40 protein-coding genes (1 of these 40 only partly in view) are annotated in these 57,671 nt (G+C 67.8%); 20 read left to right on the top strand and 20 right to left on the bottom strand.

Annotated elements, in window-relative coordinates; translation table 11 throughout:
- From J2Y49_RS20800 to J2Y49_RS20785, 4 genes are all read right to left on the bottom strand, one after another.
- A protein-coding gene (locus J2Y49_RS20800) for a tetratricopeptide repeat protein (RefSeq protein ID WP_310116854.1) crosses the window boundary here: on the bottom strand, window positions 1-840 show its 5' end (the start). Its footprint begins 3,177 nt before the window's first position; only the first 840 of its 4,017 coding nucleotides appear in the window; the start codon lies at window positions 838-840; the stop codon falls past the left edge of the window.
- The gene (locus tag J2Y49_RS20795) at window positions 837-2,840 is read right to left on the bottom strand and encodes a tetratricopeptide repeat protein (RefSeq protein ID WP_310116853.1); all 2,004 of its coding nucleotides are present in this window, start codon (window positions 2,838-2,840) and stop codon (window positions 837-839) included. Before J2Y49_RS20795 ends, J2Y49_RS20800 begins: the two co-directional genes overlap by 4 nt.
- 224 nt (window positions 2,841-3,064) lie before the next feature.
- Entirely contained in the window at window positions 3,065-5,377 is a 2,313-nt protein-coding gene (locus J2Y49_RS20790; protein WP_310116852.1) for an NADP-dependent malic enzyme, read from the bottom strand.
- 240 nt (window positions 5,378-5,617) lie between these two features.
- Window positions 5,618-6,934 (bottom strand): dicarboxylate/amino acid:cation symporter, encoded by a 1,317-nt coding sequence (locus J2Y49_RS20785; protein ID WP_310116851.1) that lies wholly within the window; start codon window positions 6,932-6,934, stop codon window positions 5,618-5,620.
- Window positions 6,935-7,205: 271 nt separating this feature from the next.
- Here J2Y49_RS20785 and J2Y49_RS20780 point away from each other — a divergent pair, with 271 nt between their 5' ends.
- Window positions 7,206-9,050, top strand: coding sequence for an ATP-binding protein (locus tag J2Y49_RS20780; RefSeq protein WP_310116850.1), 1,845 nt, complete (start codon window positions 7,206-7,208; stop codon window positions 9,048-9,050).
- Window positions 9,047-10,417, top strand: coding sequence for a sigma-54 dependent transcriptional regulator (locus tag J2Y49_RS20775; RefSeq protein WP_310116849.1), 1,371 nt, complete (start codon window positions 9,047-9,049; stop codon window positions 10,415-10,417). The genes J2Y49_RS20780 and J2Y49_RS20775 overlap by 4 nt, the downstream gene beginning before the upstream one ends.
- A gap of 216 nt (window positions 10,418-10,633) precedes the next feature.
- Here J2Y49_RS20775 and J2Y49_RS20770 read toward each other — a convergent pair whose 3' ends face one another.
- On the bottom strand, window positions 10,634-10,870 hold the full coding sequence (locus J2Y49_RS20770) for a hypothetical protein (protein ID WP_310116848.1): 237 nt from the start codon (window positions 10,868-10,870) through the stop codon (window positions 10,634-10,636).
- A 21-nt stretch (window positions 10,871-10,891) separates the two neighbouring features.
- On the opposite strand from J2Y49_RS20770, the gene J2Y49_RS20765 reads away from it, so the two are divergent.
- The 6 genes from J2Y49_RS20765 (at window position 10,892) to treY (ending at window position 24,288) form a co-directional block, all read left to right on the top strand.
- Window positions 10,892-12,217, top strand: a complete 1,326-nt coding sequence (locus tag J2Y49_RS20765; protein WP_310116847.1) for an MBOAT family protein — start codon at window positions 10,892-10,894, stop codon at window positions 12,215-12,217.
- 2 nt (window positions 12,218-12,219) lie between these two features.
- Window positions 12,220-13,365 (top strand): alginate O-acetyltransferase AlgX-related protein, encoded by a 1,146-nt coding sequence (locus tag J2Y49_RS20760; protein ID WP_310116846.1) that lies wholly within the window; start codon window positions 12,220-12,222, stop codon window positions 13,363-13,365.
- 132 nt (window positions 13,366-13,497) lie between these two features.
- Window positions 13,498-15,177 (top strand): hypothetical protein, encoded by a 1,680-nt coding sequence (locus tag J2Y49_RS20755; RefSeq protein ID WP_310116845.1) that lies wholly within the window; start codon window positions 13,498-13,500, stop codon window positions 15,175-15,177.
- A gap of 224 nt (window positions 15,178-15,401) precedes the next feature.
- Entirely contained in the window at window positions 15,402-15,710 is a 309-nt protein-coding gene (locus J2Y49_RS20750) for a hypothetical protein (RefSeq protein ID WP_109086367.1), read from the top strand.
- Between the two features lie 133 nt (window positions 15,711-15,843).
- Window positions 15,844-21,450, top strand: coding sequence for a malto-oligosyltrehalose trehalohydrolase (gene treZ, locus J2Y49_RS20745; RefSeq protein WP_310116844.1), 5,607 nt, complete (start codon window positions 15,844-15,846; stop codon window positions 21,448-21,450).
- A 57-nt stretch (window positions 21,451-21,507) separates the two neighbouring features.
- Window positions 21,508-24,288, top strand: coding sequence for a malto-oligosyltrehalose synthase (treY, locus tag J2Y49_RS20740; protein WP_310116843.1), 2,781 nt, complete (start codon window positions 21,508-21,510; stop codon window positions 24,286-24,288).
- Between the two features lie 113 nt (window positions 24,289-24,401).
- Here treY and J2Y49_RS20735 read toward each other — a convergent pair whose 3' ends face one another.
- Window positions 24,402-24,806 carry a hypothetical protein gene (locus J2Y49_RS20735; RefSeq protein WP_310116842.1) on the bottom strand — a complete coding sequence of 135 codons (405 nt, stop codon included), beginning with the start codon at window positions 24,804-24,806 and terminating at the stop codon, window positions 24,402-24,404.
- Between the two features lie 236 nt (window positions 24,807-25,042).
- The gene (locus J2Y49_RS20730) at window positions 25,043-25,489 is read right to left on the bottom strand and encodes a response regulator (protein WP_310116841.1); all 447 of its coding nucleotides are present in this window, start codon (window positions 25,487-25,489) and stop codon (window positions 25,043-25,045) included.
- A gap of 229 nt (window positions 25,490-25,718) precedes the next feature.
- Here J2Y49_RS20730 and J2Y49_RS20725 point away from each other — a divergent pair, with 229 nt between their 5' ends.
- Window positions 25,719-25,937, top strand: coding sequence for a hypothetical protein (locus J2Y49_RS20725; RefSeq protein ID WP_310116840.1), 219 nt, complete (start codon window positions 25,719-25,721; stop codon window positions 25,935-25,937).
- 8 nt (window positions 25,938-25,945) lie between these two features.
- Here the strand turns inward: J2Y49_RS20725 and J2Y49_RS20720 are convergent, their stop codons facing one another.
- The 9 genes from J2Y49_RS20720 to J2Y49_RS20680 form a co-directional block, all read right to left on the bottom strand.
- Window positions 25,946-26,728: an oxepin-CoA hydrolase, alternative type gene (locus tag J2Y49_RS20720; RefSeq protein ID WP_310116839.1), complete on the bottom strand. Its 783-nt coding sequence runs from the start codon at window positions 26,726-26,728 to the stop codon at window positions 25,946-25,948.
- Window positions 26,725-27,168: a PaaI family thioesterase gene (locus J2Y49_RS20715; protein ID WP_310116838.1), complete on the bottom strand. Its 444-nt coding sequence runs from the start codon at window positions 27,166-27,168 to the stop codon at window positions 26,725-26,727. Before J2Y49_RS20715 ends, J2Y49_RS20720 begins: the two co-directional genes overlap by 4 nt.
- Window positions 27,168-27,890, bottom strand: coding sequence for an ABC transporter ATP-binding protein (locus J2Y49_RS20710; protein WP_310116837.1), 723 nt, complete (start codon window positions 27,888-27,890; stop codon window positions 27,168-27,170). Before J2Y49_RS20710 ends, J2Y49_RS20715 begins: the two co-directional genes overlap by 1 nt.
- Window positions 27,887-28,612: an ATP-binding cassette domain-containing protein gene (locus J2Y49_RS20705; protein ID WP_310116836.1), complete on the bottom strand. Its 726-nt coding sequence runs from the start codon at window positions 28,610-28,612 to the stop codon at window positions 27,887-27,889. Before J2Y49_RS20705 ends, J2Y49_RS20710 begins: the two co-directional genes overlap by 4 nt.
- Window positions 28,599-29,570, bottom strand: a complete 972-nt coding sequence (locus tag J2Y49_RS20700) for a branched-chain amino acid ABC transporter permease (protein ID WP_310116835.1) — start codon at window positions 29,568-29,570, stop codon at window positions 28,599-28,601. The genes J2Y49_RS20705 and J2Y49_RS20700 overlap by 14 nt, the downstream gene beginning before the upstream one ends.
- Window positions 29,567-30,445, bottom strand: a complete 879-nt coding sequence (locus J2Y49_RS20695; RefSeq protein WP_310116834.1) for a branched-chain amino acid ABC transporter permease — start codon at window positions 30,443-30,445, stop codon at window positions 29,567-29,569. The genes J2Y49_RS20700 and J2Y49_RS20695 overlap by 4 nt, the downstream gene beginning before the upstream one ends.
- A 239-nt stretch (window positions 30,446-30,684) precedes the next feature.
- Entirely contained in the window at window positions 30,685-31,863 is a 1,179-nt protein-coding gene (locus tag J2Y49_RS20690; RefSeq protein WP_310116833.1) for an ABC transporter substrate-binding protein, read from the bottom strand.
- Window positions 31,864-31,914: 51 nt separating this feature from the next.
- Window positions 31,915-33,483 carry an AMP-binding protein gene (locus tag J2Y49_RS20685; RefSeq protein ID WP_310116832.1) on the bottom strand — a complete coding sequence of 523 codons (1,569 nt, stop codon included), beginning with the start codon at window positions 33,481-33,483 and terminating at the stop codon, window positions 31,915-31,917.
- Entirely contained in the window at window positions 33,480-34,631 is a 1,152-nt protein-coding gene (locus J2Y49_RS20680) for an acyl-CoA dehydrogenase family protein (protein WP_310116831.1), read from the bottom strand. Before J2Y49_RS20680 ends, J2Y49_RS20685 begins: the two co-directional genes overlap by 4 nt.
- Window positions 34,632-34,865: 234 nt before the next feature.
- Between J2Y49_RS20680 and J2Y49_RS20675 the strand changes: the two genes are divergently transcribed.
- The 6 genes from J2Y49_RS20675 to J2Y49_RS20650 all read left to right on the top strand — a co-directional run bounded on the left by J2Y49_RS20675 (window position 34,866) and on the right by J2Y49_RS20650 (window position 43,279).
- Window positions 34,866-35,573: a glutathione binding-like protein gene (locus J2Y49_RS20675; RefSeq protein WP_310116830.1), complete on the top strand. Its 708-nt coding sequence runs from the start codon at window positions 34,866-34,868 to the stop codon at window positions 35,571-35,573.
- 179 nt (window positions 35,574-35,752) lie between these two features.
- Window positions 35,753-37,003, top strand: a complete 1,251-nt coding sequence (locus J2Y49_RS20670) for a GNAT family N-acetyltransferase (RefSeq protein WP_310116829.1) — start codon at window positions 35,753-35,755, stop codon at window positions 37,001-37,003.
- A gap of 16 nt (window positions 37,004-37,019) precedes the next feature.
- Window positions 37,020-38,207 (top strand): ATP-grasp domain-containing protein, encoded by a 1,188-nt coding sequence (locus J2Y49_RS20665; RefSeq protein ID WP_310116828.1) that lies wholly within the window; start codon window positions 37,020-37,022, stop codon window positions 38,205-38,207.
- 25 nt (window positions 38,208-38,232) lie between these two features.
- On the top strand, window positions 38,233-39,066 hold the full coding sequence (locus J2Y49_RS20660) for a metallophosphoesterase family protein (RefSeq protein ID WP_310116827.1): 834 nt from the start codon (window positions 38,233-38,235) through the stop codon (window positions 39,064-39,066).
- A gap of 146 nt (window positions 39,067-39,212) precedes the next feature.
- On the top strand, window positions 39,213-40,772 hold the full coding sequence (locus J2Y49_RS20655; RefSeq protein ID WP_310116826.1) for a 5'-nucleotidase C-terminal domain-containing protein: 1,560 nt from the start codon (window positions 39,213-39,215) through the stop codon (window positions 40,770-40,772).
- Window positions 40,773-40,780: 8 nt separating this feature from the next.
- Window positions 40,781-43,279: a PAS domain-containing sensor histidine kinase gene (locus J2Y49_RS20650; RefSeq protein WP_310116825.1), complete on the top strand. Its 2,499-nt coding sequence runs from the start codon at window positions 40,781-40,783 to the stop codon at window positions 43,277-43,279.
- A 25-nt stretch (window positions 43,280-43,304) separates the two neighbouring features.
- Here the strand turns inward: J2Y49_RS20650 and J2Y49_RS20645 are convergent, their stop codons facing one another.
- Entirely contained in the window at window positions 43,305-43,643 is a 339-nt protein-coding gene (locus J2Y49_RS20645; protein WP_310116824.1) for a DUF1491 family protein, read from the bottom strand.
- Window positions 43,644-43,737: 94 nt separating this feature from the next.
- Here J2Y49_RS20645 and J2Y49_RS20640 point away from each other — a divergent pair, with 94 nt between their 5' ends.
- The 4 genes from J2Y49_RS20640 (at window position 43,738) to J2Y49_RS20625 (ending at window position 51,656) form a co-directional block, all read left to right on the top strand.
- The gene (locus J2Y49_RS20640; RefSeq protein WP_310116823.1) at window positions 43,738-45,228 is read left to right on the top strand and encodes a tetratricopeptide repeat-containing glycosyltransferase family protein; all 1,491 of its coding nucleotides are present in this window, start codon (window positions 43,738-43,740) and stop codon (window positions 45,226-45,228) included.
- Between the two features lie 228 nt (window positions 45,229-45,456).
- Entirely contained in the window at window positions 45,457-48,072 is a 2,616-nt protein-coding gene (locus tag J2Y49_RS20635) for a flagellar hook-basal body complex protein (RefSeq protein ID WP_310116822.1), read from the top strand.
- 126 nt (window positions 48,073-48,198) lie between these two features.
- Entirely contained in the window at window positions 48,199-49,608 is a 1,410-nt protein-coding gene (gene flgK, locus J2Y49_RS20630) for a flagellar hook-associated protein FlgK (RefSeq protein ID WP_310116821.1), read from the top strand.
- Window positions 49,605-51,656, top strand: a complete 2,052-nt coding sequence (locus J2Y49_RS20625) for a hypothetical protein (RefSeq protein ID WP_310116820.1) — start codon at window positions 49,605-49,607, stop codon at window positions 51,654-51,656. The genes flgK and J2Y49_RS20625 overlap by 4 nt, the downstream gene beginning before the upstream one ends.
- A gap of 54 nt (window positions 51,657-51,710) precedes the next feature.
- Here the strand turns inward: J2Y49_RS20625 and J2Y49_RS20620 are convergent, their stop codons facing one another.
- Together J2Y49_RS20620 and J2Y49_RS20615 are read right to left on the bottom strand one after the other, a co-directional pair.
- Window positions 51,711-52,811 carry a TRAP transporter substrate-binding protein gene (locus J2Y49_RS20620; protein WP_310116819.1) on the bottom strand — a complete coding sequence of 367 codons (1,101 nt, stop codon included), beginning with the start codon at window positions 52,809-52,811 and terminating at the stop codon, window positions 51,711-51,713.
- Window positions 52,812-53,038: 227 nt separating this feature from the next.
- Window positions 53,039-54,757: an alpha-amylase family glycosyl hydrolase gene (locus J2Y49_RS20615; RefSeq protein WP_310116818.1), complete on the bottom strand. Its 1,719-nt coding sequence runs from the start codon at window positions 54,755-54,757 to the stop codon at window positions 53,039-53,041.
- A 170-nt stretch (window positions 54,758-54,927) separates the two neighbouring features.
- Between J2Y49_RS20615 and J2Y49_RS20610 the strand changes: the two genes are divergently transcribed.
- Entirely contained in the window at window positions 54,928-56,547 is a 1,620-nt protein-coding gene (locus J2Y49_RS20610; protein ID WP_310116817.1) for a serine/threonine protein kinase, read from the top strand.
- A gap of 21 nt (window positions 56,548-56,568) precedes the next feature.
- On the opposite strand, the gene J2Y49_RS20605 is transcribed toward J2Y49_RS20610, so the two are convergent.
- Window positions 56,569-57,423 (bottom strand): protein phosphatase 2C domain-containing protein, encoded by an 855-nt coding sequence (locus J2Y49_RS20605; protein ID WP_310116816.1) that lies wholly within the window; start codon window positions 57,421-57,423, stop codon window positions 56,569-56,571.
- Between the last annotated feature and the right edge of the window lie 248 nt (window positions 57,424-57,671).

Here is a 57,671-nt window from a genome sequence, read left to right as displayed (position 1 = left end):
CAGAGCCTCCGCATGGTCGGGCTCGATGGCGGTCGCCGCATCGAAGCAGGCCGCGGCATCGTCCAGTTGACCAAGCGCTTTAAGGCAGAGACCCAAGCCGTTAAGGCAGAATGAGTTCCGAGGGTCGAGCCGCAGCGTGTCGGCGTAGCGCTCGGCAGCCTCTTCCGTCCGTCCAGCCGCGTGGAGCGCAGCAGCCAATGCCGACAAGGTTGCGGGGTCGTTGCTGCCGCCGCCCACTGTCGCGGCCACACGCAGCGCGTCGGCCGCTTCTGTCATCCGTCCGAGATGACGCAGGCTGACCGCAAGGTTGCTCCACGGGCGTGGGTCGCCGGGCAGCAGTTCCGCTGCCTTCCCGTGCGCCTCAAGCGCGTCTTCTGCCCGGCCAAGGCCCTGCAGGGCGGCGCCAAGGTTCAGGTGGGCATCGGCCAAGCCGGGTGACAGGCGGGCAGCCTCCGCATAGTGGAAAGCCGCCTCCGACAAGCGGTCCTGTACCGCCAGCACCAGCCCCAGGTTGAAATGAGCGCCCACATGGCCGGGGTCGCGCTCCAACGCCTGCCGCTGGGCCGCCTCCGCCTCATCCAACCTGCCCAGCCGTTGCAGCACGATGCCGCGATTGGCGTGATAGTCGGCGACCTGCGGCGCAAGCGCAACAGCCTTATCAATTAATCCAATGGCTTGATCGCATTTATTGATTTGGTGGTTGAGGACGCCCAGCAGGTGCAGAGCGTCGGCATGATACGGATCCGCATCAAGAACCTGCCGATACAGCGGTTCGGCGACTGCCAAGGCACCCGCCTGATGGTGACGAAGCGCCTCGGCGAAGCGGTCGGTGATGCTCACACGCCACCTGCAGAAAGTCTTACAAGCAACTGTGCCGCCTGAGGAATGGTTTCTCCGATGCCGATGCCGCCCTCGGGGTGGATGCAGCGCATGGTCGGGAACCAGGGGCGCACCGCGGTGCCCAGCTGGGTCCAGTCCCGCCGGCCGAGCCGCCAGACCGGCACGCCGAGCGCCGCCGCCATCTCTCCGGGGGAAGACGCCACGGTGACCGCCAGATCCAGGTTCGCCATCAGGGCTGCCGTGCTCTCCAGATCGCCGATCTGGTCCAGATCGGGCCAGCGGTGGATGCGCAGGCCGAAACGGTCCTCGACCGCCGCAATTTCCTCCTCGCGTCCGTCATATTGCAGGCTGACCGGATGCAGGCCGGGAAGGCGCAGCAGAGCCAGCCAATCCTCAAGCTTGGTGTAGGACTGACGGCGTTCGGTGGTGATGCGCTGGCTGGTCCAGGCGATGCCGACCGCCAGACCGGGCCCGAGCGCATCCAGCCGATGCCGCCATGCCGCAACCCGTTCCGGATCCGGCTTCAGCCAACCGGCGGGTGGTGTCGGGACGGGCGCTGTCCTCCACATCAGCCGCGGCAGCGAACCGAATGGCAGGTGGCAATCGGCATCGGTCGGCTGGCGCGACGGGGCTCGTACGGTGGTGCCGGGAAAGGAGCGCTGGAACAACGAAACCAGCCGCGGCTCGCATTCGACGATCAGGTCGGGATAGCGGGCGATGGCCTGCGGCAGCAGGGCGCCGAACATGAACTCGTCGCCCAGACCCTGCTCCGCCCACAGCAGAAGGCGGCGGCCGGCGAGATCGTCCCCTTCCCATTCCGGGATGCCGAACGGCCGTTTGGGGCGCAGCCGGCCGGAGTCGAAACGGGCGGCATAGTCCTGCCACCCCTCAGCCAGCCGCCCCCGGCGCAGGCGCAGGATGGCGCGGTTGAAGCGGGCGAGCGCCTGCGCCGGATCTGCATCGAGTGCGCGGGTGAATTCCTGCTCCGCTCCATCCTCGTCGCCCAAATCTTGAAGGGCGAGTGCCAGATTGGTATGGGCGGCGGCATAGCCGGGGCGCTGGTCCAGCGCACTGCGCTGCAGATCGGCGGACTCCGTGCTTCGACCCTGCATGCGCCTGATGGTGCCGAGGTTGGTCATCGCCTCCGCCATGGCCGGGTCCAGCCGTAGCGCGCGGGCAAAGGCTTCCGCCGCCGGTTCGATGCAATCGGCGTTCTGCAGGGCGAGACCGAATGCGTTCCACGCTTCGGCATCCGCCGGTTCCAACGTCACATAACGTTGATAGTACGGCTCGGCATCCCCACCATGGCGTTGCCGCGATCCGGCCAATGCCAGAGCCGCCCCGGCATGGTCCGGCCGGCGGGCCAGGACGGCGCGCAACGCCGCCTCACCCTCGTCGGTACGGCCAAGGTCGAGCAGAGCGAGGCCCAGCGCAGCGCGTGCCTCCGTCAGGGTCGGGTTGGCCGCCAGCGCATGACGCAACAGCGGTTCTGCTTCCGCCGAGCGGCCGAGGCTGCGCAGGACGGCGCCCAGGTTGCCTTCCGCCTCCGCGTAGTCGGGGCGGGCGCGCAGGGCCGCACGGTAGGCGGTCGCCGCCTCTTCCGCCTTGCCCTGGGCGTTCAGGGCATTGCCGAGCGTGTTGGCGGCTTCGGGGAATGGGGTGCGCAAGCGCAGTGCATTGCGGGCCGCCCGCTCCGCTTCCGCCGAACGGCCAAGGGCCTGGAGGGCATAGGCGAGGTTGGCATGGTAATCGGGAACGTCACGCTTGGCCGCCACCGCCTGTCCGATCAGGTCGGCGGCCTCCTTGAGGCGGCCGGTCTGACAGGCGATCATGCCCAGCAGGTGGAGCGCGTCGGGATGGCGCGGCTGGGCGGCGATTGCTTGGCGATAGAGAGCTTCGGCCTCCGGCAGGCGGCCTGCCTGATGCAGCGGCACGGCTTGACCCACCAGCGCCGCGGCGGTGGCGGCGGCAGAGTTGCCGGATTTGCGCTGGTTGCTCATACCCCGTGCCGATTTTGTTGGCCACGGGTAAGGGATAGCACGAATTGGGTGCGGTGGAAGGGGGCGTGGGGGAGGCGCTTTCGCTTGCCCCCTCCGCGACCCTCCCCCGCTTCGCGGGAGAGGGAGCTAAGTGCCGATGCAGCGGAGTTCCCTCCCCCGCGATCGTACCGGACTTCAGCCGGCCGAGAGCGGGGGAGGTTTAGGGTGGGGGCAAAAACCCCTTCTTACGCCCCCACGCCCACCGGCGGCGTCGGGGCGGCGTTGACCGGGTCGGCGAGCTGGGCGTCGACCACGGCGACGGCGGTCATGTTGACCAGACCACGGGTGGTGACCGACGGGGTGACGATGTGGACCGGCCGCTGGACGCCCAGCAGGATCGGGCCGACATTCTGCGCCTCGCCCAGGATCTTCATCATGTTGAAGGCGATATTGGCGGCGTCCAGCGTCGGCATCACCAGCAGGTTCGCCTCGCCCTTAAGGGGGCTGTCGGGCAGCAACTCCTTGCGGATGGCGGGGGCGAGGGCGGCGTCGGCGTGCATCTCGCCGTCGATCTCCACGTCCGGCATCTGTTCCCAGGCCAGTTCCACCGCGGCGCGCATCTTGCGGGCCGACGGCGTGTCGGCGCTGCCGAAGTTGGAGTGGGACAGCAGCGCCACTTTCGGCTCGATGCCGAAGCGCTTTACCTCGTCCGCCGCCAGCCGGGCGATCTCGGCCACCTGCTCGGCGGTCGGGTCAGGGTTGACGTAGGTGTCGGTGATGAAGTGGACGCCCTTCTGCGAGATCAGCGCGTTCATCGTCGCAGCGACCTTCACGCCGTCGCGCAGGCCGATCAGGCCGCAGATGTGCGCCCAATGCTCGTTGAAGCGGCCGGTGGTGCCGCAGACCAGCGCGTCGGCCTCGCCGCGGCGGACCATCAGCGCGCCAAAGACGGTCGGCTGGGTGCGCACCACGTTGGCGGCATGGCTGGGGGACACGCCGCGACGGCCCATCAGCTTGCGGTAATGTTCGGTGAAGTTGTGATAGCGCGGGTCGCGGATGATCTCGATGACCTCGACGTCCTGGCCGATCTTCAGGCGCAGGCCCATCTCGGAAATGACACGCTCGATCACCTCGCGGCGGCCGATCAGCACCGGCTGGGCGATGCCGTCGTCCACCACCACCTGGGCGCAGCGGATGACGCGCGGATCCTCGCCCTCGGCATAGACGACGCGCTTGGGCGCGGTCTTGGCCTTGGTGATGACCGGCTTCATGAACAGGCCGGAGCGGATGACATACTGGTTCAGCTGGTCGCGATAGGCGCGGAAATCGGGAATCGGCCGGGTGGCGACGCCGGATTCCATGGCGGCCCTGGCGACGGCCGACGACACCTCCACGATCAGGCGCGGATCGAAGGGCTTGGGCAGGATGTAGTCCGGGCCGAAGCGCAGCGATTCACCGACATAGGCCGCCGCCACCACGTCCGACGGTTCGGCGCGGGCGAGATTGGCCATGGCGTGGGTCGCCGCGATCTTCATCTCCTCGTTCACCGTGGTGGCGCCGACGTCCAGCGCACCGCGGAAGATGAAGGGGAAGCAGAGGACGTTGTTGACCTGATTGGGGAAGTCGGAGCGGCCGGTGGCGATGATGGCGTCCGGGCGGGCTTGGCGGGCCAGATCGGGCATGATCTCCGGCTCCGGGTTGGCGAGCGCCAGGATCAGCGGCTTGTCGGCCATCCGGGACAGCAGTTCCGGCTTCAGCACCTTGGCGCCCGACAGGCCGAGGAAGATGTCGGCGCCGTCGATGACGTCGGCCAGCGTGCGCGCTTCGGTATCGTGCGCGTAGGCTTCCTTGTACTCGTTCATCTCCTCGTTGCGGCCCTTGTGGACCACGCCGATGCGGTCGACCAGCCAGACATTCTCGCGCCGCACGCCGAGAGACAGCATCAGGTCGAGGCAGGCGATGCCGGCAGCGCCGCCACCGGTCGAGACCACCTTGACCTTGGAGATGTCCTTGCCGACCAGCGCCAGACCGTTCAGCACGGCGGCGCCCACCACGATGGCGGTGCCGTGCTGGTCGTCGTGGAACACCGGGATCTTCATGCGCTCGCGGCAGCGGCGCTCGATCTCGAAACAGGCGGGGGCGGCGATGTCTTCCAGGTTGATGGCGCCGAAGGTCGGCTCCAGACGGACGATGGTGTCGACCAGCGCATCGACGTCCAACTCGTTCAGCTCGATGTCGAAGCAGTCGATGCCCGCGAACTTCTTGAAGAGGACGGCCTTGCCTTCCATCACCGGCTTGGCGGCATAGGGACCGATGTGGCCCAGGCCCAGCACGGCGGTGCCGTTGGTGACCACCGCGACCAGATTGGCGCGCGAAGTCAGCTCCGCCGCCTTCGACTGGTCCTCGGCGATGGCGGTGCAGGCATGGGCCACGCCCGGCGAATAAGCCAGCGCCAGATCGCGCTGGTTGGCCATGGGCTTGGTCGCGACGATCGCCAGCTTACCGGGCCGCGGGTTGCGGTGATACTCAAGCGCCATCGCCTCAAAATCGCCGGACATCGGGTCTCTTCCTCCGGTTAACGAGATTTCAGTTAATTCTTTGCATTCGCGTCACCTGATTGACGGTTATAGCCCATTCGGACTGATGCGCCAACCATCGCCCGCAAACGGTGAGGGGACGATTCGAACCAAATCGAACCGTCCCCCTTACCTTACAGGATCCGCGGACGGGCCGGATGGATCATCTTTGGAATTTCCAAATCCCGCACCGCATGCGTGACGCGTGTCTTTTGCGTATCGTCAGAGGCGGGCCAGCGCCGGCTCCTTGAAGTGCTGCTGGTACTCGGCGACCGCCTTGGTCTCGTCGAACTCGCCTTCCATCTTGGCGACGACGACGGTGGCGACGCCGTTGCCGACCAGGTTGGTCAGGGCGCGGGCTTCCGACATGAAGCGGTCGACGCCCAGCAGCAGGGCCAGACCTTCGATCGGCAGGACGCCGGTTGCCGACAGGGTGGCGGCCAGCGTCACGAAGCCGCCGCCGGTCACCGCCGCCGCACCCTTCGAGGTCAGCATCAGGATGACCAGGATGTAGAGCTGCTGCCAGATCGTCAGGTCGACGTTGAAGGCCTGGGCGATGAAGATGGCGGCCATCGACAGGTAGATGGAGGTGCCGTCGAGGTTGAAGGAGTAGCCGGTGGGAATGACGAGGCCGACGACATGCTTGGAGCAGCCGAACTTCTGCATCTTCTCCATCATGCGCGGCAGAACGGACTCCGAGGAGGAGGTGCCGAGCACGATCAGCAGTTCCTGGCGGATGTAGCGGATGAAGTTCCAGATGCTGAAGCCATAGGCCTTTGCGATGCCGCCCAGCACGACGAAGACGAAGATCGCCATCGTGATGTAGACCGATGCCATCAGCTGGCCCAGCGCGGTCAGCGAGGAGATGCCGTACTTGCCGATGGTGAAGGACATGGCGCCGAAGGCACCGACCGGCGCGACGCGCATCAGGATGCCGATCACGCCGAACAGGGCGTGGCCGATCTTGTCGAAGATGTCCTCGACCACCTTGCCCTTCTGGCCCATGGCGGACAGCGCGACGCCGAACACCACGGCGAAGAACAGGATCTGCAGCATATCGCCCTGGACGAAGGCGCCGACGACGTTGTCGGGCACGATGCCGACGACGAAGTCGATGAAGCCGTGCTCCTTGGCGGTCGTGGCGTATTTCTGCACCGAATCGGCCTGCAACTGGCCGGGAACGATGTTCATGCCGGCGCCCGGACGCACGAGGTTGACGACCAGCAGGCCGATGCCGAGCGCGAAGGTGGTCACGACCTCGAAATACAGCAGCGCCTTGCCGCCGACCTTGCCGACCTTCTTCAGGTTGCCGATCGAGGAGATGCCGGTCACCACCGTCAGGAAGACGATCGGACCGATCACCATCTTGACCATCTTGATGAACAGGTCGCCCAGCGGCTTCATCTGCACCGCGATGGACGGATAGAAATGGCCCAGCAGGATGCCGATGGTGATGGCGGTCAGAACCTGGAAGGTCAGGTTGGTGTAGAAGGGCTTCTTCGCCGTGCCCGGCCGGCCGGCGGTCGCTTCTGCGCTCATGCTACTCTCCTCGTGGCGTTCCTCAGAACGGCGTTCCTGGCGGGGAGCCCGTTCTTTCGTCCGGCTTTGGCGCCGGCTGGGCGGGCGGCCCCCAACTGATTGCCAGTGAAAGCAAGCGGTGGGCCAATTGCTGAATCCAGCAACATCAAGCATTTGGCGAATGGCGGAGGGCGAGAATCCGCACGACACGGGCCATTCCGATGTGCGAAAATCCGCACACTTCACAGCGCTGCGGCATCTTTGTTGCGGCGCAGCATGACGAAAGACGCCGTTGCTTAGCCATCCGAACGACCCGGCGACAGATTCCACCGGCCATTCCGCCGCTCCACCGGCACCCGCCCCGCCGTCCCGTGCGGCGCAGATGGTGGCACGGGCGCTGGAACGGCCGCGCCGGCTGCTGATGGCGGCGCTGCTGCTGGGCGTGCCGGTGGCGGCGGCTCTGGCGGCCGGCTGGGCGTCGTCGCTGGCGCAGGACGATTTGCGGGACAGTGCGCGGGCGCAGCTGACACTCTACAACGCCAATCTCCGGGCGGAGTTGGAGCGGCATGCCGCCGTTCCCCTGGCGCTGGCCCAGGATGCCGAGGTCCGCGCCCTGCTGGCCTATCCGTCGCCGGCGGCGATGGACCGGCTGAACCGCAAGCTGGAGGACATCGCGCGGGCGCTGGACGCGCTGGCGCTCTATGTGATGGACGCCAAGGGCACGACTGTGGCCGCCAGCAACTGGAACGACGCCGCCAGCTTCGTGGGCGAGAATTTCTCCTACCGACCCTATTTCCGCATGGCGATCGACCAGGGGGAGGGCCACCATTTCGCGCGGGGCACCACCTCGCTGGTGCCGGGCTACTACACCGCCAACCGGGTGGTGGCGGAAAACCGCACAGTGGGCGCGGTGGTGCTGAAACTGGGCTTCGACAGGCTGGAACGGGCCTGGGCTCCGGGGCAGGAAAAGCTGCTGGTGACCGACCGCGACGGGGTGGTCTTCATCACCAACATGCCGTCCTGGCGGTATCACGCCCTGCCCCGCCGGTTGCCGATCAGCCTGCCGATCATCCCGCAGGGCACCAGCGAGGGGCTGGACGTGCTGCCTTGGGTCTTCGGCGGCGCGTCCGACCGCATCGCGCTGGAGGAGAAGGGCGGGCTCCGCCATTATCTCCTGTCGTCGGTGGCCATGCCCGGCGGAGATTGGACGCTCCACAGCCTGACCAGCTTGGATCCGGTGACGGGCCGCGCCTGGGTCGCCGGGCTGCTCGCCGCGGCAGTGGTGGCGATGGCCGCGCTCACCGCCTATGCCGTGGCACTGCGCCGGGTTGCCCTGGTCGAGCGCATCGCCCTGCAGGAGGAATCGCGGGCGGAGCTGGAACGTCGGGTCGCCGCCGCCACCGCCGATCTGCGCGCGGCGGAAAACGAATTGACCCAGGCAGTAAAGCTGGCGGCATTGGGCCAGATGTCGGCGGGCATCGCGCATGAGATCAACCAGCCGCTGGCCGCCATGCGCAGCTTCGCCGACAATGCAGTGGTCCTGCTGGAGCGCGGACGTATTGACGCGGTGCGCGGCAATCTGGCCGAAATCGCGGCGTTGACCGACCGCATGGCGGCCATCACCCGCCAGTTGAAGGGGTTCGCACGCCGCGCCTCCGGCACGCTGGGGCCGGTGTCGGTCCATGCCGCGGTCGGACAAGCCCTGGCGCTTCTGGAATCCAAGCTGCGGCGGGACGATGTCACGGTCGAGGTCGACCTGCCCGATCGGCCGGTTTTGGTGATGGGCGAGGACGTGCGGTTGCAGCAGGTGCTGGTCAACCTGATCGGCAATGCGTCGGATGCCATGCGCGGCTGTCCGGTGCGCCGTCTGCGCATCGGGCTGGTCACGGCGGACGGGGAAGCGCTGTTGAGCGTCACCGACACCGGCAGCGGCATCGCCGAGGCCGACCTGCCGCGGCTGTTCGTCCCCTTCTTCACCACCAAGGAGGCCAGCGAGGGGCTGGGCCTGGGGTTGTCGATCAGCCACGGCATCGTCGAGGATTTCGGCGGCAGCCTGACCGCCGCCAACCGTAACGGCAAGCCCGGCCAGGGAGCCGTCTTCACTCTGCGGCTCAAGACGACGGAACACCCGGCATGACCCAGACCTTTTCAGATAAGGCCGTCCCAGAGAACGCCGGCAGCGTCCTGTTCGTCGACGACGAGCGTGCGGTGAGGCTGGCCGGGCAGCAGGCGCTCGAATTGGCAGGGTTCGACGTGACCGCCTGCGACGGGGCGGAGCGGGCGCTGCGCCATCTCGGCCGCGACTGGCCGGGCTGCCTGGTCACCGATGTGCGGATGCCGCAGATGGACGGGCTGGCGTTGCTGGCGCGGGTGCAGGAGATTGATCCCGACCTGCCGGTCATACTGATCACCGGGCATGGCGACGTGCCGATGGCTGTCGAGGCGATGCGCAACGGCGCCTATGATTTCCTGGAAAAGCCCTTCCCGTCCGACCGCCTGACCGAGATCGCCCGCCGCGCGGTGGAAAAGCGCCGGCTGGTGATGGAGAACCGCCGGCTGCGGGCGCAGATCGCCGGCGGTGCCGATCCCGCCGGAACCATCGTCGGCCGCGCCCCCGGCATCGAGAGGCTGCGCACCACAATATCCGCGGTCGCCGATACCGATGCCGACGTGCTGGTGTTCGGCGAGACCGGAACCGGCAAGGAGATGGTGGCCCGCGCGCTTCACGAGGCGAGCGGACGGCGCAAGAACCCTTTCGTCGCGCTGAATTGCGGCGCCATGCCGGAATCGATCTTCGAAAGCGAGTTGTTCGGACATGAGGCCGGCGCCTTCACCGGCGCCGCCAAGCGGCGCGTCGGCCGGATCGAGCATGCGAGCGGCGGTACTTTGTTCCTGGACGAGATCGAAAGCATGCCGCTGTCGCTGCAGGTCAAGCTGCTGCGGGTGATCCAGGAGCGGGTGGTCGAGCCGCTGGGCTCTAACGAGCAAGTGCCGGTCGACCTGCGGGTCGTCGCCGCCACCAAGGCGGACCTGCGGCAAGCGGCGGATGCCGGGACGTTCCGAGCCGACCTCTATTACCGGCTGAACGTGGTGGTGCTGACCATCCCGCCACTGCGGGAGCGGCGCGACGACATCCCGCTGCTGTTCCAGCATTTCGTCGCCCAGGCCGCCACACGGTACAACCGCGAACCGCGCGTGCCGACTCGCGAGCAGATGCAACGGCTGACGAGCCAGGACTGGCCGGGCAATGTCCGCGAGCTGCGCAACGCCGCCGACCGCTTCGTTCTCGGGCTGGAGGACGTGGCACCGGTGCCGGTGTCGGCACCGTCCACCCTGTCGTTGGCCGAGCAGGTGGATCTGTTCGAAAAGGGGCTGATCCAGTCCGAACTCGCCCGTCATCGTGGCAGCGTGAAGGCCGCCATCGAAGCGCTGAACATCCCCCGCAAGACCTTCTACGACAAGTTGAAGCGTTACGGGCTGAGCCGGGACGATTTCCTTGATTGAAGGCGGTACGACATCTTATATCCCATAAGGGGTAACAAAAGAGGTTTGCTATAGAAGTGATGTTGCGCCAATTTGCCTGCCGTCGACCAACCTTCCCGCGGCTATGGCTATGGCGCAAGACCACGTGTTTCCCAGACCGTTCGGCGTTTTCAACCGTATGACGGGTGAGCATTTTTTCACCATCAGCGCGGTCCGGACGCTTGCGGCACCAGCGAGCTACTGCGGCTTGCCGCGATAAAGAAGCAGGCTTCCTGGCGGTTCCGGATACGTACCTGGTTCGGGTTGTGCCCTGTGTCGTTCTGGACCGAGGCGCTTGTCCTCCGGCAGTTCCGGAACCACAAGCGCACGGTAAATATGGAATTTAGGTGAACTATGGTTTTCAGTTCTATTTTGTTCATTTTTTATTTTTTGCCTATATTTCTTTTTTGCTATTACTTGTTGCCGTTCAAGCACGCAACTCTTCTTTTCTTTAGCTTGATTTTCTATGCGTATGGCGAGGTGATCTACACCTACGTCATGCTGCTGTCGATCCTCATCAATTACGCCTTCGGATTGTGGATCGCCGGGCGAGAGGGAGGGGGCCGCAAACTCGCCCTGGGCGCCGGTGTGGTCGTCAACCTGGGCATCCTCGTTTATTTCAAATACCTGGGCTTCTTTTACGAGATGGTGGCCGCGGTGGCGCCCGACCTGCTGTCCGGCCCGCCGCAGGTGCATCTGCCGCTCGGCATTTCGTTCTTCACCTTCCATGCGCTGTCCTACCTGATCGATGTCTACCGCCGGCAGGTTCCGGTGGAGCGCAGCCTGATCTACGTTGCCGTCTACATCACCATGTTCCCTCAGCTCGTGGCCGGGCCGATCATCCGCTTCCACGACATCCGGGACGAGATCCACAATCGCCGGGTCAACGCGGGGCTGTTCGCCGAGGGCATCCAGATCTTCGTGATCGGCCTTGCGCAGAAGGTGCTGATCGCCAACACGGTGGCGGTGGCGGCGGACCAGATCTTCGCGCTCGACCCGACGGGGCTGAGTCTGCCGGTCGCCTGGCTGGGCATCCTCTGCTACACATTGCAGATCTTCTTCGATTTCTGCGGCTATTCGACCATGGCCATCGGGCTGGGGCTGATGATCGGCTTCCACTTCCCGCTGAACTTCAACTATCCCTACATCGCGCAGTCGATCACCGAGTTCTGGCGCCGCTGGCACATCTCGCTGTCGATGTGGTTCCGTGACTATCTCTACATTCCGTTGGGCGGCAACCGCGCCGGCCCGCTGGTCACCTACCGGAACCTGCTCGTCGTCTTCCTCCTGTGCGGCCTCTGGCATGGCGCCAACTGGACCTTCGTGGTCTGGGGGCTGTGGCACGGCGCCTTCCTGGTGTTCGAGCGGCTGGGCATCGCGCGGCTGCTCGACCGGTCGGTGCCTGCGGTCCGCCACGTCTACACGCTGCTGGTGGTGATGATCGGCTGGGTGTTCTTCCGCGCCGACACGCTGGGGCATGCCTGGACCTTCCTGAAGGCCATGGGCGGAGCCGGCCAGCCAAGTCCTCTGGCGCCGCACGTCCTCCAGTTTCTGACACCGGAGACCGCCACCGCGCTGGTCATCGGCATGGTCGCGGCGACACCGGTGCTCGGCCGGCTGGTGCGGGCCGGGCTGGACGCGGCGCGGAGCGCGGCCGGCGGCCGCATCCTGGTCGGCACGGGCGAGGCGCTGTACCTGGCCGGTCTGCTCGGCCTGTTCGCGCTGGCCGTCATGAGCCTTGCTGCCGGCACCTACAACCCGTTCATCTACTTCCGGTTCTGACCATGCGATCGGTGACTCTCGGGATCGTGCACAGCACGCTTTTGCAGAAGCTGTGCATCGGCCTCTTTCTGGCGCTCCTCCTGCTTCCCATGATCGGCCAGATGGTGTCGGTGGGAACGGGCGTGACGGCGACCGAGATGCGGGCGCCGGCTGAACTGCCCGGCTTGCCCGGCACCGTCGAGGAGTTTTCCGTCCTGCCGCAGCGTTTCGAGGCGTGGCTGAAGGACCATTTCGGCTTCCGCAACGATCTCGTTCTCGCCAACAACCTGATCCGGGTGAAGGTATTCGGACAGAGCACCTCGCCGCTGGTCGTGCTCGGCCGGAACGGTTGGCTGTTCTACACGGGCGAACATACGCTCGAGCAGACGCGTGGCATCGACCGCTTCTCGCCGGAGGAGTTGGACCGCTGGATCGATGTCATGGAACGGCGGCAGGCCTGGCTGGCGGAGCGCGGCATCCCCATGCTGATGGTCGCCATCCCCAACAAGGAGCGCGTCTACCGCGAGGAACTGCCGGCCTGGGCCACCCTGGTGAATCCGGAAAGCCGGATGGACCAGATCGTCCGGCGGCTGGCGGAGCGGCGCTCGCCGCTGGTGTTCAAGGACATGACCGCGGACCTCGTCGCCGCCAAGAAGGACATGAAGGTCTACCACCAGGCCGACACGCATTGGACGGTCGATGCCGCCTTCGCCATCGGCTATCAGCGGATCATGGAGTGGGTGAAGACGGTCCGTCCGGATTTCACGCCGCTGACCCCGGCCGACATGAAGCAGGTTCGCGCCATGCGCCAGGGCGCCGACCTCGACCTCGCCCGCATGCTGGGACTGGCGGCGGTTTATCAGGAAGAGGAAGTGCGTTACGAACTGCTGGGGCCGCCCAGACTTCGCAGTGCCGACGCCTCGATGCCGAACGGCATCGTCCAGAACATTCTGCGTGCCGACCGGCCGACCGCGCCGACGGTGGTATGGTTCCGGGACTCCTTCACCATCTCGATGATCCCTTACATCGCCGAGACCTTCCGCGAGGCGGTGATCACCGAGCACAAGGGGCTGCGCTTTGACAAGCCGCTGATCGAGGCGCACAAGCCCGATGTGGTCGTTTACCAGTTCGTCGAGCGTTCCCTCAACGCTCCCATCCCAGCGGAGTGAGCTAACTCCTGTCAGGCCTCAAAAGGGGGAACCGCAATTTTCTGCCGAGATCGCGAAGCAAATAGCCATTGTCGCCGAATGGTTACTGGGGTAGGTTATCTGTAGTAAATTAACCATATGGCGGCCACTGAGATGGGCGTTGTATCCTCCAAAGCCTTCCGCTTCTTCAACCGCAGGACGGGAGAGCATTTCTATACGGAGAGCACGGCCGAACGGGACGGCATCATCGCCGCAAGAGCCGACATGACGTATGAAGGCGTCGCCTTCCTGCAGGGCGGCGGCGCCAGCACCCCGGTGTCGGTGGCCCGCTTCATCAGGCTGGACACGGGGGAGCATTTCTATACCGCGAGCGTCATCGAGCGGGATTACATCATCCAGAACATGTCGGACAATTTCCGCCTGGAGGATTCGCAGGCGTTCCTTGTTTCCGAAACCCAGGACTATCAGTTCTCCCAGGCGGTCTACCGGTTCCTGGACACGGCCACCGGCAACCATTTCTTCACCGCGTCGGAGAGCGAACGGGATGGGGTGATGGCGACCCTGCCGAGCTATCGCTATGAAGGGGTGGCCTTTTACGCCCAGCCGACCCCGCCGCTTCCCCCTGCCCCATCGGGGAATTTCGACGAGGCGTGGTATCTCCAGGCCTATCCGGATGTCCGCGATGCGGTGGATGCCGGCCGGATGACCGCCCGCGTCCACTACGACGTTTTCGGCAAGCGGGAGGGCCGGATGCCGAACGACATGGCCGCCCTTGCCGGCAACGACCATTGGATCGCCTTCGACAGCGCGCCCGGCCATGTTCGGATTCTGAACGGCGGTTCCGGCGACGATATCCTGGACGGCACGGACGTGTACGGCATCGTCGCCGGCACGATGATGGGCGGCTACAGCGACTACGACGACGTGCTGTTCGGTGAAACCGGAAACGACACGTTGTATGGCGCGCAGAACGACACGCTGAATGGCGGAAGCGGCAACGACACCTACATCGTCCATTCCTCCGGCGTGCTGGTGACCGAAGGTGCCGATGCCGGCATCGATGAGGTCGTTCTGATGGAGGACAGCATCAGCGGCTATTTCAGCTACTCCATGCCCGCCAATGTCGAGCGGCTGCGAGTGACTGTCCAAGTCGACGTCTCAGCGCCGATGCTGACCATCACCGGCAGCGCCGGAGACGATTGGATCGGTGCCGGCAGGACCAACACCCCTCTCCGCGTCCTGGGCGGCGACGGCAACGACACGCTGAACGGCGGCTACGGCAGAGGCGGGGGGGCGATCGTGGAGGGCGGCGCCGGCAACGACTATCTGCTGGCGGCTGCCACAACCAGCGCCCGCGTCTGGTCCTATCTTCAGTCGGGCAGCGACACGCTGATCGGCGGCGATGGCGACGACACGCTGGTCGCCTGGTCCGGCGACGACCGCCTGACCGGTGGCGCCGGTGCCGACACCTTCCTCGTCGATCTCGGCTCCGCCCCGAACGTGCTTTGGCAGGACCCGAATGCCTGGACCTCGAACCCCAGTCCCAGCGACGGCTATTCCTCCATCTCCTGGAACGGTGCCGGAGTGACGACGGTCATGGATTTCCAGCCGGGCGCCGATGTGCTGAGCTTCCGTCACACCTCGCTCAGCCTCTCCGACGTGATGGCCCGCTTCAACGACCGCACCGACGGACAGGGGGTGCAGGCCAGCTTCACCACCACCGAGCTGGGGTTGCCGTTGGCGAGTTACGCCAACAACACCTTCACGCTCTCGCTCGACGGCCTCAGCCGGTCCCAGGTCTCGGCCAATTGGTTCTCGGTTTCCCCGATCTGACGGGGCGTCCGGCCGCCCTGCCCCTCTCCCATTGGGGCAGTTGACGGCGGCCCGTGCTTGCCGGCTCCGCACTCGGTTCCCATGTGCCGTCTCCACCCGCGCGATAGCCGCTGCGGGTGGAGCGGCGGGACGGACCTTTCCTTCGTTCCGGCTGTTGTATCGAGAGAACATGCAGCATCGACGTCGATGGGGACGGCCTGAGAATGTCACCGAGGATTAGCACCATGACCCCCCGTCTCCTTGCGGAGCTTCTGGAACCGATCCTGACCGCAGCGGAAGACGACGAAGAGGCCCTGTCCGAGGCCGTGAACCTGACCGCGGAGGCGATGGCGGCGCTGGGCGCCACCGTGCTCGACCCGGACGGTCAGCCGGCGCGCGGGGTGTCCGATGAGCGGGCCGTCGTCGCCGCGCTGAACACCCACGCGCACAACCTGATGCGCGACGGGCGGCTCGACGACGTCGTCGAGGCTCTGCAAGTGGCCGAGCGGATCGGCCGCCTCGCCCATCTGCCGCACCACCCGCGGACTGTCTGACCACTCTTTCGGGAGAAGGGCGCGGTCGTTCGTGGAAGCGGCTTCGCGGGTGCGGGTACTCCCTCCCTCCGTGCTGCCCCTCCATTCTGTTTGAGCGACGTGCCACCCAGCGCTCAACAGGGGAGGAGCCCTCGTGCCCACCGCGCCGCAGCCTCACGTCCACTCGAATGTCCTGGCGAGCCCTCTGGAAGGCGAGATCCTGTCGCGTCTCCAGGACTCCCTGCTGCCGGACCATCTGCTGACCCGCCGCTGGTACGCTGCCAAGGATGCCGGCCGACCGGTCGTGCGCATCGTCGATGCCCTGCCCCTGCCGCTCGCCGGAGGGTCGCAGGCGCAGCTTTGCCTGCTGCGCGTCGAGCCGCCGGGACGGGAACCGCAGCTCTACCAGCTTCCCCTGATCCTCGACCGCGGCACGGGCGAGGATTCGTCGGTGATCAAGGGAACCGAGGATCTGCCGGTCGCCGGCCGCCTGCGCGACGGCTATGCCGACGACGGCGTGGTCCGTGCGCTGCTGGGCGCCATCCTGAAGCGCGACCTGGACATGGGCGAAACGGCCTTGTCCCCCGGCCTCACCGCCGGCCACACCCGCGCCTGCGAAGCGCTGGGCGACAGGCTGGACGCGGACGCCCCGCTGCACCGGATGACGGCGGAACAGTCCAACACCTCAATCCGCGTCGGCGACCTCGCCATCCTCAAGGGTCTGCGCAAACTGGAACCCGGCACCCATCCGGAACTGGAGGTCAGCCGCTTCCTGACCGAGGTCGCGCAGTTCCCCAACACGCCGGCATTGCTGGGCTGGGTGGAGCGGGCCAACAGCTCCGGCTCCACCACCCTGTGCGTGATGCAGGAACTGGTGCCGGAGGCCAAGGACGCCTGGGGCCATGTCACCGGATACCTGAACGACCGCGTCGCCCGCTTCGAGGATGGCGACGGCTCGCAGTCCGCCGATGCCGACAGCGTCGCCTTCCTGCGCCTGCTGGGCCAGCGGACGGCGGAGCTGCACCGCGCGCTCGCCACCCCCGGCGGCGGCGACGCCTTCACGCCGGAGCCGGCGACGGCGGAGCGGCTGAAGGAATGGGCTGGCGGCGTCCGCACCCTGGCGAAGCGGGTGCTGGAGCGGCTGCGCGCCGCCGCTTCGAAGCTGGATCCCGCCATCGCGCCCCAGGCCAAAGCGCTTGCCGCCAGCGAAGCGGCGATGATGGCGCAGATCGACGCGCTGGTCCCCGCGACCGCCGACCTCAGCGCCATGCGCCTGCACGGCGACTATCACCTGGGGCAGGTGCTGGTGTCGCGCGGCGACGTGCAGATCGTCGATTTCGAAGGCGAGCCGATGCGGCCGCTGGCCGAACGGCGGGCCAAGCACTGCATCCTTCGCGATGTCGCCGGCATGCTGCGCTCCATCGCCTATGCCGCCGCCATGGCGCGCGAGGCGATGCCGGGCGACCTCGACGGCCCGTCCCGCGATGCCCGCATGGCGTGGCTGTCCTGGTGGGAGGGGGCCGCATCGGCCGCCTTCCTCGACGGCTACCGCAACACCATCGGCGACTGCCCCGGCTTCCCGCGGGATCCGCAGGCGGCATCGGCGCTGCTGAAAATGTTCCTGCTGGAAAAGGCGCTGTACGAGGTCGGCTATGAACTGGCCAATCGGCCGGGCTGGGTGGCGATCCCGCTGGCCGGCGTCACCGCCATCATCCGCGCCGATGCCGGACCGGAGATCGCCAGCCGCGACCGTGACCGCATCCCCCCGGTGGACGAGCGCCGCCGCTGCCATTCCATGCCCTTCGGGGCGGAGGTGCAGGCCGACGGCTCCGTCCGCTTCTCCATCTGGGCGCCGTCGGCGGCGTCCGTCCTGCTGTCGCTCGACGATGGCGGGCAGCCGGTGTCGATGGAGGACCAGGGTGACGGCTGGTTCAGCCTGACCACCGCGCGGGCGCAGGCAGGCAGCCGATACCGCTTCGTCCTGCCGGACGGGCTGGCGGTGCCGGATCCGGCGTCGCGCTACCAGCCGGATGACGTGCATGGCCTGTCGGAAGTGATCGACCCCGGTGTCCATGCCTGGACCGATGCGGCCTGGACCGGCCGGCCCTGGCACGAGACGGTGCTGTACGAGCTGCATGTCGGCACCTTCACCGAGGAGGGCACCTTCCTGTCCGCCATCGAGCGGCTGGATGATCTGGTCGAGCTGGGCGTCACCGCGATCGAGCTGATGCCGGTGGCCGACTTCCCCGGTTCGCGCAACTGGGGTTATGACGGCGTTCTGCCCTTCGCCCCCGACAGCGCCTATGGCCGGCCGGAGGATCTGAAGACGCTTGTGCAGGAGGCGCATGCCCGCGGGCTGATGGTCTTCCTCGACGTCGTCTACAACCATTTCGGTCCGGAGGGGAACTACCTCCACGCCTTCGCCAGCACCTTCTTCACCGACCGCCACAAGACACCCTGGGGAGCGGCGATCAACGTCGATGGCGAGCGCAGCGGGCCGGTCCGCGACTTCTTCATCCACAACGCGCTCTATTGGCTGGAGGAATACCACCTCGACGGCCTGCGGCTGGACGCGGTCCATGCCATCATCGACGACAGCGACCGCCATGTGCTTGAGGAACTGGCGGAGCGGGTGCACAGCCATTTCCAGAACCAGCGCCACGTCCATCTGGTGCTGGAGAACGACGCCAACCAGGCGCGCTTCCTGGCCCGCCACCGCGAGGGCGACCCGCGCTGGCACTCCGCCCAGTGGAACGACGACCTGCACCATTGCCTGCACAGCGCGGCGACCGGCGAGGACGGCGGCTATTACGCCGACTACGCCCACGATCCGGCGAAATGGGGCCGCGCCCTGGCGGAGGGCTTCGCCTTCCAGGGCGACCCGTCGGCCTACCGCGACGGCGAGCTGCGCGGGGAGCCGTCGGCGCATCTGCCGCCCACCGCCTTCGTCACCTTCATCCAGAACCACGACCAGATCGGCAACCGCGCCTTCGGCGAGCGAATCTCCCACATCGCCAAGGCCGAAGCGGTGCGGGCCGCGACCATCCTCTATCTGCTGGGCCCCGGCATCCCCATGCTGTTCATGGGCGAGGAATGGGCATCGGCCAAGCCCTTCCCCTTCTTCTGCGACTTCGGCGAAGAACTGGCCGAGGCGGTGCGCAAGGGCCGGGCGGAGGAGTTCGCCAAGTTCCCCGAGTTCCAGGACCCGGACGCCCGCGCCCGCATCCCCGATCCCACCGCGCCGGAAACGGCTGAATCGGCCAAGCTGGATTGGGACGCCCGCGGGACACCGGACCATGCGCAGTGGCTCGACTGGTATCGCCGCGCCCTGGCTCTGCGCCGCACGGAGATCGTGCCGCGGCTGGACGGCGTGCCCGGCGGAGCCTCCAGCCATGGCGTCGTCGGCAAGACCGGCCTGACCGTCTGCTGGAAGCTGGGCGACGGCAGCCGGCTGCATGCCTTCGCCAATCTGGCCGACACGCCGGCATCGGGATTCCCCGAGGCCAAGGGGCGCGTGCTGTGGACGGAGGGCGAGGGGCTGACCGGCGACACGCTCGGCCCCTGGTCGGTGGTGCTGTGGCTGGAGGAGGCCTCGGCGCTGGACCGGCTGGCCGACCGCATGGGCATCGAACGCTCCTTCGACAACGCAGCCGGGGAGACGGTGACGGCCAGCGAGGAGACCATCCGCGCCCTGTTATCGGCCATGGGGGTCGAGGCGGGGGACGAGGCCGCCGCGCTTGCCCTTCTCGACCGGCTGGACGAGGAGGAATACGGCCGCGCCCTGCCGCCGGTGGTGGTGCGCCGCGCGGGCGAGGCGGTGACGGCGCCGGTCACCCTGCCCCACGGCACCCGCACCCTGCGCTACACCCTGACGCTGGAAAGCGGGGAGACGCAGAGCGGCGTCGTCGGCTTCGGCAGCCTGCCGCGCTGCCGCTGCATCACCGTCGGTGACGTGAGCTATGCCGAGCGGCGCTTGCCGCTGGGCAAGTTGGACAAGGCCGGTTACCACACGCTGCGGGTCGAGACGGAGCATGGCGTGGCGGAAACCCGGCTGATCCTGGCGCCGGCCCGTTGCCATCTGCCGACGCCGATGCTGGTTGGGGAGAAGCTGTGGGGCCTGTCGGCGCAGCTCTACACCCTGCGCAGCGACCGTGACTGGGGCATCGGCGATTTCGGCGATTTGCGGACGCTGGCCGACATCGCCGCATCGCGCGGGGCGGCGGTGGTCGGGCTGAACCCGCTGCATGCCATGTTCCTCGACAATCCCGAGCATGCCAGCCCCTATTCCCCGGCCAGCCGGCTGTTCCTGAACCCGCTCTACATCGACGTCACCGCGGTGCCGGAGTTCCTCGACGATGCGGAGTTGCGCCGGGAGGTCGCCTCGCCCGAGTTCCGGCAGGCGCTGGAGGCCGCCCGTGCCTCCGCCAATGTCGATTACACGGCGGTATCCAGGCTGAAGCTGCCGATCCTGGAAAAGCTGTTCGCCAGCTTCCAGACCTCGGCCAAGCCGGAACGCCGCGCCGCCTTCGACGCCTTCCGGACGGAGTGCGGCATCGGGCTGGAGCGCTTCGCCACCTTCCAGGCTCTGCGCGAGCGCTTCGCGGCCGAGGGCAAGGCCGATTGGCACCAGTGGCCGGCGGAGTTCCACGATGCCGCGGCACCGGCGGTGGAGCAGTTCGCCAAGGAGCAGTCCGACCGCGTCGCCTATTTCGCCTGGCTGCAATGGCTGTCGGACGACCAACTGCGCGCGGCGGCGGAGCGGGCGTCCGAACTGGGAATGACCATCGGCTTCTACCGCGACCTCGCGGTAGGTGCCGATGCCGGCGGGGCGGAAACCTGGATGACGCCGCAGGCGGTGGTGGACGCCGCCCATGTCGGCGCGCCGCCCGACCTGTTCAATCCGGCCGGCCAGGATTGGGGCCTGCCGCCCTTCCATCCGCGGGCGCTTCGCAATGCCGGTTACCAGCCCTTCATCGATCTGGTGCGTGCCAACATGCGGCATGCCGGCGCGCTGCGCATCGACCATGCGATGGCGCTCCAGCATGTCTACTGGATCCCCGACGGTCACCCGCCGGGCGACGGCGCCTATGTCGCCTATCCGATGGAGGATCTGTTGGGCATCCTGGCGCTGGAAAGCCAGCGCCAGCGCTGCCTCGTCGTCGGCGAGGATCTGGGCACCGTGCCGGAGGGCTTCCGCGAGCGGATGACCGAGGCCGCGGTGCTGAGCTACCGCGTCGTCTTCTTCGAATGGACCGAGGACGGCGCCTTCAAGGGACCGGACGAGTATCCGGAACTGGCGCTCGCCACCGTCGGCAGTCACGACCTCGCCACGCTGCGCGGCTGGTGGGAGGGCGACGACATCGCGCTGAAGGCCGAGAAGGGCCTCTACCCGGCGGATGACGAAGAGGAGAAGCAGCAGGTCCGCCGGTCGGCAGACCGCGGCGCCCTGGTGGACGCGCTGCGCGCCGCCGAGATCGCCCTGCCCGCCGGCTTCGGTGCCGACAGTCCCTATGACGACACGCTGGACCATGCGGTGCATGCCTTCCTTGCCCGCACCAATGCGGCGCTGGCGGTGGCGCAGTTGGACGACCTGACCCGAGAGCGCGATCAGGTCAACCTGCCGGGCACCACCGACCAATATCCCAACTGGCGCCGCAAGCTGTCGATGACGCTGGAAGAACTGGCCGACGCGCCGGAACCGGCGGCGGTCGCCGCCATCCTGGCCGCGGCGCGCCCGTCCTCCCCCCCCGTCCGCAATTGATCCCCACCAAAAGCCCTTTCCCACTCCGCCATTCCATACTCCGAGGAGCACACACCCATGGCCCCCGCCGCCGGCAAGCCGATCCCTCGTGCGACGTACCGGGTCCAACTGAATGGCGACTTCGGCTTCGACCGGACCGCCGCCATCGCCGACTATATCGCCCGCCTGGGCGTCAGCCATCTCTACGCCTCCCCCTACATGAAGGCGCGGCCGGGCAGCACCCACGGCTATGACATCGTCAACCACAACGAACTGAATCCGGAGGTCGGCGACCAGAACGACTTCCGCGATCTGGTGGAGGCGCTGAAGCGCAACAACCTCGGCCAGATTCTGGACTTCGTGCCCAACCACATGGGTGTCGGCGGCTCCGACAATGAATGGTGGTTGAATGTGCTGGAGTGGGGACCTGAAAGCCCGTATGCCGGGTATTTCGACATCGAATGGGAATCCGATTACCGCTATCTTCAGGGCAAGGTTCTAGTGCCCTTCCTTGGCGACCAGTATGGCGCGGTGCTGGTGTCGGGCGGGCTGGAACTGCGCTTCGACAGTGAGACCGGCAGCTTCGCCGTCTGGGCCTACGGCACCCACAAGCTGCCGGTGCGGCCGCAGGATTACGGCACCATCCTGGGCAGCGACCACCCGGACCTGGAGCGGATCGGCGATGCATTCGCCCATCTTGCCTACGCCCGGCCCCATCAGATCGCCCGGGCCGGCGTTCAGAAGGCGGAACTGGCGACGCTGGTGGCGACACGGCCGGACGTGGCCGACGCGATCAACCAGCGGCTATCCGTCTTCCGCGGCTATCAGGGGGAGATCGACAGCTGGGGCCATCTGCACCAGTTGATCGCCGGCCAGAACTGGCGCGTCGCCTATTTCAAGGTGGCGGCCGACGACATCAACTATCGCCGCTTCTTCAACATCAACGAGTTGGCCGGCCTGCGCATGGACGAGCCGGAGCTGTTCGACGTCGCCCACCGCATGGTGCTGAAGATGGTGGAGGACGGCACGCTCGACGGCATCCGCATCGACCACATCGACGGGCTGATCGATCCCAAGGGTTATTGCGAGCGGCTGGTCGAGGCGTCGCCCAAGCCCTTCTATCTGGTGGTGGAGAAGATCCTCGCCCGGCATGAGCGGCTGCGCGAGGATTGGCCGATCGACGGCACCACCGGCTACGAATATGCCAACCTGATGGGCGGCCTGTTCGTCGATCCCAAGGCGGAGGAGGCCTTCACCCGTCTCTATGCCGACTTCATCGGCCGGCGCGACGATTTCGAAGAGGTGGTGCGGCAGTGCAAGATCCGCATCATGGAAAGCGAGATGGCGAGCGAACTGAACGTGCTGTCGCGCAAGGCGGCGCGCATCGCCCGCTCCAACCCCGCCACCGCCGACTTCACCGCCAACATCCTGCATCAGGCGTTGAAGGAGACCATCGCCCGCTTCCCCGTCTACCGCACCTATGTCGACGGGGGCGCCCCGCGCGACCTCGACCGCCGCGACATCGACTGGGCGATCTCCCAGGCGCGGCGGGTGCAACAGGGGCCGGACGGCTCGGTCTATGATTTCCTGCAACGGCTGCTGACCACCGATCTGGTGGCCGCACCCAAGAGCGGTTACAGCCATCGGCAGGTCACCCGCTTCGCCATGCGCTTCCAGCAGTACAGCGGACCGGTGATGGCGAAGGGGCTGGAGGACACCGCCTTCTACCGATACAACCGGTTGGCAGCGCTGAACGAGGTCGGCGGCCATCCCGACCATTTCGGCGTCAGCGTCTCCGCCTTCCACCGCGCCAACCAGGACCGCGCCCGCAACTGGCCGGGCAACATGCTGGCCAGCACCACCCACGACACCAAGCGTGGCGAGGACACCCGCGCCCGGCTCTATGCCCTGTCGGAGATGCCGGAGGAATGGGAGCGGCAGGTCCAGACCTGGAGCCGGCTTCTGCGCGCCCGCCGCGGCGACGTGGAGGGCACCGCCCCGCCCGACCGCAACGACGAATACCTGTTCTATCAGCTGCTGCTGGGCGCCTGGCCGGCGGAGCTGACCGGTGCCTCGGTCGAGCAGATCGAACAGTCGGCGATGACCGCCTTCGCCGAGCGCATCGTCGGCGCCATGACCAAATCGATGCGCGAGGCCAAGCTGCATTCGACCTGGGCCGCACCCAACGAGGCGTATGAGGGCGCGGTCGTCAGCTTCATCCACGATGCCCTCGACGTCACCCGCCGCAACGCCTTTCTTGAAGCCTTCCTGCCCTTCCAGGCGGCACTGGCGCGGATCGGCATGGTCAACGGGCTGTCCCAGACCCTGCTGAAGCTGACCAGCCCCGGCGTGCCCGACATCTACCAGGGCTGCGAGCTGTGGAACCTGAGCCTCGTCGATCCCGACAACCGGCTGCCGGTGGATTACGACGCCCGCCGCAGGCTGCTGGAGGAGGTGGAGGACGTTGTGGAGCGCGGCGCCGTCGCCGGCCTGCTGGAGCGCTGGACCGACGGCGCGGTGAAGCTGGCGGTGACCCGGCAGGCCCTGGCGGTGCGGGCGGAGAAGCCGGAGATCTTCGGTGCCGGCGAGTATCTGCCGCTGGAGGCTACCGGCGACCGGGCCGACCATATGGTCGCCTATGCCCGCCGCGCCGGCGACGACACGGTGGTGGTGGCGGTGCCGCGTCTGGTCGGGCAGTTGGGGGAGAGCCCCGACTGGGGCAACACCGCCATCCCGCTGCCGCGCGGCACCCGCTGGCGCAATCGCCTGACCGGGGCGGAGGTGGAGGGCGGCGACGCGGTTTCCGTCGCGACGCTGTTCGCCGACCTGCCGGTGGCGTTGCTGTCGCGCGAGGGGTGAATCCTCCCTCACCCTCCTGGGGAGAGGGGATTCATCCGACCATCGACATCCTGCACAAAAGAAATGGGCGCGCGGTTAACCCGCGCGCCCTTCACATTCGCCGAACTTTAAGATCAGCGGGTCGTGCTGCCGGCGCCTGAAGACCCGCCCATCGAACCGGACGGCTGCTGCGTGCCGACCGGGCCGTCGGAGCCGGTGCCCATCGAGCCGCTGTTGCCCAGGCTGTTGCCGCCCGTGCCGTTGGTCGAGCTGGATGAGCCGGAGCCGGTCATCGAACCGCTGCCCGTCGTCGAACCGCTGGAGCCGGTGGTGCCCGAGTTGCTGCTGTCCATACCGCCCATGCTGCCGCAGCCCAGCTGGTTGTTGGAGGTGCAGGGCGGATTGGCCTGGTTGGAGTTGGTGGTCGAACCGGTGCTCTTGGCGGCCGGGCTGCCGGAAATGGAGTTGCTGTCGGCGGCAAAGGCCGGGGCGGCCATCAAGGCCAAAGCGGTAGCGGCGCCGATGATCAGGCTCTTCATGACGATTCCTTTCGCTGTGCTGCCCGTCGACGCCGGTCAGGCGGGCGGGCAGCCATGGTTTGGGGAACATCGAATTCCGTATTCCACGCCACCAACAGCGATGGAGCCGAATGATCGCGCCGATTTCGCGCCGGTCCTCAGATGGCCCACCAATGCCACACCGGCGGGCGCCGAACACAAAAACGCCCGCCGGAGGGGCGGGCGCTTTCGGATCGAATTGGCGGCCCGTGTGCCGGTCAGGCCGAACGTACCTTGGGAAGGCCGGCGGCAAAGGCGGCGGAGCCGTGGAAGATCTCCAGCGCGTCCGGCTTGGACGACGGACGCAACCCGCCCAGGATCTCCCCAGCGGCGCCGATGGCCTGCACCAGCGCGTCCGGCATCACCGGCTTGCGCAGCAGGCCCATGGCGAAGCTGCGGGCTTCCGCCGCATGGTGATCGAAACCGGTCATCAGCAGCGACGGAATGCCATTGTCCTGCCACAGCCGCCGGGCCAGCACGAGGCCGTTCTCCCCACCGGCGAGATTGACGTCGACCAGCGCCAGGTCGGGACATTCGCGGGCACCGACCCGCGCGGCCTTGGCGGCGTCGCGCAGCGGTCCGACCACGGTATAGCCCGCATTCTCCAGAACGGCCTTCACGGCCGGACCGATCAGCGGATCGTCCTCGACGACAAGCAACTTCAAGACGGCATGCTCCCTTGATCTAACCGAGCGGGCTTATAGCCCGCCCCGTCCGGTTTTCGAAGCCTGTTCGGCTTCGATCCACTGAACCGCCCATGTTTGTCGCGGTTCCGTCCCGTTCAAGAGGTCGAAGGGGTACCCCCTTTCGGTTATGCAGCCCCACTGAACGTCCGGTTTGGAAACATACACCATTGCCGCCTGTTTTACCCGTACGCGTGAGAGGAAAGAAGCCATGGCATTTGTCGAGCTGACAGAGATATCGGGGGATACCGTTCTGGTGAACCCCATCGCCGTCGCCTATCTGCGGGGCACCGCCGATGGCGGTACGGAGCTCCATTTCACCGGGCGGACGGAGCCGCTGCGGGTGCCGGGCGCGCCGTCCGACGTCGCCCGCTCCCTGGAAAACGCAGCCCCCACTCCACCTGACCCTACCCTGTCGTTGCTGGCTTGAGGGTCAGGTCAGCCGCGGGGGTAATTGGGCGCCCGCTTTTCGAAGAAGGCGGTGATGCCCTCCGCCGCCTCCGCCCCATGGAGCGCCTCGACGAAGAAGGCGGCCTCGCGGTCGAGCTGGTCGTCGGGCGCGCCGAAGCCGCTCTCGATCAGCCGCTTGGCCCGGCCGATGGCCAGCGTCGGCCCCTCGGCCAGCCGCTCCGCCCAGGCCATCGCTTCGGCGAGAGCGGCACCGGGCGCCACCACCCGGTTGACGATCGCGAGCTGCGCCAGCCGCGCCGCACCGATCTTGCCGCCCTCGAACATGATCTCGGCCGCCAGCTGCGGCGTCGCGGCGCGGGCAAGGAAGGCGGAGGCGCCGCCGTCCGGGTTCAGCCCGACCTTCACATAGGCCAGGGTGAACACCGCATCCTCCGCCGCGACGATCAGGTCGCACCCCAATGCCACTGAGAATCCAGCCCCTGCGGCGGCCCCCTCCACCGCGGCGATCACCGGTTTGGGGCAGGCGCGCATGGCGCGGGTCCAGCCATGGAAGCGCTCCAGGCTGCCGCGGGTCACCTCCGGGTCGGCCTTGGCGTTGCCGAGCAGCCGGCCCAGGTTGCCGCCGGAACAGAAGGTGCCGTTGGCCCCGGTCAGGACGATGGCGCCCACCCCCGGATCCTCGGCCGCCTGGACCAGCGCATCGCGGGCGGCGGCCATCATCTCCGGCCCCAGCGCGTTCTTGGTGGCCGCATCGTCCATGGTCAGCACCATCACGCGGCCCTGGCGCGCGACGGTCAGTTGTCCGCTCATATCTCGGTTCCCTCCCGGTTTTCGCTGCCCGGCCGGTATTTGAACATGCCTTCCGACGTGGCGATCAGGGCGCCGGTGCCGCCGTGGCGGATCTCCGCCGCGATTCCTATGATCTTGCGCCCGCCGCCGCGCAGCCGGCCGGTGGCGACCAGCGTACCGGTGCGCGCCTGTCCCAGGAAGCTCGTCGACAGCGACAGCGTCACCACCCGCCGCACCCGGCCGGGAAAGGGACAGTATGTTGCCGAGAATCCGGAAACCGTGTCCAAAAGCGTCGCCAGAACCCCGCCATGCACCACCCCGGCCCGGTTCAGGTGGCGCTCGTCGACGGCCATCGTCAGCTCCGCCTCCCCCTCCTCCCAGCGACTCAAGGCGTAGCCCAGCAGTCTCTGGAATCCCGATTCCGGCTCCCCGTTCAGCAGATCGTCCATACCCTGTCCCATCACGCAGCTGTTTCGTGCGCGAAGTAAAGCGCGTGCAGGCGGTCCAGGTCCACCCGGTCGCCGCGTTCGGACAGCACGACCTTGCCGGACTGCATCAGATAGACATGGTCGGCGATTTTCAGGGCGCGGCTGGTGTTCTGCTCCACCAGCAGGATGGTCAGCCCTTCCGCCCGCAGGCGGGCCAGGATGCGGAAGATCTCGTCCACCACGACGGGGGCGAGGCCGAGAGACGGCTCGTCGATCAGGCAGACGCGCGGCTGCTCCATCAGCCCACGGCCGATGGCGAGCATCTGCGCCTCTCCGCCCGACAGGGTGCCGGCGATCTGGCCGCGCCGCTCCGCAAGCCGGGGGAACATGTCCATGACCATCGCCTTGTTGCGCTTCCAATCCCTACGGCAGCCGGGCGGGAAGGCGCCCATCATCAAATTGTCCTCCACCGTCATGTCGGGGAAGATCATCCGGCCTTCGGGAATCATCACCACCCCGTCGGCGACGCGATCCCAGGTCTTCACCGCCTTGCGGCTCTGCCCATCGACGCGGATGTCGCCGGAGGTGGCGGGCACCAGCCCCATGATGGCGCGCAGCAGCGTGGTCTTGCCGGCGCCGTTCGGGCCGACGATGACCGTGGTCTTGCCGGTCTCCACCGACAGCGAGACGTCCCACAGCACGTTTATCGCACCATAGCCGGCCCGAAGCGTCAGGATGTCGAGCGCGTTGGTCATGACGCCTCCGCAAGCGTGGTTTCGCCGGTGTAGCTGCGGATCACCTCCGGGTCGCGGAACACTGCGTCGGGGGAGCCGTCGGCGATGATCTGCCCGAAATTCAGCACCAGCACCCGCGGGCAGAGCGCCGCGATGGTGGCGATGTCGTGTTCGATGATGACCATGGCGAGGCGGTAGCGGTCGCGCACCGCCGCCAGCCGTTCCATGAAGGCGCGCTTGCCGCTGGTCTCCAGCCCGGCCAGCACCTCGTCCAGCAGAAGCAGACTGGGCTCCGTCGCCAGCGCCTTGCCGACCTCCAGCGCCTTGTGTTCGGTCAGGGCCAGTTCGGTGGTGGCGTCGCGGTCGGCTTTGTCGCGCAGGTTCAGGATATCGAGGATCTCGTCGATCCGCTTGGGATCCTTCTTCCCGGCGCCGAAGCGTTGGGCGACCAGAAGGTTCTCCCGTACCGTGCAGTGGCCGAAGGGGCGTGGGATCTGGAAGCTGCGGCCGATGCCGAGCCGCGCCCGCTTCCATTCCGGCAACTTCAGCAGCGAGGTGCCGCGAAAGTCGAGCCGGCCGGCGGTCGGCCGCACCACGCCGGAGATGACGTTGAACAGCGTGGTCTTGCCGGCGCCATTCGGGCCGACCAGTCCGATGCTCTCGCCCTCCGCGACGGAGAAGCTGGCGCTTTTCAACGCCTGGACGCCGCCGAAGTTGACCTGGACGCCTTCAAGCGTGAGCATGGCGGTTCTCCTTCGCCGGGCGACGGCTGAGCGCCGGCATCAATCCGCCGGGGCTGAACAGGATCATGGCGCAGAGCAGCACGCCGAGGATCATCTGATGGCCGTGCGGCAGGATCGGCTTGAACAGCAGCTGGTCGACCAGATAGATCGCCAGCGCCCCGACCACCGGCCCCCACACCGTGCGGTAGCCGCCGAAGATCGCCGCAGCGATGGGCAGCACGGTCCAGCCGCTGGAAAAGGCGTAATCGGGGTCGAGGAAGCTGATGAAATGGGCGTTGAAGGCGCCGACCACCCCGGTGATGAAGGCCGACAGCACCAGCATCGCCGCCTTCAGGTGCGTGCTGGGCACGCCGACGACGCGGGTCGCGACCTCAGTGTCGTGCATCGCCTTCAGCGCGAGGCCCCAGGTGCTGCGCCGGATGGCGTCATAGGCGAGCGCCGCCAGCACCACGATGGTCAGCACGATCAGGTAGCCGCCGGTCTTGCCGCCGAAGTCGAAGCCCAGCACGGTGGGGAAGCGCGGGATCGACAGCAGCCCGCCGGCCCCTCCGGTGACCGGCGTCATCTCCGTCGCCAGAATCTGGAAGATGTGGGCATAGGCGAGGATGGCGAGCGCGAAATAGGGGCCGCGCAGCCGCAGCGCCGGCAGCATGGCGATGGACGACACCGCCGCCCCCACCCCGCCCAGCAGCATGGCCGCGAACACCGGCACCCCCAACTTCATCGCCAGCACGGCGGAGGTGTAGGATCCCACCCCGAAGAAGGCGGCGTGGCCGAAGCTGACCATGCCGCCGAGATTGCCCAGCAGCGCCCAGGCCACCGCCACACCGGCGATGGTCAGCGCCGCCACGATCAGCCCCAGCACATAGGCGTTGCCGCCGAAGGCCAGCGGCACGCCGACATAGGCGATGGTGAGGGCTGCGATCAGAAACAGACGGTTCGTCAGGGAATAGCTCATCGCGCCAGCGCCCTCCCCCCGCCGAACAGGCCCGAAGGCGAGACGAACAGCACGACCAGGAACAGGATCATTCCCGCCAACTCCTGCAGCGAGGCCGACAGATAGGTGACCGTCAGCGATTCGATGACGCCGATCATGACGGCGCCGATCAGCACGCCGGGGATCGAGCCCATCCCGGCCAGCACGGTGATGATGAAGGCCTTGACCGTCAGCACATGGCCCAAGGCCGGGAAGACGGTCTTGCCGGTGTAGATGGCGAAGCCGGCGAAGGTGGCGAGCAGGGCCGCGATCATGAAGGACAGGATCTCGATCTTACGCGGGTTGACGCCCATAAGCGTCGCCGCCGCCCGGTTCGACGACAGCGCCCGCACCGCCCGGCCCTGCCAGGAGTGGTTCAGCCACCACCAGACCCCGGCCATCAGCACCAGCCCGCCGACGAAGGCCGCGACCTCCGCATTCATCGCGAACAGCGTGTCGGCGACCACCATCGAATCCTGGAACCAAGGATCGGAGGTCGACCGGATGTCGGCCGCCCAGATCGACAGGATGGTGTTGGTCAGGATGATCCCCAGCCCGAAGGTGAGGATCAGCGAGTTGATCTCCCGGTCCTGGTCGATGCGGCTGAGCAGGGCATAGACGAGAGCCGATGCAGCCGCGACGATCACCAGCGCCACCGGGATCGCCAGCACCGGAGAGACGCCATAGTTGGATTCAGCGGCATAGGCGACATAGGCGGCCAGCAGCACCAGCTCGCCATGGGCGAGGTTGATGACCCGCATGGTCCCGAACACCAGCGCCAACCCGACCGCCACGGTCGCGTAGTAACCGCCGGCGAGCAGGCCGGAGAACAATGCCTGGAGCGTCAGTTCGAACATGGATTGCGCCCTGTTGGGGGTGGCGGGGTTTGCAAAGGTGGTCGCACTTGCCCCACCCTTCCCACGGCTGCCGCCGTGGGCCCCCTCCCTCCCCCGCTTCGCAAGGGAGGGCGATTTTCCCTCCCCCGCCCAGCTCTCGCACAAAGCTATGCTTTGTGCTGACGCGGCAGGCGGACCGTAGGTCCGCTGAGAGCGGGGGGAGGGTTAGGGTGGGGGTCTAGCCTCCCCACCCCCTCCACTCACCACGGCACCGCCGGGAAGTTCATCTTTCCGTTGGCGGCGTCCTGCGGCCAGACCAGGACCACCTTGCCGCCCTGGTGCTGGCCCATGCGGTGGGTGAAGTTCAGGTTGTCGCCGTTCTTGTCGAAGGTGACGCGGCCGATCAGGGTGTTGGCGTCGGTCTTGCGCAACTCGTCCGGCAAGCCGCCCTTGCCCAGCGTCCCGGCCTCGTCGGCGCGGACGACCGCGTCGATCAGCAGGCGGGTCTGGACATAGCCGAACTGGCCCAGATAGTCGGGGTCCTTGTTGAACAGCTTCTTATAGGTCGCGGCGAATTCCACCGCCTCCGGCTGGGTGAACTCCACCGGGTAGGGCAGCATGGAAGTGCCGTAGACATTCTCCATCAGGTCGGGGAATTCCTTCGCCATCTGCGCGGTGGCGAGCGACCAGACGCCGACCACCGCCTTGACCTGCGGCTTCAGCACCTTGGATGCCCGCAGGATGCCGACATAGTCGTTCTCGTAGCCGACCATGGCGATGGCGTCGGGGCGGTCCTGCAGCTTCACCTTGTTCATCAGCGGCTTGAAATCGCTGGTGGAGGCGTCGAACTCGTGCATGCCGACGGTCACGCCCTTGGCGGTCAGCGCGGTGTTGACCTGCTTGGCAAGGCTGCTGGTGGCGTCCTTGTTCAGGTAGACGACGGAGACCTTCTTGGCGCCCATCTCCTGCAGCAGGCCGATCATGGCCAACGCATAGCCGTCGGTGTTGTTGATGCGGAAGAAGGTGGGATAGCCGCGCTGGGTCAGTTCCGGCGACACGCCGCCCGAGGTGATGTAGACCAGCCCGGCCTTCTGCGCGGCTTCCGATGCCGGACCGATGATGTTGGAGCCATAGCCGCCGGTGATCGCCACCACCCCGTCGCCGACCAGCTTCTCCACCGCGGCCACCGCCTTGGCGGGGGAGGTCTCGTCGTCGATGGTCTGGACCTTGAAGCTGTGCTTGCCGGCATAGCTCTTGTTCGCCATCTCGACGGCGACGGCGATGCCTTCATGCATGCCCTGGCCGACGCGGGCGAGGCTGCCGGTCAACGGCAGTTCGGAGCCCAGCAGGAATTCCTTGGCCTGCGCCGCCCCGGCGCCAAGCGCCACGGAGAGGGCCAGGGCCGAGACTGTGACGAGATGGGCAAGCGTCCGCTTCATGGTCTTTTGTCCTCCCACAGGATTTTGTTGTTTTCGGCGTTGTTCGTTGGATCAGGCGGCCATCACCTCGGCGGCGAGCGCCCGGAGGCCGCTTTTCAGCAGCTTGCCGGTCGGGCTGGCCGGCAGGGCGTCCATGGCGACGATGCGCGACGGGCGCTTGTAGGGGGCCAGCCGTTCGGCGGCCCACTCCTTCAGTTCGTCCTCCGAGGCGTTGCGGCCGGGAACGAACTGGACGAAAGCCACAACCTCCTCGTTGCCGGCGACGGCATGGCCGACCACGGCGGCCAGCGTCACCGCCGGATGGCTGGTCAGCACGCCTTCCACCTCCTCCGGATAGACGTTGAAGCCGGAACGGATGACGATCTCGCGGATGCGGCCGACCACGGTGACGCAGCCGTCCGGCTCCAGCCGGGCGACGTCGCCGGTCTTCAGCCAACCGTCGTCGGTGATCACCTGGGCGGTCAGCGCCGGTTCGCGGTAGTAGCCGAGCATCACGTTGGGCGCGCGGACCCACAGCTCCCCCGGCTCGCCATCGGCGACGTCCCGGTCGGTGGCGTGGTCGACGAAGCGCATCTCCACCAGCGGCAGGGCCGGGCCGATGGAGGTGTCGCCGCGCGGCGCGTCCAGCCGGGTCTGCGTCACCGTCGGCGAGCATTCGGTCAGGCCGTAGCCGTTGTGCAGCGGCAGGCCGAAGACCCGCTCCACCTCCAGCTTGAGGTCGAGGTCCAGCACGGAGCCGCCCGAGGACAGGTAGCGCAGGTCCGGGGCATCCGGCGTCCGGCCGGTGACAGTGGCATGCTCCACCAGCTTGGCGTACATGGCCGGAACGCCCTGGAACACGGTCACGCCATCCTGTTCCAAAGCCTGCCACACCGCGGCTGGGGCGAAGCGGGGGACCGTATGCAGGCAGCCGCCGGCATAGAGCGTGCCGAGGCAGGTGGAGGCCAGCCCGAAGACATGGCTGACCGGCAGCACGCCATAGGTGCGGTCGCTGGGCCCCAGCCCGCGCATCCATCCCGACACCGACGCCACGAACAGCAGGCCGCGGTGAGACAGCATCACGCCCTTGGGCTTGCCGGTGGTGCCGGAGGTGTAGATAAGCGCGCCGACCTGCCGCTGGTTGCCGGCATGGACCGGCTCCGGATCGGCGTCGAGCAGCGGGCCGACCGCCATCGGCGGCAACTCCGCATCGCCCAGCGGTTCGGCGCCGTGGCGGGCGGCATGGGTGGCGGCGTCGGGAGATACCGAATCGGTATAGAAGATCCGGCGCGGCCGGCAATGGTCGCGGATGGTATCGATCTCGCGGTCCGACAGGCGGGCGTTGACGATAACCGGCCAAGCATCGCGCTCGCTCGCCGCCAGGATCAGGGTGACGGCGGCGAGGCCGTTCTCGCAGACGATCATCACCCGGTCGCCGCCGCGCACCCCCAGCCGGTCGAGATGGCCGGCGGCGAGCCCGACCGCCTCCTTGAGCCGGCGATAGCTCCACTCCTGCACCCCGTCGAACAGGACGGGGGCGTCCGGCGTCCGCTCCGCCCAGGCGAGTGCGGCGTGGCTGATGCGCGGCGGCAGCGCCGCCACCATCGCCGCGAAATCGGGAACCGGCCGGCCTGCGGTCATGCGGCCTCCCGGATCATGTTGCGGGCGATGACGAGTTGCTGGATCTGGGTGGTGCCCTCATAGATGCGGAACAGACGGACGTCGCGGTAGAAGCGCTCGATCCCGTAATCGGCGATGTAGCCGGCACCGCCATGGATCTGCACCGCCCGGTCGGCGACGCGCCCCACCATCTCCGTCGAGAACAGCTTGCAGCAGGCGGCGTCGGTGTTGACGTTCTGCCCGGCGTCGCGGCGTCGCGCCGTCTCCAGCACCATGCAGCGGGCGGCATAGGCCTCCGCCCGGCTGTCGGCCAGCATCGCCTGGATCAGCTGGAATTCGGCGATCGGCTGGCCGAACTGCTTGCGCTCCATCGCGTAGGACAGGCTGTCGCGGATCAGCCGCTCCGCCAGACCGACGCAGACGGCGCCGATGTGCAGCCGGCCGCGGTCGAGAACCTTCATCGCCGTCTTGAAGCCCTGCCCTTCCTTGCCGCCCAGAATGGCGCTGGCCGGAACGCCGCAATCCTCGAAGATGACGTCGCAGGTGTGGGCGCCCTTCTGGCCCATCTTCTTGTCGATCGGGCCAAGCGACAGGCCGGGCGTCCCCGCCTCCACCAGGAAGGCCGACACGCCGCGGGCATCGCGGCTTTCCAGGTCGGTGCGGGCGAAGACGGTGAACAGGCCGGCCTGCGGCGCGTTGGTGATGTAGCGCTTGGTGCCGTTCAGGATGAAATGGTCGCCGTCGCGCCGCGCCGTGGTGCGCAATGACCCGGCATCCGATCCCGATTCCGGCTCGGTCAGGGCGAAGGCGCCGACGATCTCGCCCGCGGCCAGACGCGGCAGGTAGCTGCGCTTCTGCTCCTCCGTCCCGTCGATGACGATGCCCTGGGATCCGATGCCGTTGTTGGTGCCGATGAGCGAGCGGAAGGCCGGCGAGGTCTGGCCCAACTGGAAGGCGACCTGCACCTCGTCAGCCATCGACAGGCCGAGCCCGCCATATTCCTCCGGGATCGACAGGCCGAACAGGCCCATCTCGCGCATCGCGGCGATCACCTCAGCCGGGATGGCGTCGTCCTCCGCCACCTTATGTTCCAGCGGGACCAGCTTTTCGCGGACGAAGCGCCCCAGCGTGTCCAGCAGTTGATCCAAAACGTCCTTGTCCAAGGCCATGCGTGCTCTCCGTCCGGGGAGAATGATTTCAAGGAAAACCAAGGATCGAGGGGGCGCCGCCTCGTCTGTTCGTTGGCCAAGCTGACAGATGCGGCGAGGGCTGTCAACAAAATGAAATTGCGTTTCGTTGTGCGGAATAACGTTACTGGGCCGAAGGGCTGCTCCGCGTCGGGGCGGGCTTGCCAGCCGGAACGAAGCGGTTAACCTTTCCCGCAAATCACTGGAGGGTTTGGGATGATCGACCTTTATTTCTGGCCGACGCCGAACGGCCACAAGATCACGATCTTTCTGGAAGAAGCGGGGCTGGACTACCGGTTCGAACCGGTGAACATCTCCACCGGCGATCAGTTCAAGCCGGAATTCCTGGCCTTCTCGCCCAACAACCGCATGCCGGCGATCATCGACAACGCCCCGGCCGATGGCGGCGAGCCGGTCACCGTCTTCGAATCCGGCGCCATCCTGGTCTATCTGGCCGAGAAGACCGGCAAGTTCCTGCCCACCGACCTGCGTGGCCGCAAGACGGTGCTGGAATGGCTGTTCTGGCAGGTGGGCGGCCTCGGCCCGATGGCCGGACAGAACCACCATTTCGTCCAGTACGCGCCGGAACGCATCCCCTACGCCATGGAGCGCTACGTCAAGGAGACCGGGCGCCTCTACGGCGTGATGGACAAGCGTCTGGCCGACAACGAGTTCCTGGGCGGATCGGAGCTGTCCATCGCCGACATGGCCAGCTATCCCTGGATCGTGCCGCATGAACGCCAGCAGCAGGATCTGGACAGCTTCCCCAACCTGAAGCGCTGGTTCAACGCGATCAAGGAGCGGCCGGCGGTGGTGCGCGCCTATGAGAAGGGGCAGGCCGTCAACCCCAACCGCACGCCCACGGTGAATGACGAGAGCAAGAAGATCCTGTTCGGCCAGTCCGCCGACACGGTCAAGCGCTGATCCACCTTACCGCCGGCCCGGTTCCATCCGCCGGGCCGGCGTTTCCGTATAGGTGCGCAATCTTTTGCGGCATCCTTTCGCGCCGCACAAGATTTCGGGTGCCCCCGGTGTAGACAGGACCGTTTGTCAGACCAGCGTGTTGTTTTCGGTAGGGAATATCTTCCGGAGACGCCGCGCCGATGAGCATCTGGCCCCGCACCGACTCCGACGGCATCGCCAGCGATACGGCGACCGGCACGGCCACCCAATCCACTCCCCATACCGCTGCCTCTGCCACCATCGACATCGCCCTGCATCCGCTGCCTCCCCTGCCCAAGCTGGCGCAGGTCTGGGCTGATCTGGAGGCGCGCGCCGACTCTTCCTTCTTCCTGTCCTGGTCCTGGATCGGTCCCTGGCTGGCGCAGATGCCGGCCGGGATCGAGGCGCGGCTGCTGCTTGCCCGGCGGGGGGGCGAGTTGGTCGGGCTGGCGGTGCTCTGCCCGCGCAAGCGCCGGCGTCTCGGCCTGCTGCCCAGCCGGTGCTGGATGCTCCACGAAACGGGCGACCGCGGCTATGACCGGCTGTTCATGGAATACAACGGCATCCTTGCCGACCGCCGCTTTGCCGACGAGGTGACGGACGCCGCCCTGCACTGGCTGGGCGCCCGGCTGTCCGCCAACGACGAATTGGTGCTGGGCGGCCTGACCCCGGCGGCGGAGCGCGCCGCCCGGCGCGTTGCGGCGCGGACGGGCCACTCCCTGCAGCTGCGCATCGCCGATTCCGCGCAATGGGTGGATATGGCGCCTGTCAGGGCAGCGGGCGGCGATTTCCGTGCCGGGCTTGGCCGCAACACGCGGGCGGCGGTCAACCGCAGCGAACGGCTCTACCGTGCCCGCGGCGCGCTGGATTACCGCGTCGCCACCACCGTCGAGGAGGCGCTAGAGGATTTCGCGGCGCTGGAAGTGCTGCATCAGGCCGGCTGGAAGGCCCGCGGGCAGGCCGGCGCCTTCGCCAACCCCGCCTTCCGCCCCTTCCACGAACAGCTGATCACGCGGGGCGTGCCGAGCGGTGCGGTGCGCCTGTGCCGGATCAGCGCCGGAGGCCAGCCCATCGGCTACCTCTACAACTTCGTCCACCGCAACCGGGTCCTGAATTACCAGGGCGGCTTCGCATTCGAGGCGGACAACCGGCTGAAGCCTGGATTGCTCAGCCATGTGCTGGCCGTCGAGGACGCGTTGGCTCGCGGCGAGGATTGCTACGACTTCATGTCGACCCCGGCCGGGCACAAGCCGCTGCTGTCCAATGCCGAACAGCCGATGAACTGGCTGACGCTCGGTCCCGACCGGGTCAGCCGGCGGGTGGAGGCGTATTGCCGACGGGCGCGCGGGCTGATGATCGATACGGTCAAACGGTCGCTGCGCGGCTGGACCGCGCCGGCCAAGGGCATCTGAGGGGGGAGGCGTGCGAATGACCAAAAGGAAGACCGGGACTCTCGCCTGCGTTCTGGGCGACATGGATCTGGTGCGCCCGCTGGGGCTGGCGGGTGTTCGCTGCGCCGTGGTCGGGCCACCCGGCGGCGCCACCGCCCATTCCCGCTTCACCGAACGCCTGATCCCGTGGGAGGGCGGCTGTGACGACGCGCTCGTGGATCGGCTGCTGCGTTTCGGCGCACCCCAGCCCGACAAGCCGGTGCTCTATATGGAGGAGGATGCCCAGCTGCTGATGGTGTCGCGGCATCGCGACCGGTTGGCCGCCGTCTTCCGCTTCGCGCTCGCCGACGGCGATCTGGTGGAGACGCTGGTCGACAAGGGCCGCTTCCAGGCGATGGCGGAACGGCTGGATCTGCCGGTTCCGCGCACCCGGCGGCTGCACCCGCTTCCGGGCAGCGAGGCGCCCGACCTGGATCTGCGCTATCCCGTCATCGTCAAGCCGCTGACCCGCCGGCCGCCCTGGGACGAGATCGAAGGGCTGGGCAAGGCGATCCGGCTGGAGGGGCCGGAGGAACTGCGCGCGCTCTGGCCGCGGCTGATCCCGGTCGGCATCGACCTGCTGGCGCAGGAACTGATTCCCGGACCGGAGACGCGGATCGAAAGCCACCATGTCTATATCGACGATGCCGGAACCGTGGCGGGCGAGTTCACCGGGCGCAAGATCAGGACCTACCCGGTCGATTACGGCCACAGCACCGCGCTGACCATCACCGACATCGACGGGGAGGGGGCCGACGTGTCGGCGCTGGGGCGGGAGATCGCGGCCCGCATCGGCCTGCGCGGCGTCGCCAAATTCGATTTCAAGCGCGATCCCGACGGCCGCCTGCACCTGCTGGAGATCAATCCGCGCTTCAACCTGTGGCACCATCTGGGCGCCGTCGCCGGGGTGAACCTGCCGGCCATCGTCCAAGCCGACCTGACCGGCCGTCCCCGCCCTGCCCCGGCCAAGGCCCGGCCCGGCGCCTGCTGGTGCCACATCAGCAAGGACCGGCTGGCGGCGCGCGACAGCGGCGTGCCGATGGCGCGCTGGCTCGCCTGGGTCGCGCGGTGCGAGGCGAAGGCGATCACCCCCGACGACCCGATGCCCTTCCTGCGGCCGAAGCTGGACCGGCTGCTCGCCCGCTTTCCCGGCGGCGCCCGCCCGCCCCGCCTCGCCAAGCCGTGACCTAGACTCATATGATTGCACGGCCATGAAGATCGCCCTGATCTCCGACATCCACGCCAATCTGGAAGCCCTGCAGGCGACGCTCGACGCAATAGGTGCGGAGGGGGTGGAGCGCATCGTCTGCCTGGGCGACATCGTCGGCTACAACACCGATGCCGCCGCCTGCATCGCCCTGCTGCGGCAGGCGGGAGCGGTCTGCATCGCCGGCAACCATGACCGGGCGGTGACCGGCGCCATCGGGACCGAGGGGTTCAGCGGTCCGGCGACGCGCGCCGTCGATTGGACCCGGCGGAGACTGGACGAGGAGAGCCGCGCCTTCCTGTCCGGCCTGCCACTGACCGCCGTGGTCGATGGCGCGCTGGTCGCCGTCCATGGCGCCCTGCACCCGGACGAGGGGAAGGAGTTGGTGCGGCTGGACGACGACGCCAAGCGCGCCCTGAGCCTCCAGGCGCTCGCCGGCCACTCATCCGGAGCGAGGGTCTGCGCCTTCGGCCACACGCACCGCGCCGGGCTGTGGGAGTGGCGGGACGGCTCGCTGCGGTCGATCCCGCTGGACGGCGGCGCGACGCTGCAACCCGATGCGGTCTATCTGCTGAACCCCGGCACGGTGGGGGAGCCGCGCGGGACGGACCAACGCGCCTGCTTCGCCTGTTTCGACAGCGATACCGGCCGCGTCACCCTGCACCGCGTCGCCTATGCGCGCCGGGCGACGCTCGCCAAGACACGGCGGGCCGGGCTGGCGCCACGTTTTGCCGCAGTCCCGGCGCCGTTGCGCATGAAGTTGATTGGAATTCTACGGACGCTCGGAGTTTATGAGTGGGTAAAACGGACACTTCCTTCCCGCGTGTCATCAATATGACAGTCCCGTAACGCGGCTTTGCTTCTACAGCGGCACCGAAATGCGCATAATCCGGCACGGGGGGCCAATGGTGACGCCGGGCTATGGACAACATCGGTATTGGAAGCGGCGCTGCCGGCGGGTTTCGGTCCCGGCCCGGCAGGACATTGTCATCCCTGATCGCCCCGCTCGCGCTGGGTCTTGCCCTGTGCCTTGCGTTCGGCGCCGCCCCGTCGCGCGCCCAGCAGGCTGATCCCGCAGCGACACCGCCGACCGCGGAAAGCGCCACGGTCAAGCTGACCATTCTTTACGCCCAAGGCACCACCGACCTGGAGGAGACCAGCGGACGCGGCGGCATGGCCCGTCTGGCCGGAGCGATCCGGCAGGAACGGAACGGGCACCGTCATGTTCTGGCCCTGCATGGCGGCCAGACGCTGGCGCCGTCGGTGCTGGCCTTCTACGACCAGGGCGCGCACATCATCGACCTGCTGAACGGCATGACCATCGATGCGATGGCCGCGCTGAACCGCGAATTCCACCATGGCGACGACCAGCTGAGCGCCCGCGCCTTCGAGGCAGGGTTCCCGATCGTGACCACCAACACTGTCGACCGCTCGACCGGCCGCACGCCGGACGGGCTGGAAGAGGCGGTGGTGCTGACCGCCGGCCCCCTGCGCATCGGCGTGCTTGCCGCCACGCCCGTGCTGACGCGGGAGACCACCCGGACCCAGCGGACGGAGTTCCGCGATCCCGTCGCCGCACTGGCCGCCAAGGCCGCGGCGCTGCGGGAAGCTGGGGTGGATCTGGTGGTGGCGATGACCGGCTATGCCGGCGACACCCACCGCAGCATCCTGGCCGCCCGCCCGGCCGACATCGTGCTGTACCAGGACCGCAGCCGCCCCTTCGCCGTCGATTATGACGGCCGGTTTCTGTCCGCCACCGTGGGTCCGCAGGCGGGATGGGTGCTGGCGCTCGACCTGACGGTGGAGCGGACGGCACAGGCGGACGGCAGGATGCGGGTGACCTGGGCCCCCTCCCCCCGGCTGGTCGACACCGCCGCCGTCGCGCCCGACGCCGCCACCGACATCCAGGCCAAGACCTACGCGGCGCGGCTGGATACCATGCTGAGGATGGAGGTGGGACGTCTCACCGGGCCGATCGACACCCGCAAGGAAGCGGTGCGCACCGGCGAGAATGCCTTCGCCAACGCAGTCGTCGACATGCTGCGCGCGGCGCTGGACGCCGATGTGGCGCTGATCAACGGCGGCGGCATCCGCGGCGACCGCAGCTATCCGGCCGGCGCCCTGCTGACCCGCCGCGACATCTATGCCGAGCTTCCCTATCACGATGTCGGCGTGGTGCTGGACGTCACCGGACAGCAGCTGTGGGATGCGGTGGAAAGCGGCGTGTCGGCGGTGGAACAGCTGCAGGGCCGCTTCCCGCATCTGTCCAACGCCCGCGCCGAGATCGACCTGAGCCACCCGCCCGGCCAGAGGCTGCGCAGCCTGTCGGTCGGCGGCAAGCCGGTCGGCCTCTCCACCCGCTACCGGCTGGCGACCAGCAGCTTCCTCGCGGCCGGCGGCGACGGCTATGGCATGCTGGCCGGGGCGCCGCGGCTGGTGGAGGACCGCAATACGGACTTCGTCTCCACCCAGCTGATCAGCCAGATCACCCGCGACGGGGAATTCGTTCCGCGGCTGGACGGCCGGATGTTGGTGAGGCGGTGATGGACGGCATGGCTTCATCGATCGCCCAGAGCCCGCCGCGGCCCGGCACATTGATCGAACCCGGGACCCAACCGGCGGCCCAGCAGCAGGCACGGCCGTCGCCGCAGTTCCCGCCGCCGAACCGGCCGCGCCGCTTCGGCATCGCCGTGCGCATCACGCTGGGGCTGTCGGTGATGGCCCTGCTGGTGGTGCTGATCGGCGTCGTGTCGATGTCGTCCTTCCGCCTGTTCCGGGCGGAGGTGACGGCGCTGTCGACCACCACCCTGCCGGAGGTCATCGCCAGCGCCGATCTGCACGGATCCCTGCAGAAGCTGGTGGCGCAGCTGCCTCAGCTTGCCGCCGCCACCTCGACCCCGCAGCGCCGCTCCATCTATGACGGGTTGGTGACGGAGCTGGACTCCATGCAACTCCTCGTCGCCCGCATGCGCGGGCTGATGAAGGAGAGCGGCAATGAGGACGGCGAGCGCGACGGCAATGTCCGCCTGCTGGAACAGACCCGCTCCACCCTGCTGATTCTGGCCGCCACCGTTGCCGACCTGAACGCCGAGGTCACGCGCCAGATCGACTATGGCGACCGTCAGGCCGAAGCGGCGCGGGGGTTGAGCCGGCTGGCCGCCTCGATCGAGAGCATGCCCGACACCGGCGCCTGGGCCGTCCGCATCGGCGCGCTGATGGCGCGTGCGGCGGGCGCCTCGCAACTGGATCATCTCAGCCGCCTGAAGGGCGAGGCGCGGGCGGCCGAACGCACGCTGGCGGATCTTGCGCGTCTGTCTGCCGATGCGCCGGACACGACCGGGCAGATGATGTCGACCGTGCAGGAGGAGCTGTTCTCGCTGCTGATCGCGCCGGGCGGGGTATTCCACAGCGCCATCGACCGGCTGCAGGCGCGCAACCGCGCCCAGGCCCTGACCGGTCAGGCCCGTGTGCTGGTGGAGACGGTCGAACGGTCCACCCGCACGCTGTACGATTCCATTCGCGACCAGTCGGCACAACGCACCGATGCCTTGGCCGAACTGATCGCCGAGCGGTCGCGCACGGTGATGATGCTGGCCGGCGCGTCGATCATCCTGGCGGTCTGCGTCTATTTCATCTTCCGGCATTTCCTGTCCTCGCGGCTGGTGGCGATGAACCGGGCGGTGCTGGCCCGGCTGTCGGCGGGCCACGCGGATGCCGGCCGGCCGCGGACCGACGGATTGGTGTCGGCCAGCCCGGCGACGAAGGTTCCGGTTCCGGTGGATGGCGACGACGAGATCACCGACATCGGCGCCTCCATCCGCTATTTCATCGACGAGATCGACCGGCGCCAGCGGGCGCTGGCCGACAACGAGCGGCGGTTCCGCGATCTGGTCGAGGGATCGATCCAGGGCATCATCATCCACCGCGACTTCCACCCGCTCTATGCCAACGACAGCTTCGCCGCCATGCTGGGGCTGACCGTGGCCGAGGTGATGGCCCTGCCGTCCCTGCTGGCGTTGGTGCCCGTGGAGGAGCGCAATGGGCTGATCGACAATTACGACCGGCTGCTGGACGGCGGGTCCACGCCGCGCCGCCGCATCCGCGCCTGCCGACCCGACGGCGGCAGCCTGTGGGTGGAGCTGACCGGCCGGCGGGTCGACTGGATGGACGGTCCGGCGATCCAGGCGGTGGTGGTCGACGTCACCCGCGAGGTGGAGGCGGAGAATGCGTTGCGCCAGTCGCGCGACGCCGCCGAACGCGCGCTCTGCGAACTGAAGGCGACACAGGCCAGCCTGATCCAGGCGGAGAAGATGGCCTCGCTGGGCCAGCTGGTCGCCGGCGTGGCGCATGAGGTCAACACCCCCATCGGCATCACCATCACCGGCGCCTCCCAGCTGCAGGCGCTGATCGAGGAATTGTCGCAAAGCCATGCCGCCGGCGCGCTGAAGAAGTCCGACTTCCAGCGCTTCCTCAGCGACGGCATGGAAATGGCGAACCTGATCCTGTCCAACAGCACCCGCGCCGCCAATCTGGTGCAGAGCTTCAAGCTGGTCGCCGTCGACCAGTCCAGCGACGAACGCCGCGCCTTCCTGCTGCGCGACTATATCGACGAGCTTCTGCGCAGCCTGCATCCGACCTACAAGGCGCGGGCGGCCCTGACCATTTCCGTCGACTGCCCGGCCGACCTGGAACTGGACGGCTATCCGGGCGCGCTGTCGCAGATCCTGACCAACCTGATCATGAACGCGCTGATCCATGCGCTGGACCCGGAACAGCCCGGCCGCATTGCGATATCCGCCCGCCCTTGCGACGGCAACATGGTGGAACTGTCGGTGGCCGACGACGGCAACGGCATCGCGCCGGCGGTTCTGCCGAAGATCTTCGATCCCTTCTTCACCACCCGCCGCGGCAGCGGCGGCAGCGGGCTTGGGCTGCACATCGTCTACAATCTGGTGACCGGCCGCCTGCACGGCACCATCGGGGTGGAGAGCCGCCCGGGCCAGGGCACCCGCTTCACCCTGCGATTCCCCCAGGTCATCGACGCCGCCTGAGATCGGCCCCCAGGCGGACGAACGGTCAGCGCACCGGCCCTTCGAACCAGTGGCGGCCCTGGCGGTCCTCGACCTCCACCACCCAGACGTCGGGGTCGTAGCGGGTCTGGCGGGCAATGTAGGCGTCGGCATTGGCCTCCGGTACCGGATCCGGGCCGGTGCCGCGCGCCCAGAACAGGCGGTCGCCATCGCCCTCGCGGGTCTGGACCAGCACCGTGAAGCTGCGGTCGAGCCGGTTCAGCTTCAGGATCACCGTTCCGCGGCTGGGGTCGCCCTTGCGGACCACGGTCATCGCCACCCCCTGGGCATCGGCAGCGCGGATATGGGCCGAAACCCAGAGATGCGTCGGAAGACGGTCGTCCATTCCCGTATGCGGCTCCTGTATTGAGGCTGCGGCCCCAGTTCGGCAGTGACGTCGCCCCTCGCCCTGACCGGCGCGCCGGTGTAGAGAAGAAGCCATGACGACACTCGTGGACGCTCTCAACGCCGCCGTCAACCACCACATGGCTGGTCACACCGATGCGGCGGCCGCCGGCTACGCCCGCATCCTTGCGGCGGAGCCGGCGCAGCCCGACGCGCTGCACCTCTCCGGCGTGCTGTCGGCGCAGACCGGCAACCTCGCCGCCGCCATCCGGTCGATCGGCTGGGCCATCCACGTCCGTCCGGCAGCGGCCTCTCCCTGGGGGCATCTGGGGGCTGCCCTGCGCGCGGCCGAATTGCCGGAGCGGGCGGAGCGGGCGCTCCGGCGCGCCTTGGCGCTCGACCCGGCCACTGGTGACGCGCTGGAAGCGCAGGGCGCGTCGCTGCATGCGCTGGCCCGCTATGCGGAGTCCGGGCGCTGGCTCGATCGGGCGGCCCGGCTGCGTCCTGGCCATGCGGAGACGCTGCTCAACCTCGGCACCGTGCTGCGCGACCTTCGCCGCTTCGACGAAGCGGATGCCTGTTTCGATGCCGTGCTGGCCCACACCCCCGCCCGTTCAGAGGCCCATCTCGCCCGCGCGGTGGGGCGGCTGGTGCGCGGCGACCTGCACGCCGGCTGGGAGGGGTTCGAGCATCGCTGGCGCCGCTTCGCCGCTCCGCCCTGGGACGGCCGGCCGCCGGCCGCCGCCACCATCCTGCTGCACATGGACCAGGGGTTCGGCGACGCCATGCAGTTCGTCCGCTACGCTCCGCTGGTCGCACAGATCGCCGCACGCGACGGCGGACGGGTGATCCTGGAGACGCACCTGCTGCTCTACCGCCTGTTCAACCGGGCCTTCGGCCAGTCGGTCCAGGTCCTGGTGCGGGGGGAGGAGCCGCCGCCGCACGACCTCCACTGCCCGCTGATGAGCCTGCCCCGCGCCTTTGGGACCGATCTGGCGACCATCCCCGCCACCGTGCCCTATCTTGCCCCGGATCCCGCCGACGTCTCCCGCTGGCGCGACCGGCTGGCGGAGCAGGACGGGGACGGCCATCGGAGTGGCATGGCGGGCCTGCGCGTCGGACTGGTCTGGGCCGGCAACCCGCGCCACCGCAATGACCGCAATCGCTCGGTCCCGGTCGCGGCCCTGCGCCCGCTGCTGGCGGTTCCGGGGGTGCGCTTCGTCAGCCTGCAGACGGGGGACGCCCGCGCCGACCTGCCGCGGCTGCCCGGCGAGGGGGTGCGGGACGCGGTGGAGCGGGTGCGCGACTTCGCCGACACCGCCGCCATCCTCGCCAACATCGACCTGCTGATCACGGTCGACACCGCCATGGTCCATCTGGCAGGGGCGATGGGCGTGCCGACCTGGCTCCTGCTTCCCCATGTGCCGGACTGGCGCTGGCTGCTCGACCGCGCCGACAGCCCCTGGTACCCGTCGCTCCGGCTGTTCCGCCAGCCGCGGCCCGGCGACTGGTCCACGGTGGTCGGCACCGCCGCCGCCGTGCTGAAGGCCCAGGCCCTGCGCGCCGCCAGGGCAGCGGGGCGATAAGGACCGCAAGATGGAGGTGGGCGGCGACTTCGGCGGGAGCTTTCTGCCCGCCCGCCCCCGCCGGCACTAGGCGAAACTTTCCCACCTCCCGGCAAATTCGGGCGCCGCCGCACCGCTCGCGCAGGAAATTTAGCTATTTCAATGAGTTGACGAGACCTCGCAGTTGGCACTCCGCTTGCTAGATAGGGCGCAGAAGACCTTTGCCCTATTCTTTCGGAGACCCCGGCCATGAGCATCTTCGGTTCGATGACAACCGCCGTTCTCGGCCTGAATGCCCAGTCGAAGGCGCTCGGACATATCTCGGACAACATCGCGAACAGCTCGACCATCGGCTACAAGCGGGTCGATTCAGCGTTCGAGACGATGGTCCTGCAGTCCAGCCAGCGCCTGCACGAGCCGGGCGGGGTCACGGCGCAGCCGGTCTTCATGAACAACATCCAGGGCGCCCTGACGCAGGTGCAAAGCCCAACCAACATCGCCATCCAGGGCCAGGGCTTCTTCAGCGTCACCAAGGTGGCGACCCAGGGGTCCAGCACGCTGGTGCAGACGCAGACGGGCACCGTGTCCTCATCGGCCGCCTTCTACACCCGCGCCGGCGACTTCGAACTGGACAAGAGCCGCTATCTGGTCAACAGCGCCGGCTACGCCCTGAACGGCTGGCTGGTCGATCCGGTGACGGGCGTCCTGCACAAGGACCAGGTGGCGCCGATCCAGGTGAACAGCCTGATCGACAAGCCGGTGGCGACCAGCACCATCGACCTGGCCGCCAACCTGCCGGCGACGCCGAAACCGGGTGAAAAGGTCCCCGACAGCAGCATCCAGATCTTCGACAGCCAGGGCAATCCGCGCACCGTAAACTTCAAGTGGCGGCAGCAGGCGGACAGCAGCTGGCGCATGGTCCTGGACGCGCCGGGCTCCAACACCAAGCCCGTCGACGGCACCTTCACCGGCAACCCCGCCACCGTGTCCTTCGGCCAGAACATCGCCGGCCAGACGGCGGTCGCGCAGGTGAACGTCATCACCATCTCCGGCAACAACACCAATGGGCAGGACAACCTGCGCATCGGCGATGTCTACTCGGTCAAGGTCAACGGCACCAACTACAGCCTGAAGATCACGGCCGACAACATCGGGTCGATCCGCACCTATTCGGGTCTGGCCGGCGCGCTGGCCAACCAGATCAACTCCGCGTCCCCGGCCGCATCGGTGCTCGCCACCTCGTCGGGCCAGACGATCCGCGTGACCGCCCGCGATGCCGGCACGCCGTTCAAGCTGAACACGGAGGTGCAGTCCGGCACCCGAACCGATAACACGATCGTCGCCCAGACATCGACGGCGGCGACGGCCAGTGCCGGCGAGATCGACAAGTTCCAGTTCCCGCAGACCCAGGTCGAGGTCGGCGACTCCTTCACCATAAACGTGAACGGCACGCCAATCAGCTACACGGTGACCGCCGCGACCTATCAGAGCTATTCGACGGTCAGCGATGTCGTGTCCCAGCTGGCCGGCAGGATCAACCAGCAGTTGGGGTCGACCGTAACCGCCTCGTCGGCCGGCAACATCCTGTCGATTCAGGCGAACGTGGTGAACACCAACGTCACCAGCTCCGCGACCCGCACCAACTCGGCCCCTGCGGTGAACACGATGAGCTCGCTGCCGTCGGTCGCCAGCGTGGCCGGCGTGCGCCAAAGCCGCACCGTGACGCTGACCGGTACGCCGGGCGACATCGGCACCCAGTACACGTTGAGCATCAACGGTACGGCGGTGACCTACAGCACCACCGGTGAAGAAATGACGATGGAGGACATCACGGCGGCGCTGGCGAACAAGATCAACGCCAACACCTCGCTGCCGGTGACCGCCAGCGCGCAGGGCGGCGTCATCACCGTCACCGCCAAGACCGCAGCCAGCCCATCCGGCCCCAACAGTTTTGCCAACACCGCCACATCGGTCACGTTGAACGGCTCCAGCGTCGACGTCGGCGACACCTATACCATCACGGACTCCGGCGGCACGCCCTATCCGTTGACGATCACCAACGCCAATTACGGCCTGTACGACACGCCGGCCAAGGTCATGCAGTACTTTGCGTCGGTCGTTCCGGGCGCATCCGCGAGCGGCAACGTCCTGACGGTCGCCAATGCCACCGGCACGGTCAGCGACGCCCCCGCGGCCCACTTCACCCTGGACCAGAGCGCCGTCGCCGGCCAGACGCCGGCCCATATCGGGCTGACTTTCGGCAAGACGCCGGAGACAGTCGGGACGCTGACCAACATCTCCACCGCCCTGGTCGGCACCGGCACGTCGGTCAGCTCCGCCAACCAGTCCGCCGGCGCCGACGCCACCGTGACCTTCACGGTCGACTACGGCTTCGGCCCTCAGCAGGTCACGCTGAACCTCGGCAAGTACCAGAAGCCCGGCGGCCTGACCCAATATGCCGGCGAGGAGATCAACGTCACCCAGCTGGTCCAGAACGGCGCACCGCGCGGACAGTTCAAGGACGTGGTCTTCGGCGACAACGGCACCGTGATGGTCAACTACGACAACGGGCGGTCGAAGATGGTCGCCAAGGTGCCGATCATCACCTTCAACAACCCGAACGCCCTGCAGCGCGAATCCGGCGGCGTCTTCGTCGAGAGCGAGGAGGCCGGCAAGCCGAACTTCAACGATCCGGAGACGAACGGCGCCGGTGCGGTGGTGGCGAACAGCGTGGAAAGCTCCAACGTCGACATCGCCGACGAGTTCACCAAGATGATCGTCACCCAGCGGAGCTATTCCGCCAACGCGAAGATCGTCACCACCTCCGACGAAATGCTGCAGGAAGTGCTCGGGCTGAAGCGCTAAGCCGCGGCCCTGACCTCCTGATTTTCTGAACGTGCATCCCATCGCCCGTTTCCCTGATCGCCAGAGGGGGGCGGCGGCCATTCCGGCACCGCCCCGATCCTCCCGATCCGCGAAAGGTCCCCTGCCATGTCCCTCTTCGCAGCCTTGAACAGCGCCACGGCCGGGCTGCGCACGGTCCAGGCCAGCGTCAAGCTGGTTTCGGACAACATCGCGCAGGCCAACGATCCCACCCGCACGCGCCATACCGCCCAGCAGTCGGTGGACGCCAGCGGGCAGGTCATCAGCACGACCTATCGCCGGGAAGTCGACAAGGCCCTGATGGCGCAGGTGATGGACCTGACCGCGCGCGACGGCGGATCGCAGGCGACGGCGACCTACATGCAGCAGCTGGGCGACCTGATGCGGACGACGAACGGCACGCCGCTGCTGAACGACTATGCCGACAAGTTCCAGGCCGCCGTGAAGACGCTCGCCACCTCGCCGGAGGACGAGACCGCGCAGTACCAGCTGGTCCAGGCCGCCGACAACTTCTCTCGCGAGATCCGCCGCGTCTCCGAAGGCGTGGAGCAGCTCGACCGCGACATGAAGACCGACATCACCAAGTCGGTCGACACGGTCAACGACCTGCTGAAGCAGATCAACACGATCAACAACGACACGGTGTCTCTGCTGGGCCAGGGGTCGGCGGCCAACGCCGTCGCCGACAAGCGCGACGGCCTGATCCGCGAGTTGAGCACCTACATGCCCGTGCGCACCGTGGAGCGTCCGGATGGCCGTCTGGCGATCTTCACCCCGTCGGGGCTGGCGCTGGTCGATGCCCAGCCGGCAAATCTTTCCTATGACGGCGGCAACATCAACCTACAGGTCGGCAATCAAGTCACCTCGATCAACAACCACCTGACCGCTGGCAAGCTGGGCTCGCTGATCCAGATGCGCAAGGACGGCTCGACGACCGAACCGCCGACGCCGGCCAGCGGCGACCCGGCGGCGGAAATCGTCCGCAAGCTGCGCTCCCAGCTGGACGAGTACGCCAAGGCCTTCACCGGCCCGACCCGGCCCGGTGAGCCGACCAGCTTCGCCGACGCCTACGACGAATCCGCCCCGGCCGCCGATGGCGAGCAGATCAACCAGTTCTTCACCGGGAACGACCGTTTCACCATCGCCGTGAACGCCAAGCTCGTGGACAATACCGCGAAGATCAAGCGGACCGCCATCGACGGCATGGTCACGGCCATCAACGCGTCCGGCCGCAATTTCAGCGCCGACGGCCTGCAGTTGAAGGACACCAGCTACAGCGCCATGGGTAGCGCCATCACCGGCACCTGGATGGCCGCGGCCAAGACCGCCAACACCGCGAGCGAGTCCAACAAGGCGTCGATGCAGCTGCTGTCCGAACGCTACCAGTCCCAGACCGGCGTCAACATCGACGAGGAAATCGCCCAGCTGCAGCAGCTCCAGACCTCCTACCAGGCTTCGGCACGGGTCATGCAAGTGGCCAATGCAATGTTTGATGCGCTGGAGGCGGTGGTCCGATGAGCTCGATAACCGGAGTCAGCAGCTACTCGAAATATCTGAGCCTTGTCCGGAACCTGTCCGGCGGCCAGAACGACATCAACCGGCTGTCCGAACAGCTGACCACGGGCAAGAAGTCGGTCGATCTCAACGCCTATGGGCCGGAGGTGCAGAAGCTTCTGGACTTGCGGGCGGAGATGGCGAAGAAGGACAACTACATCCAGAGCATCAACACCGCGGCCCCGCGCGTCAAGGCGACGGACAAGGTGCTGACCTCCCTGGAATCGATCGTGTCGAGCTGGACCTCCAGCACGACCTTCCCCTTCCAGCCCGGCTCCGCCAGCGTCTCCTCGGCGATCAACACCAATCCCGAGGGGATGAAGGTGGCGATCGATCCCGCCAAGTCGAAGCTGACGGTGGGCGCCAAATACACGGTCACCGCCGTGCCCTCGCAGCAGGGCGGCAACGGCACCTTCGACGTGACGGTGACGGACGGGCTCGGCGGCAAGACCACCCGCGCCATCAACCTGGGCACCACCCCGCCCAACGACGGCAAGGGCTACAACTTCAACATCTCCGGCGGCCCGGGCGAGGGCGCCATGCTGAACCTCAGCTTCGACACGCTGAAGGCGGCGTCCAGCAGCAGCTTCAACGTCTCCTTCCCGCAGGCCGATCAGGTGAAGGACCGCGCCGAGGGCGCCATGCGCGACATCCAGGCGCTGCTGAACCAGCGCTTCGGCGACCGCTATCTGTTCGCCGGTTCGCGCTATGGCACGGAACCGGTCACCGACCTCTTGGCGACCAAGCAGACCAGCAAGATCACGCTGAACGGCGCCGTGGTGAACACCGACGATTATTTCGAGGTGACCATCAACGGCCAGACCTTCAGCCATCAGAATCTGGCGGCCAATCCGAAGTCGCTGACCTTCGTCGCCCAGGCCCTGACCGCCCAGATCAACGCCGCCAACCCGGCGCTGCCGATGACGGTTTCGACCTCGAACGGCATCATCACGCTGGTCGGCAACGATCCGGGGCAGAAGTTCGACCTGTCGGCGCGCGTCGTGAACTCCGCCACGGTGGAGAACAGCGTCGATACGCCGTCCACCACCCAGGCGCCGACGGCGGCCCTGCCGCAGATCGACCGCTTCACCCTGAACGGCGCCGCGGTCGACATCGGCGACACCTTCGAGTTCACGGTGGCGGTCGGCGATCCCGACGATCCGTACAACCAGAACTACTACACCCGGAACCCGACCGCGCCGCACGACCTGCCGCCCTACCAGGCCTACACCGTGCGCTACACCGTCAGCGACACCGATTACGCCGCCGGCGTCAACAACGTCGGACAGGTCGCCGACAAGCTGCGCCAGCAGTTCGCCACGCTGAACCCCGCACCTCCGGTGACCATCGACGCGGTGGGCAACGGTCCCGGCATCGCGCTGACCAGCACAGCCAACGCCGATCCCGTCAACCACCCCAACCGCACGTCGCTGTTCTCCACCTCGGCCAAGGTGACGAACGGATCGCTGGAGAACACCATCACGGTGGGAACCCTGCCGCCGGAGCAGGACAGCCTGATCAATGTTCCCTACGCCGAGCCGCCCGACCTGCCCTTCTACGACGCCGAATATCTGGCCAAGGGCAAGAATGCCGAGGCGTACCGCAAGTCCCAGGTGACCATCGACGACAACCTGAACGTCACCTACGGCGTCAGCGCCGACGACAAGGCGTTCCAGACGCTGGTCAAGGCGATGCAGCTGGTGCGCACGGCGGCAGCCAATCCCGGAAAATGGACCGAATACAGCACCCAGGCGCGCGAGATGTTGACCCAGGCCACCGATCAGATCAGGTCGATCCACGCCAAGGTCGCGTCCGACGGCGCGACGCTGGAGACCATCAAGGACTCCCACACGGAATCCGTCGCCACCCTGACCGAGCGCATCGCCAAGATCGAGGGCATCGACCAGAACGAGGTCGCCGCAAGGCTGAGCAGCGCGATGAACGTACAGCAGGCGACCTATGCCGTTGCCGGCCAGACGCAGAAGCTGTCGCTGCTGAACTATCTCGCCTGACGAAAAAGGGCGGCCGAACCGGCCGCCCCCTGTTTCATCAGACTTCCTGCACCGTCACTTCGAACGGCCGGCCGACTGCATGAAGTTGTCGTAGGGCAGCTCCGCCACGCGGAACCACAGCTGCACCTCGTCCAGGAACGGCTTCCAGCTGTCGTAGACCGCCTTGAAGTCCGGATTGGTCTTGGCGATGTCGTCGTACATCTCGAAGGCGATCTTGTGGGCGGCTTCCATCAGATCGCGCGGATAGGGACGCAGCAGCGCGCCCTTGGAGACCAGACGCTTCAGCGCCTTGGCGTTCTCCGCATCGTAACGGGCGGTCATCGCGCTGTTCGCCTCGGCGCAGGCGGCGGTCAGGATCGCCTGATAGGACTTGGGCAGCGCCTCCCATTCCTTCTGGTTGATGTAGAGCGAGACCTGCGGCCCGCCTTCCCACCAGCCCGGATAATAGTAGTACTTGGCGACCTGGACGAAGCCGAGCTTCTCGTCGTCGTAGGGACCGACGAACTCGACGGCGTCGATGGTGCCCTTTTCCAGCGCCGGGTAGATGTCGCTGCCGGCGATCTGGGTCGGGGCGGCGCCCAGCTTGGCCATGATCTGGCCGGTGATGCCGGCGATGCGGATCTTCAGGCCGTTGAAGTCAGCAAGCGACTTGATTTCCTTGCGGTACCAGCCGCCCATCTGGGCACCGGTGTTGCCGGCCGGGAACTGCACGATGCCATGCTTGGCGAAGAAGGCGCGCATCACCTCCTGGCCGCCGCCATACTGGTACCAGGCGTTCTGCTGGCGGGCGTTCGGACCGAAGGGGATCGCGGTGTCGAAGGCGAAGGTCGGATCCTTGCCGACATAGTAATAGCCGCAGGTGTGGCCGCACTGGACGGTGCCGTTCTGCACGGCGTCCAGCACCTGCAGGCCGGGCACGATCTCACCGGCGGCGTGCACGCGGATCTGGAACTTGCCGTCGGTCGCCTCCGACACGCGCTTGGCGATCAGTTCGGACGTGCCGAGCAGGATGTCGGTGCTCTTCGGGAAGCTCGACGCCAGGCGCCACTGGACGGTCGGCTGGGTCTGCGCGATGGCCGGGGCCGCGAGGGTCGAGGCGGCAACGGTCGAAACGGCACCGACGCCGGCCTTGGTGAGAAACGCTCTTCTTTCCACTCCCGCTACTCCGCAAGATTATTGCTATCGCTGACAATTTCCGTGACCCGCAGTGAATCAGGGAATTACAGCGGCTTAGGCGAGAGTGTAACAAATCATCCAAAGCGGCGCCCCGCATCGCATAAATGTGCATGCCTGCCTTTCGAGGGTGTCGGCGACACCCTCGGACAGCCTATGCGGCCGCGTCGAAACGGCGGGGTCGAAACGGCGGGGTCGAAACGGTGGGATCAGGACGGCAGCCGCAGACGCCCGAGGTAGACCGACAGCGGCGGCATCACCAGCGTCCGGCCGTCGGCCGTCGGCTCCGGCGGCAGGGCGCCCGGCGCACGCGGCACCGGCAGGGCTTCCGGCTCGCCACGCCCGCGCAGCGCGAACTCGGCCGGGCGGTCGGCCATGTTGAAGACGGCGAGCAGACGCTCCTCCCCGAAGACGCGCTCGAAGGACAGCACGTCGCCATGCTCCTCCACCGCCGCCACCGCACCGGAGCGCAGCGCCTCAAGGTCACGGCGCAGGGAGAGCGCGGCACGCCACACCGCCAGCCGGCTGCCGGCGCTCCGTTCCTGCCGGTCGACCGCCAGCTCCAGATGGGCGTCCGGCACCGGCAGCCAGGGTTCGCCGATGGTGAAGGCGGCGTTGGGCTCGTCGGCGCGCCAGGGCATCGGGGTGCGGCTGCCGTCGCGTCCCTGGAAATCGGGCCAGTAGGTGACGCCGAAGGGATCGCGCAACTGATGCTGTTCCAACACCGCGTTGGGAAGGCCCAGCTCCTCGCCCTGGTAGAGGCAGACGGTGCCGGGCAGTGATGCCGCCAGCATCGCCAATAAGGCGTTGAAGGATTGCGGGTCGGCGCCGGCCGGCAGCCAGCGGCTGGCGGCGCGCTCCACATCGTGATTGGACAAGCTCCAGCAGATCGACTCCGGCCGCGGCACCGCGGTCAGGGCCTGGGCGAAGCCCTTTGCGCTGAAGGGCTGCTTGGCCAGCGACAGGCTGTAGGCGGCGTGGAGACCCTGCGGCGAGCAGTAGGCCGCGATGCGCTGGCCGGCGCCGGGCTGGCTCGACAGTTCGCCCAGCAGGACCCGGCCGGGATAGCGCTCCACCGTCTCGCGCAGGCGGGCCAGGATGCCGCCGATGGCCGGATGCATCATGTCGTGGACATGCTGCTGCAGGGCAAAGGGCTTCAGCGGCGGCTGGGGCTCGCGCCAGAGAGCGGCGGGGTTGGAGCGCAGCTGCGGGTCATGGGCGAAGAAATCGACGGCATCGATGCGGAAGCCGTCGACGCCGCGCTCCATCCAGAATTCCGCCGTCTCGCACAGGGCGTCCATCACCGCGGGGTGGTGCAGGTTCAGCGCCGGCTGGCTCGACAGGAAATGATGCAGGTAATATTGCCGCCGCCGCGGTTCCCAGGTCCAGGCCGCTCCGCCGAACACCGACAGCCAGTTGTTGGGCGCGGTGCCGTCGGGCTTGGCGTCGGCCCAGACATACCAGTCGGCCATCTCGCCCTCACGCGACCGCCGGCTGTCCACGAACCAGGGATGGGCGTTGGAGGTGTGGCCGCAGACCAGATCGACCAGCACCTTCAGCCCCAGCCCATGGGCGCGCTCGATCAGCCGGTCGAAGACGGCGAGATTGCCCATACGGGGATCGACCGCCCTGTGGTCGGCGACGTCATAGCCGAAGTCGGTGCGCGGCGACGGGTAGAAGGGACTGATCCACACCCCGTCCACCCCCAGCGACGCCACATGGTCCAGCCCCTCGATCACGCCGTCGAGGTCGCCCCAGCCGTCGCCGCCGCGGTCGCGGAAGCTGAGCGGATAAATCTGGTACAGCGCCGCCCCGTTCAGCCAGGAGATGTTCGGGCCGGACGACTGGGACAGGGTGATGGAGTTGGTCAAGGCAGCAGGCTCCGCGCCGGGGTTGGCGATCCCGGCGCAGCGCTGCCGGTTCACCATCCAAGCTTCCCCCGCCATGGCTAACGAAAGGTTACCGGCCGAACGTGGTCACAGGCCCGCCCCTTTCGTACAGCTCGGCCGGATGGACAGGATCTTGCGGCCGGGTGCCTGGAGGCTTGGCCGCTCCGCCACGCTACGGCTATACCAGCCCTTCCTACGGGGGAGCGGGAATGCAGCGCGGCAAGGGGACGGCGACAGTGACGGCCGAATCGGAGCGGCGGCTCGGCCGCTTCCGGCTGCGCGAGCTGATCGGCCGGGACGGCGAGGCCCGGCTGCACCGCGCGCTGGATGCGAATGGGCAGGCGGTGGCGCTGTGGACCATCCCGCTGGCGCGGCTGTGTGCCGATGCCACGTCGCTGGAGCGGTTCCGCCGCACCGCTGCCGCCACGGCCCAGCTGTCCCACCCCGCCATTCCCGCCGTCCTTGCCTCCGGCGAGCATGCCGGCACCGCCTTCGTCGCCACCGCGCTGGTCGAGGGGCCGACGCTGGCCGACCGGCTCGCCAATGGCGCTTTGAGTTTCGACGACGGCGTCGCAACGCTCGACCGCGTGATGGGCGCGCTGGACGCCGCGCACCGGGCCGGGATCGTCCATGGCGCGCTTGGGGCGGAGGCCATCCGCCACAGCGGAGGCGCCGCCATGGTCACCGGGTTCGGACGGACGGCGCTGACCGCGGCGCAAGCGAGCCACAGCGACGATCTTGCCGCCGCCGGCCGGTTGATCGTGCGGCTGCTGGCCGGCCATGACGACCGCCCGGCGGTGGCGTCGCTGCTGGAGCGGGTGCGGGAGCGCGGCGGCGACGCCTTCCCGGATGCCGAATCCCTTCGGCGTGCAGTCGCCGCCCTGACCGGAACGCCCCTCCCCGCTTCCGCGGCGACACCGAGGCGCGCGCGCCGCTGGCCGCTGTGGTTTGGCGGTTTGACGCTGGCGGGAGGGTTGGCGGCTGGCGCGGTGCTGATGAACCGGCCGGGGCCGACCCTGACCACCCCCCTTTCCTCGCCGCCCGCCACCGCTCCGGCCACCGCTCCGGCTGCGGCGGCCTCGTCTCCCCCGGAGCCCGCTCCCGCGCCCGAAGTGCCGGTTGCGCCGCGACGACCTCCGGTGGCGGCGGTGGCCCAGGCGTTGCGGGCGATTCCCTGCGCCCTGGTGACGGTGGAGGAAGCCGGCGGACGGCTGCTCGTTTCAGGGACGGCAATGGGGGCACAGGCGGAGACCGCAGTGCGCGAGGCGGTGGAAGCGGCGGCAGGCGGCTGGGATCATGGCTTCGACCTCGCCACCGCCGACGCGCAGTTCTGCGGGCCGCTCGCCAGCGTCGCCGCGGCGCTGGACGCCAACCGGGGATTGGCGGAACCGCTGACGACCGGATTGGCAACAGCGGAGGCGGCAACAGTGGAGGGAAACGGACTGCAACTTAGCTCCGGCGATCCACTGATCCTGGAGATCGGGGCCCCGGCGCGGCCGGTGCGGATACAGGCCGATTACTTCACCATCGACGGCACCGTCATCCATCTGCTGCCCAACCCTTCGGATGGCGGCACGGCGCTGGCGGCGGGAGCATCGCGGCGGCTGGGCGACCGGGCGGATGGCGGGCGTCACTGGACCATCGGCCCGCCCTATGGCATCGAACTGCTGCTGACCATCGCCACGGCGGAGCCCCTGTTCCCGACCCCGCGGCCGGAGCAGGAAGCGGCGGCCGACTATCTGGCTGCCCTGGTGGAGGCGCTGGCGACCTTGCCGGACGACGCGCCGGCTCCGCTGGCCGCCGCCCGCTTCATCACCACCGGCCCCTGACCGTTTACGGGACCGCGCCCGTCAGGCGTTGGCGGTGAAGCGCCCGACAACCACCGTCACGTTGTCCTGGCCGCCGGCCGTGTTGGCGGCATCGACCAGGGCCGCCGCGGCGCGGGCCGGGTCGCGCTCCTCCGTCAGGATGCGGGCGATGGCGCTGTCCGTGAGCATGCCGTTCAAGCCGTCGGAACAGATCATGACGACGTCATCGGGCAACAGCGAATGGACGGCCACCTCCGGCTCCACATCCTCGCCGGTGCCGAGCGCCCGCACGATGATGTTCCGTTGCGGCGGCGTCCCGCGCCCGCCATTGTCGAGCCAGATCTGGTACAGGCTGTGGTCGCGGGTCAGCGTGCGCAGGTCCCCGTCGCGCAGGCGGTAGACCCGGCTGTCGCCGGCATGGAAGGTCACCATCTGGGCCGTGCCCGGAACCCGCCAGAGGCCGGCGACCGTCGTGCCCATGCCCCGCCCCTGGGCGAAGCCGCGGGCGAGATTCAGGTCGTGGATCGCCCGGTTTGCCTTCTGCACGGCCGAGCGCGCGACCGACAGCGCGCGGCCCACCGCCGGCTCCGTCGCCGCCGGGTCGGTCTGGGTCCGGTCGATGTCGTCGCGGTCGACCACGGTGATCGGCTCCGACGGGGCGTAATCCTTCAGGAAGCCGGAAATCTCCTCCACCGCCTTGCGGCTGGCGATGTCGCCGCCGGCGTGGCCGCCCATCCCGTCGCAGACGATCGCGAATTCACCGATCGTATCGACGTGGAAATCGTCCTCGTTGCGGGACCGGGTACGCCCGACGTCGGTCAGCCCGGCGGCGGTCAGGACAAAGGCGGTGTTGGGCATGCAGGCGGCGGCTCCCGTCTCGCGAACGTCTGGATCCATGGAGGCTGGACCGATTTTTTTGGACCGGCTCCATCGGGACCGGAGCCTCGGCCTTTCGCCCGATAATGGCGCAAGCCTATGAAAAGATACAGCGGGGATTGCCTGGCCCGGACGATTGCGCCGGGAGATAGTCCGCCTGTGGAACCTGTGCGGCCGAACGGCCGATTTGCCCCCTGGACTTGCCACCCCGCACTTGCCGGTCTGGTTTTGAAGGCCAGTCTGGTTTTGAAGGGTAGCTGTGGTAGTGT

The sequence above is a fragment of the Azospirillum sp. BE72 genome, from assembly GCF_031455875.1.
Lineage (GTDB): Bacteria > Pseudomonadota > Alphaproteobacteria > Azospirillales > Azospirillaceae > Azospirillum.
This window is presented reverse-complemented; position numbering and strand designations above follow the sequence as displayed.

Coding starts and splice junctions, on each gene's coding strand:
- J2Y49_RS20795 (WP_310116853.1), bottom strand. CDS start 2,840: ATGAGCAACCAGCGCAAATCCGGCAACTCTGCCGCCGCCACCGCCGCG.
- J2Y49_RS20790 (WP_310116852.1), bottom strand. CDS start 5,377: ATGTCCGGCGATTTTGAGGCGATGGCGCTTGAGTATCACCGCAACCCG.
- J2Y49_RS20785 (WP_310116851.1), bottom strand. CDS start 6,934: ATGAGCGCAGAAGCGACCGCCGGCCGGCCGGGCACGGCGAAGAAGCCC.
- J2Y49_RS20775 (WP_310116849.1), top strand. CDS start 9,047: ATGACCCAGACCTTTTCAGATAAGGCCGTCCCAGAGAACGCCGGCAGC.
- J2Y49_RS20760 (WP_310116846.1), top strand. CDS start 12,220: ATGCGATCGGTGACTCTCGGGATCGTGCACAGCACGCTTTTGCAGAAG.
- J2Y49_RS20755 (WP_310116845.1), top strand. CDS start 13,498: ATGGGCGTTGTATCCTCCAAAGCCTTCCGCTTCTTCAACCGCAGGACG.
- J2Y49_RS20750 (WP_109086367.1), top strand. CDS start 15,402: ATGACCCCCCGTCTCCTTGCGGAGCTTCTGGAACCGATCCTGACCGCA.
- treY (WP_310116843.1), top strand. CDS start 21,508: ATGGCCCCCGCCGCCGGCAAGCCGATCCCTCGTGCGACGTACCGGGTC.
- J2Y49_RS20735 (WP_310116842.1), bottom strand. CDS start 24,806: ATGAAGAGCCTGATCATCGGCGCCGCTACCGCTTTGGCCTTGATGGCC.
- J2Y49_RS20725 (WP_310116840.1), top strand. CDS start 25,719: ATGGCATTTGTCGAGCTGACAGAGATATCGGGGGATACCGTTCTGGTG.
- J2Y49_RS20720 (WP_310116839.1), bottom strand. CDS start 26,728: ATGAGCGGACAACTGACCGTCGCGCGCCAGGGCCGCGTGATGGTGCTG.
- J2Y49_RS20715 (WP_310116838.1), bottom strand. CDS start 27,168: ATGGGACAGGGTATGGACGATCTGCTGAACGGGGAGCCGGAATCGGGA.
- J2Y49_RS20710 (WP_310116837.1), bottom strand. CDS start 27,890: ATGACCAACGCGCTCGACATCCTGACGCTTCGGGCCGGCTATGGTGCG.
- J2Y49_RS20705 (WP_310116836.1), bottom strand. CDS start 28,612: ATGCTCACGCTTGAAGGCGTCCAGGTCAACTTCGGCGGCGTCCAGGCG.
- J2Y49_RS20700 (WP_310116835.1), bottom strand. CDS start 29,570: ATGAGCTATTCCCTGACGAACCGTCTGTTTCTGATCGCAGCCCTCACC.
- J2Y49_RS20695 (WP_310116834.1), bottom strand. CDS start 30,445: ATGTTCGAACTGACGCTCCAGGCATTGTTCTCCGGCCTGCTCGCCGGC.
- J2Y49_RS20690 (WP_310116833.1), bottom strand. CDS start 31,863: ATGAAGCGGACGCTTGCCCATCTCGTCACAGTCTCGGCCCTGGCCCTC.
- J2Y49_RS20685 (WP_310116832.1), bottom strand. CDS start 33,483: ATGACCGCAGGCCGGCCGGTTCCCGATTTCGCGGCGATGGTGGCGGCG.
- J2Y49_RS20680 (WP_310116831.1), bottom strand. CDS start 34,631: ATGGCCTTGGACAAGGACGTTTTGGATCAACTGCTGGACACGCTGGGG.
- J2Y49_RS20675 (WP_310116830.1), top strand. CDS start 34,866: ATGATCGACCTTTATTTCTGGCCGACGCCGAACGGCCACAAGATCACG.
- J2Y49_RS20670 (WP_310116829.1), top strand. CDS start 35,753: ATGAGCATCTGGCCCCGCACCGACTCCGACGGCATCGCCAGCGATACG.
- J2Y49_RS20665 (WP_310116828.1), top strand. CDS start 37,020: ATGACCAAAAGGAAGACCGGGACTCTCGCCTGCGTTCTGGGCGACATG.
- J2Y49_RS20660 (WP_310116827.1), top strand. CDS start 38,233: ATGAAGATCGCCCTGATCTCCGACATCCACGCCAATCTGGAAGCCCTG.
- J2Y49_RS20650 (WP_310116825.1), top strand. CDS start 40,781: ATGGCTTCATCGATCGCCCAGAGCCCGCCGCGGCCCGGCACATTGATC.
- J2Y49_RS20645 (WP_310116824.1), bottom strand. CDS start 43,643: ATGGACGACCGTCTTCCGACGCATCTCTGGGTTTCGGCCCATATCCGC.
- J2Y49_RS20640 (WP_310116823.1), top strand. CDS start 43,738: ATGACGACACTCGTGGACGCTCTCAACGCCGCCGTCAACCACCACATG.
- J2Y49_RS20635 (WP_310116822.1), top strand. CDS start 45,457: ATGAGCATCTTCGGTTCGATGACAACCGCCGTTCTCGGCCTGAATGCC.
- flgK (WP_310116821.1), top strand. CDS start 48,199: ATGTCCCTCTTCGCAGCCTTGAACAGCGCCACGGCCGGGCTGCGCACG.
- J2Y49_RS20625 (WP_310116820.1), top strand. CDS start 49,605: ATGAGCTCGATAACCGGAGTCAGCAGCTACTCGAAATATCTGAGCCTT.
- J2Y49_RS20615 (WP_310116818.1), bottom strand. CDS start 54,757: ATGGTGAACCGGCAGCGCTGCGCCGGGATCGCCAACCCCGGCGCGGAG.
- J2Y49_RS20610 (WP_310116817.1), top strand. CDS start 54,928: ATGCAGCGCGGCAAGGGGACGGCGACAGTGACGGCCGAATCGGAGCGG.
- J2Y49_RS20605 (WP_310116816.1), bottom strand. CDS start 57,423: ATGGATCCAGACGTTCGCGAGACGGGAGCCGCCGCCTGCATGCCCAAC.